This window comes from Acinetobacter sp. UBA6571 (assembly GCF_002434085.1).
Taxonomy (GTDB): domain Bacteria; phylum Pseudomonadota; class Gammaproteobacteria; order Pseudomonadales; family Moraxellaceae; genus Acinetobacter; species Acinetobacter radioresistens.
This window is the reverse complement of the sequence record NZ_DJJJ01000047.1, coordinates 1-57,671: the sequence shown is the minus strand read 5'-3', so window position 1 is coordinate 57,671 and position 57,671 is coordinate 1. Positions and strand designations below refer to the sequence as shown.

The window sequence follows — 57,671 nt, the reverse complement described above, 5'->3', positions numbered from 1 at the left end:
GTGTGCCGGCAAACTGTTTTTCATCGACTACGTTCTGGGTAACTTCCTGCGCAGAAGTACTTTTATTACGTTGCTGATCCTGTGTTAATGTCTGTTCAGAAATTTGCTGCTGGTCAAGCAGGGTCTGTATATCTGGCGGAAGTTCGAGCGGTTTTTCTATCGGATCCGGCTTTACTGCATCGACCAAGGTATAGTTAAAATAGCGCGCATTGGTGAGGTTGTTTGCCAGCGTGTTAATACGCCAAGAAGTATAGTCATCACCTTCTTTCCAGGGAACCATACTCTGTAAGATATCATCATCCAGCGGAAAGGGTTTGGAAGGATCACTCATCTGGAATACAGGTTTCTTCAGGCTATATCGGTCACCAGTTTCATAACGCAAATTGATTTCTGCCGTATTCTGCGGCTGACTGATTTTGACATCATGCAGGCGCCAGTAAGCATCGAAATAACCGTTATTGCTAGCTGCATCAGTGATACGGCGTTTGGTCTCTTCATAAAGTCCATGATGAAAAATATCACCAACGTCCTGATCGGGAATAAGCTCGATAACCTGAAATTGTGGCTGTTCACTACCTTCCCCAGAAATTTCAATATCCTGCTCGGTAATACGTACCGGCTCATTCGGCTGGACATATACCCGTACCCGGCTATCACTTACTTTTTCAAAGCGAAAGGTCGAGTTATAGTAACCCACCGCCTGCGCAGCCTGATTTGAGAGACTGCGTAATTGTGGTAAAGCACTATTAAAGTCCTCAAATGACTCTTGGGTAAAACTGGAAAGTTTTCCTCGTATATTGGCAGCCAGCTCTGGAGGAGCACCCTCAACAGTCGCGGTAATCCGTGGCACTGTTTCTGCTGTACTCATATCTCGTGGCGGACGAATCCGGTACAAGGCTCGTTTGAAGATATTCGGTTTTTCAGCATCTTTAGGCGTAGTTTTTCCGGTATCCAGTGCAGATAATGTACGACCTGATTCGTTGATTTCTGCTACAATTGCACGATCTGACTGAATTTGCTGCATTAACTGGTCAACATTTACAGGTGCCTGGTTAATGGCCGTCAGCTCCTGCTGGCTTGCCTCAGGAATAGCCGTTTCCGGAGCACGGTTTAAACCTGCACGAAATGCTTGAGCCTCTGATTTTGCCTCTTCTGCGACACGGTAAATTTCATTGGCCATACTCTGGTCAATCTGCTCGACCGGATACTCTTCAAGATCTTCAAACTCTATGGGTTTAAAGGCTGATTTAGTATCCTGATCTGTCTGCTGCTCCAGCAATCTTAAGCTGTCCTGATTTACGCTCCGATCCTGCGTTATTTCTTCTTTCTTTTCTTCAACTACTTTTTGTAATTCTTGTTCTGTCATGGAAGGTGCAGCGGCTATCTCATCCTGATCATCTTCAGGCTGGCCTTTTGCCTCACTACGACTGGTTAATACTGGCTTGGATTCTGGCCGGTAAGTCGGGATAGGTTCCTCTTGTGCATAGACAGAGGCAGTAAATATACTTAAAAATACATTTGTATAGACCAGTTTATTGATATGATTTATTTTCAGTATACGGTGTATTGACCGGGTCAGAGCTGACTGTTTAAAGTTAATTTTTGCAGGCATGTAAAACTCTAAATTTATTTTAGTGGAAAAATTTCCTAATAAATAAACCGGAAATCAGGCAAAACAGTTCGTTTTTCATGGCTCAACGGTTAAAAATATCATACATGAAATTACTTAGAGTTTTACTATTTACACACATTTCTTAATAAAACTAATGAAGTTTATTGCCCATGGAAAAACCAGAACATCTTCTTCACTCGCGCCGCTTTCTGCCGATGTTTTTAACTCAATTTTTCGGGGCCCTTAATGATAATATTTATAAACAGGGATTATTATTAGTTATTACTTATGGGTGGATTCACCAGCAAGGTGTGCCGGTCAGTACCCTAAATAATTTAGCTGCCCTGTTATTTATTTTGCCTTACTTTATTTTTTCAGCAACTGCCGGACAAATTGCAGATCGTTATGAACGCTCACGCCTGGTTCGTATGATTAAAATTCTCGAGATTATGATCATGCTAATTGGCAGTGCAGGCTTTCTGATGGGTAACCTATGGTTATTGTTGCTTGCACTATTTATGATGGGCACTCACTCGACCTTTTTTGGTCCAATTAAGTACGCGATTCTGCCTGAAATCTTAAAACCACAAGAGTTAATGTCTGGTAATGCCCTGTTTCAATCCGGTACCTCTATCGCGATTTTAATGGGCATGATTTTAGGCGGCGCCGTAATCTCAATTTCTCAAGGCAATCTATTTTGGATCAGCCTGACAGTAGTAGTTATTGCTTGCTTAGGCTATTTAACCAGCCGTTTTATTTTACCTCAAAAAGTATCTGCCCCTGATCTCCAGATTGACTGGAATTTTTTTAGAACCAGTTTCCAAACAATTCAATATGCTAAAAGTCTGCCATTAATTTTTACTATTTTGCTTGGCAACTCATGGTACTGGTTTTATGGTGCTACTTACCTGACCCAAATTCCTCAGCTTACCCAGCAAAATCTGCACGCTTCTGAAAATGTGGTCAGCCTGTTATTAACCTTTTTCTCTGTAGGCATTGGAGTCGGTTCGTTACTGTGCCGCAAGATTGGTGGTGGTGAGGTCAATATCAAAATGGTGCCTGTGGGCGCAGTAGGTCTGACTATATTTGCACTTTATCTTGCTGGCAGCTTGATGTTTGTACCCGAACGTACTGGTGAAATGCTGAGTTTGAGTGATTTTTTCCATCAGGGCTGGGTTTATTATCATGTCATGCTGGCAGTCACTTTACTGGGTATCAGTGGCGGTTTTTATATTGTTCCACTGTATGCCATGATGCAGGCTTATTCACCTCGCTCACACCGGGCACGGGTGGTCGCAGCAAATAACATATTAAATGCTGTTTTTATGGTAAGTTCCGCCATCTTTTCTATTTTAATCTTAAGCATACTTAAAATTGATATTAAAATACTTTTTGTCATCACTGCGGTACTGAGTGCTATTTTTACCATTTGGCTGTTGATCAGGCTAAAACCGATGCTTGAAAATACTCAAAACTCCCTGGAGGATTAACCATGCGTCATTACACCGGTATGGACCGTCTTATTCAATCTTTTGATCAGGCCCTAAGAAGTCTGGTTCCGGGCGCAACTACAGCCCAACGTGATAATCCCGCCCATAGTTCTGATACCCATCTGACTGTAAGTGATGCCCGCCATGTAGCTGGTCTAATGCGTGTGAATCACAGTGGTGAGGTATGTGCCCAAGCGCTTTATCATGGTCAGGCACTGACTGCCAAGCTGCCAAATGTGCGCCGGGAAATGGAACAGGCGGCCATTGAGGAACAGGATCATCTTGCTTGGTGTGAAGACCGTTTAAAGGAACTTGATAGCCACACCAGCCTGCTTAATCCGGTCTGGTACAGCCTTTCATTTGGTATGGGCGCACTTGCCGGTATTGCAGGTGATAAATATAGTCTGGGCTTTGTTGCCGAAACTGAACGTCAGGTCAGTCTACATCTGGAAGATCATCTTCGCCAGTTACCGGCCCAAGATGACCGTTCACGAAAAATTCTGGAACAGATGAACGAAGATGAATTGCATCACCGGGATACTGCATTGAATGCCGGAGGGGTTGATCTGCCTTATCCAGTCCGGATGACCATGACAGCAATTTCTAAACTGATGACTAAAACCAGTTACTACATTTAATGCTTTGTCCTTTAGTTTTAAATCACAGGAATATTTAGTCTTCTGATATATAAAACTACTTTAATCCAGCATATCGATATTCCAGCAGGGATACGGATGCTGGATTTTTTGTGGCTGTAATTTTACCCCGACATCCTGCAGTGGAATTCTGACATCCAGCGGCAGAGGCATCTTTCTAGAATTAAAGTTTAACTGTTGCAAGTTATTCCCCCATGCAATTACATCCACATCGAGAGTAATACAATGAGAAGGCCGGATACGCCCAGCCTGCTGTTCCAGTTCTTTGCTCCATTGCTGCATCTGCTTTGCACTTAACTGACTTTCAAGCAGACAGGCAGCATTCCAGTAATCTGCACCAATACTATCCCGACAGGGAATCAGATAAACTTTAGACCAGTGAACCCGTCCTAACTGTGCCAGTGCGGAACGTGCAAACTGGAAATATTGATGAGGCTGTTGATTACTGGCCAGAGCCAGTAGATAGCATGTTACGGTGGCGTTCAAGACGAATTCCTACAGAATTTGCTTGCGCGATAATGGCAGGCTTGCGGACCGTAATAATAATAGATTCAATACTAAAAAAGGTAGTAAAAAGTTTTTCAATTACTAACTGCGCCGCATGTTCAATCAGTTTTGGTTGTGCCTGCTTGATGACCTGTGTAGTCAGCTCACAGATTTCAGCATAATTAAGTGTATCTTGCAGCTCATCACTGGCTGCTGAACGGCTCAGGTCATTGTGGATCGTGAGATCCACCAGTAAAGGCTGGGTAATCTGGCGCTCCCAGTTAAAGCAACCGATGACGCTTTCGACCTTTAATCCCTCAATGATAATTGCATCCATAATGACCTGACTTATTTAATTAATGTTTAAGCAATAAATTCGGATCCATATTCTGCACCATTTGCAGACGTTGGTCCGCATAAATATCAGTATATGGCGCCAGAACACGCATAAAACGGTCGAAATATAGCATCTGCTTGAATAGTAGTGCAAAATCACGCGGGAACCGAATACCGTGCCGCTCACCAACAGCCACCATATCCATCATGATGTCATTTAAGTCTGCCGGGTTAGAAGACAGTATTTCTTGTGGGTCTGCCAGTAAGACCCCGCTAAATAAACGCTCTAGATCCGCTGCTAAAACCTGTACATCAATTTGCTGGTCAGTCATGCCCATATTTAGCATATTCTCTGCCATTGCCTGATAATTGGTATGCTGCAACGCATCCATAAAAGCAATACAGGCTGTCCAGACTTCAGGTTTTAACTGTCCGACTATACCAAAATCAATAAAACCTACCCGGCCATCTTCTAGCAGCATCAGATTACCTGCATGCAAGTCAGCATGGAAACTCTTACAGAGCATCAAACTGCCAAACCAGGTATTCATAGCTGTAATCAGCACTTGTGACGGGTCTTTAGCATACTTTTTCACCACCTCAAAATCAGTCAGAGGTACGCCATACAGACGCTGCATAGTCAATACACGGCGGGTAGAATACTGATGATAAACCTTTGGTGCTGTAGCAGCCTGATTTTGGCTGATTTTCAAATACTCAATAAAATCATCGAGGTTTTGTGCTTCTTCAATAAAGTCAACTTCACGTACCATACGTGTCTTGATCTCATCAACAATATCAGCCAGTGAAGCAAACTTGACCTTGGGTACGACTTTTTCCAAAAGTTTGGTGGCCCAGTGTAAAACATTCAGATCAGTATACAAAATGGTTTCCACACCGGGCTTTTGTACTTTGATCACCACATCTTCACCACTTTTAAGTTTGGCGGCATGAACCTGTGCTATAGACGCAGATGCCAGTGGTGTCTCATCAATTGAAGCAAAAATTTCAGACAAGTCACGATCTGCAAATTCTGAAGCCAGAACCTGTTGAATATAAGAAAAAGGCAAAGTAGGGGTCTGATCCAGACAACCCTGAAATTCTTCAACAAATTCACGTGGAAAAAGTGAAGGTGTACTGGCAATAAACTGGCCAAGTTTAATATAGGTAGAACCCAAGGATTCAAAAGTTTCACGCATCATTTTAGCATTATTGGGCTTTTCAGCCGCGGTGGCATATTTAATGCCTGTCTTGGCTGCGATTACTGCAGTTTCACCTATACGGGCTACAGACCGCATGCTTTCAAACCATATATTTTTTTTCATAGCTTATAAATACAAGAATAATGAGAGAGATTTTAACAAATACACCCTAGTTTAAAGGGCTTTTTGCTCGACAGGCTGAACAATTTGTATCGTTTTCAAATTTAAGTATACGTTGTTTCATACTCAAACCATCCCAGAGTAAAAGTTTTTCTCGTAATGGTAAAAGATTTAAACCTAAATATAATAAAGCATGATGCGCTTGTAATGACGCCATCATTACCGGTGTAGTGGCCAAGACTCCCGAATCAGCACAGCGCAAACTTTCATCCGTATGCTGGCCTTTAGGAAAAATACATTCATAACAGGCAGAGTTACCTTCTACCATAAAAAGCTGGCCTTGAAAGCCAATGGCTGAAGCACTCAATAAAGGAACCTGTTGTATATAACACACTTGGTTTACCAGATAGCGAGTAGAGAAATTATCGCATCCGTCCAGAACCAAGTCCTGTCTGGCAATTAAATCAACTATATTTTCTGCATCAAGCCGTTGATTAACATGTTCTACCAGAATATAGGGATTGATCTCTTTTAAACGTTTCGCCAGTATTTCAGCCTTATAAAAACCGACATCTTGTGGCAAAAAAGCAGTCTGTCGCTGCAAATTACTGATTTCCACGGTGTCAGCATCAATTACGGTAATTTTACCTACGCCTGCCCGTGCCAGCAACTCGGCAGAGGTGCAACCGATCCCGCCTGCCCCAACAATCAGGACATTTGCCAGCTTGAGTTTTTCCTGCGCGTCAATATCCCAGCCATCGAGTAAAATCTGGCGGCTGTACAAGTGCATTTCATTATCACTCAGTTCCTGACAGTTATCTTGTTTTATCACCTTACATTTCCCTGACTGCTCTGCGGCGTGTGTAATTCTATCCTGAATCTTTCATAGTTTTAACTGCTGATTTTATAGTAAAGCTATAACAGCTCCCAGAATATAGATCGTTATGTTAACCATAATTTCCCCATCTAAAAGCTTCTCAGACTCTAGTTATGTACTTTCTGTTTATTGATGAGTTCTTTCATTGTTGAAATGTATAAGTTAAGTGAGACAACGACTTATTTTCCTAAAAATCGTTTTAATCTGAACAGGTTCTCAAGATTAAATCATTTAAATTAAAGAAAACCTTAACATTAGGAGAATCGTTATGACAGAACATGAAAATCGTGAAAAATTATGGGAACTTATTAAAGATGTACGTTTTGCAATGATCAGTCATCAGACTGAAACTCATGAAATTCATGCTCAGCCAATGACTATGCTGAACTCAGAACGTATGGATGAAGACCAGAATGTGTATTTTATTTTAAAAGATACCAATGATATTGTGCAGGCGGTTGAGGCAGGCCGTAATCAACTTGGATTGGCTTTTTCCAAACCCTCTGACGATATTTATGTATCCATCAGTGCACATGGAGAAATCAGTACAGATCGCGCTTTAATTGATAAGTTATGGAACCCATGGGCAGAAAACTGGTTTGATGGCAAGGATGACCCAAGTGTGCGTGTACTTGTTGCCAAGGCAGTTAGTGCAGAATACTGGAATGTCACTGACAATAAGGTTACACATCTTTTAAAAGTCTTAAAAGGTAACATTACCGGTAAGACAGAGGAGCCTGACTCTGAGCATAAGCGTCTTGACCTGTAACTATGTAGAGTATTGAGGATACAAAATTTAATCAGCCTCAATGTATAAAAAGCACCTGAATAGGTGCTTTTTTAATATCTTATGCCTTAACCCACTTTTCTCTTTTCCATTTGAGAAATTTCTTGTTGTTTTAACAGGTTGCGCTGTATTTTACCACTCGATGTTTTTGGTAGCTGACTTACAAATTCGATTTCTTTAGGATAAGCGTGTTTAGATAAACGCGAACGCACATAGGTTTGTAATTTATCTTTAAGTAGCTCAGAAGCCATATACTGATCTTTAAGTACCACGAACGCTTTGACAATTTCAGTGCGTTCAGGATCAGGTTTACCCACGACCGCAGATTCGAGTACCTCTTCGCACTCAAGCAGGGTACTTTCTACATCAAACGGACCTACCCGATAACCTGATGTAGTAATTACATCGTCAGCACGTCCAATAAAATCGATTCCACCCAATTCATTTAGCTTGACTGTATCGCCTGTCAAATAATATTTTCCGGCAAAGGCTTTACGGTTATGCCCGTCATACCCCTTAAACCAGAATAAGGGAGACTGCTCGCAGTCAAGTCCCAAAATTCCAATACCGCCCTCACCCAGTTCCTGATGTTGCGAGTCCAATACTACAAAACGGTGCCCGGGTATGGCATAACCAGCAGAACCCACCTTTTTAGGATGCTCCAGGGCATGATGATTGGCAATTACCATGCCCAGTTCAGTTTGGCCGTATTGATCGTAAATATTGACCCCCAAACTATCTTTAAACCAGTGAATGACTTCTGGTGTTAAAGGCTCACCAGCACTGCTAACTACACGTAGATGCTCACTGATTTTCTCGTCAAATTTGTGTTTGAATCCAAAAAACATGCGAAATGCAGTAGGCGATCCAGTCAGGTTACTGACCCGATACTTGCGAATGACTTCCAATGCATGATCTACCGTAAAACCTCGCTCATCCATAATAATACTATGACCTAGGCTTAATGGACCTGTAACACCATAATACAGTCCATAGGCCCAGCCCGGATCAGCAAGATTCCAGAATGAATCCTGTTCTTGCAAATCGACGGCATGCTGCATATAACCTTTGAACGCTACCATTGCTTTTAGCGGAACCGGCACAGACTTGGCCAGACCGGTCGTACCTGAGGTAAACATCATCAGGAAATCATCTTCAAAGCTGCGCATAGTCGCTGGACAGTTTTCAGGATACTGCTTGAGTATTTGCCAAAAATCTCTTTCATTCTCCAGATGAGGCACAGAGTATTCTTCAAGATTGACTGTAAGAATTGATGGAATACTAATTCCATTTAGTTTGGTTCGCTGTTCGTGATGAGTCACTACCAGACGGGTATTGGCTGTGGTTAATCTGTGCTCAATTGCTTTAGATTCAAATGCAGTAAATAGTGGCTGATAGACTGCCCCAATACGCCATGTGGCTAAAATTGTAATCAGTAATTCCACTGTTCTTGGCATTAGCCCTGCAACACAGTCTCCCGGCTGAATATTTAATGATTTGAAATAATTTGCCAATTGGCCTGACGCCTGAGCCAGCTGATCAAAACTGTACTCGGCCTGTTGGCCGTCTTTACCTTGCCAGTACAAGGCAATACGGTTAGAACCCGTATGACGCTCACAACACTCTACATAGGCGTTGACAGCTTCAGGCGTACCCAGAAGTTGTTGCTGAATTACCTGTTGCAGATCAAAATCCTGATATGCCTGTTCTAGTGTCTTCATCCCGATGACCTCTTGTTCCTGTAAGGCCACAGATCACTTGTGATCCGCCATAGCCCTATTTTTATTGTTATGTCACTGCTTCAGTTTTTGAGACTTCAGCTTCTATATAAATTTGATTTACTTAAAATAAAGCTTGTAGGTTTTGGTGACAATTTCCAAAACTGTCAAATAAGCTGCCATATTCAGCCTATGACTCAAATTATCCAGGCTGATCATGATAGTTTTCAATCTAAAAAGAGGTGGAGTTTCAGATTTTCGTGACTTCGCGTGCAATCACCAGTCTCTGAATATCTGATGCACCTTCATAAATCTGGCTAACCCGAACATCCCGATAGATACGCTCGACCGGAAAATCAGTTACATAGCCATAGCCCCCATGAATTTGTATAGAATCTGAACAGACCCGCTCTGCCATGGTAGAAGCAAACAGTTTTGCCATTGAGGCTTCTTTCAAACAAGGCAGACCAGCATCTTTCAGACTAGCTGCATGAAAAACCAGCTGCCGGGCTGCTTCAATTTGTGTAGCCATATCTGCTAGACGAAAAGCCACTGCCTGATGCTGCACAATTTCTACACCAAAAGCCTTACGTTCATTCGCATACTGTACAGCAGCGTCTAAAGCAGCACGCGCCATTCCTACAGATTGCGCTGCAATTCCTATACGGCCTGCTTCCAGATTTGAAAGTGCAATCTTGTAACCTTCTCCTTCCTTACCCAGCAAATTTTCCGCAGGAATCCTGCAGTTTTCAAAAATAATTGTGGCCGTATCTGAGGCATGCTGTCCCATTTTATCTTCAATATTTGCGACCACATAACCAGGTGTATGAGTCGGTACTAAAAAGCACGAGATACCTTTTTTGCCTGCGGTTTTATCTGTAACTGCAAAAACCAGCGCAACCTGTGCATGTTTACCTGAGGTAATAAACTGCTTGGTGCCATTAATGACCCATTCATCACCGTCACGTTCAGCACGGCAACTGATAGCACTTGCATCTGAACCAACATGCGGTTCAGTCAGACAAAAGCAGCCCAGCCATTCACCTGAGGCAAAGCGGGTCAGATACTCCTGCTTTTGTGCCTCAGTGCTATATGCATAGGTAATACCACAAGGCAATGAATTCTGTACGCTAATGATGGTTGAAATTGCACCATCACCTGCCGCTATTTCCTCTAGAGCAAGCACCAGTGAAATATAGTCAAGTCCAGCTCCACCCCATTCAACTGGTATCGCCATACCAAAAGCACCCAGCTCAGCCAGCTCTTTAAGTTCCTGAGCAGGAAATTCATGCGTTTTATCACGGTGGGCAGCAGTGGGTTTCAGTTTTTGCTGTGAATAATCACGAAGCATGTCCTGAACCATACGTTGCTCGGCAGTTAAAATCATCAGCTTACTTCCTTGTATTATTTGGCAGCCATACGGATTGCACCGTCCAGACGAATTACTTCCCCATTCAAATAGGTATTTTCAACAATATGAGCAACCAGTTTGGCAAACTCTGCGGGTTTAGCTAATCGTGGTGGAAACGGTACCATTTGTCCTAATGCTTCCTGCACTTTCTCTGGCAGGCCTTGTAGCATTGGAGTCTCCATGATACCTGGCGCAATAGTCATGACCCGAATAGCGTGTTGTGCCAATTCACGGGCCAGCGGCAAGGTCATAGCCACCACAGCACCTTTAGAGGCCGAATATGCAGCCTGCCCGATCTGTCCTTCAAATGCCGCTACAGATGCCGTATTAATGATAATACCGCGCTCTTCCTCCCCTTCTTCAATAGAGTTTCTGGACATTAACTCAGCTGCAAAGCGCAGCATGTTAAAACTACCAGTTACATTGATGTCCAGAGCACGTTGAAATAGAGCGAGCTCATGTAGCCCATTTTTCCCCAGTATTTTGGCTGAAGGTGCAATCCCGGCACAGTTGATTAAGCCGTGCAATGCACCAAACTGTTGTGAGATATTGATAAAAAGCTGCTGGACAGCGATTTCATCTGTAACATCAAGTTTTACAAACTGGGCTTTTGGTCCCAGCTCCTGAACCATCTGCTCACCAGCATCCTGATTCATGTCGACCAGAATTACTTGCGCACCCTGTCCGGTCAATTGTCGTGCTGAGGCAGCGCCCAAGCCTGAAGCACCACCCGTAATAACAAATACTTTTCCCTGAGTTTTCATATTTTTCGATCCGGCTGTCGATATTTTTCAAATAAAACGTTTAGTTAAATGCAGGGTAATGGCTCTCTATTTACAGTACAATTTCCAAATTGTGCAATTGCGATGCCAGTTTTGGGCAATCTGGCCAACTGCTCTACAAACAATTATTCATGATGGGATCAAGTGAAAATATAATGGACCGGACAGATTTAGAAGAAAGCAAAGGAACAATATCCGTCAGTCTGGTTCATGAAGCCTTGATGGTGGCCTATAGCCGTGGACTTGATACCCGGCTCATTCTGCAAAAAGCAGAAATAGCACCTGAAATTCTGCACTCAGCCAAAGCACGTATTCCGGTTTCAGCATATGCCTGTCTCTGGACTGAACTGGCTGATCACATGAATGATGAGTTCTTCGGGATGGATAGCCATCCCATGCGTCGTGGTAGTTACCAGTTACTCAGTAAAATGCTGCTACAGGCAGAGACACTTGAAAAAGCAGTTCAGGATATGCTGAAGTTTCTGAACTTTATACTGGATGATTTACAGGCTGAGCTTCAGCTTGAACAAGATAAAGCTTTTCTGGTGCTGCATGATCAAGGTCCAGTCAAACGGATGTTCAGTTACGCGACTTATCTGATGCTGGTACATGGCTTAATATGCTGGTTGAGTGGCCAGCGTGTGATATTGGATAAAATTGAACTGCGGTGCATGCAGCCTCTAGATGATCAGGATTATCGGGTTCGGTTCTGTGAAAAAATCTACTATGGCGCTTCTCAAAACCGGATTGAGTTTAGCCGGCATTATCTTGAAATAAAAATTAAGAAAGATAAAAATGCCTGGTACGATTTTTTAAAGCATACTCCCCAGAATCTTCTGGTTCGTTATAAAAATCCTGATTCCTTAAGCTTTAGTATTCGTAAATACTTAAGTAAGCTTATACCAGCAGAGTGGCCGGAACTTACCGACATTGCTGCTCGCTTTAATCTGTCAGAAACCACTATGCATCGACGTTTAAAATATGAAGGTGTAAGCTATCAGCAGCTAAAAAATGATATCCGTCGTGATATAGCCATTGAATATCTGACCCATACTGATCTTTCATTACAAGATATTAGTGAACAACTCGACTTTCATGATGCCAGTGCTTTTCACCGTGCCTTCAAGAAGTGGACAGGGGTCAGTCCGGGTACTTATCGGCAGAATCGGAGCAAGCTCTAACTTGCACTTTAAAGAGAATGACCATAAAAACAGTCTGTGGTCAGCGAAGAAATTTCTTTTATAGCTAGCGGGATAACTTTAATTATCTATTAATTATATAAATCTCTTTTAGTTTCTGTCATCTACTTAAAACAGCTTTAAATAGTTAAAATAGAATGGCAATACTTTTTATCGGCTGAGAGATGGCGTTAAATATTGTTTCCCGCTACTGTAATTTTCGTAATTATCCTGCTCAGGATACCGGAAAAACAACAGGCCACTTGATGAAATTTATAGAAAGCTAAGGCTTAGGTTAGCAAAATTATGACCAGTAAATAAAAGGCTCCTAATGAAGCCCCGATATAAATAAGTTTCGATCAGATTAGCTGACCCAATGTAACTCGATCATTGCCACTATAGTCTTTTACAGTACGAACCGACTCAAACCCTTTATTCTCAAAGAAAGAGCGTACGGCTTTTGCTTGTTCATACCCATGCTCCAGTACAATCCAGCCTTCTGGTCTTAACCAGCTTTTACCCTGCTCAATAATCGTCTCCAAATCAGCCAGACCTTGCTTAAGCGCAACGAGAGCCCGTACCGGCTCTGTGGCCAGATCTTTCATATGCCGATCTTCTGCATCGATATAGGGTGGGTTGGATACGATTAAATCAAATATAGGCTCAGGTAACTGGTTCAATGCTGCAAACCAGGCTCCACAAGCAAACTCTACCTGCTGTAAACCATGTTTGTCTGCATTTTCACGGGCAACTGTAAGGGTGGGCATATAAACATCAGTAGCCAGAACCGACCAGTGAGGTTTTTCTGAGGCTAGCGCCAGAGCGATGGCACCTGTACCTGTGCCTAAATCCACCATCTTGGTTTCTTCAGGCAAGTCCAGCGTCAAAACAGTTTCGACCAGTACTTCAGTATCTGGCCGTGGTACCAGTGTATCTCGGGTCACTTTCAGATCAAGTGTCCAGAATGGCTGTGAACCAAGAATATATGCGAGAGGTTCGCCGGCTTCCAGTCGAGCCAATGCAGCCAGATAAGCATGCTGCTGCTCGGCCGTCAGCTCTTTATCCTGACGGAACCTGAACTCAAACATTTTTATATTTAGAATATGTTCAAGTAGCCAGATATTTTCCTGACGTTCATAGCTGTCTGGTATGCCCCGAATTGTCAAGGCCTCACTAAGTTTCATTAGCCGCCATTTTCCTGTGCCAGCATTGCCAGCTGATCAGCCTGATATTCACGATGCAAGCTATCTAAAAGCTCATTTAGATCACCTTCCATAATGGCATCTAGCTTATACAATGTGAGATTAATACGATGATCAGTCATCCGTCCCTGCGGATAGTTATAGGTACGAATACGTTCAGAGCGGTCGCCCGAACCCACCAGATCACGGCGCATTTCAGAAGTGGCAGATTCTTGTGCAGCACGTTTAGCATTCTCTAAACGTGAAACCAGAAGTGACATCGCTTTGGCTTTATTCTTGTGCTGCGAACGCTCTTCCTGACATTCAACTACTGTGCCGGTAGGAATATGGGTAATACGTACAGCTGAGTCCGTTTTATTAATGTGCTGACCGCCGGCACCTGATGCACGATAAGTATCAATACGTAAATCAGCCGGATTGATGTCTACTGTGGTATCCACATCTACTTCAGGAAGTATCGCTACAGTACATGCTGAAGTGTGTACCCGCCCCTGGGATTCTGTGGCTGGTACACGCTGTACTCGATGTGCACCGCTTTCAAATTTCATGCGGCCATAAACACCATCACCATCGACACGACAGATTATTTCTTTATAACCGCCATGTTCGCCTTCATTCTCAGAGAGAATTTCGAGCCGCCATCCACATGATTCCGCATATTTACTATACATACGGAACAGATCACCAGAGAAAATTGCCGCCTCATCACCGCCTGTTCCAGCACGAATTTCCAGATATGCGGCATTGGCATCATTTGGGTCTTTTGGAATCATCAGAATATTAAGCTGACTTTCAAGTGACTCTATCAGGGCCCGGTTCTCTCTAATTTCTTCCTGAGCCATTTCTTTAAAGTCAGGGTCAGAAAGCATGGCTTCAGCTGTTTCAATATCTGCTTCAGCTTGACGATATTTGGCCCAAACTTCGGTAATTTCAGTTAGATCACTATGTTCCCGGGACAGCTTGCGAAAGCGTTTATTATCAGAAATAACTTCAGCATCTGCCAGCAGTGCGGTCAGCTCTTCATAACGGTCAGATAACTGATCAAGGCGTAAACGTAGCGATTCTTTCATCTTTTAATATGTCTCAAGTCAAACAGCATTCGACTGTTAAAAGCGATCAAACAGTCTGCCATATCAGAAAATTGCGCATAGTGTACCGATTCTGACTTTTAAAAGACATCATTATTGGCAGGTAACACTTTGCCTCTATAAATTTTTTAGAGATATGGAGGCTAATCTTCAGAATTCATCCATATTTGCTTTAAAAATCTAGTTATTTGCCGTGATTTTAGACGTTTTTAATAGAAAGCATACAAAGCTGAAACCAAACACTATAAATACAGAGACAGCTCTCCATATTTAGTACGAATCGTTTTGTTACATTTCTCACAACGAAAGCATAAGCCTCAAAAGTTCTGAGCACATGGAGAACAAAATGAAATTAAATACAGTTTTATTAAGTGCAGCCTTAGCAACTACATCAATGATGACTGTAAATGCATATGCAGACAACACCACTCGTGTTGCAGCAGCAAGTGCGCTCGGAAGTGTAGCAGGCACAGCATTAGGTAGAAATATGGGTGGTAACACTGGTGCAATGATTGGTTCGGCACTAGGTGGTGCAGGTGGTGCAGCTGTAGCGAGTAATAAACGTAACCGTACTGAATCTGCGATTGGTGGTGGTGTAGGTGGTGTAGGTGGTTATGCCCTGGGTAAACAGATGGGTGGTTCAACTGGTGGCCTGATCGGTTCCGCACTGGGAGCAGCCGGAGGCGCAGCTTTAGGCAATAAAATCGCTAAAGATAAAGACGATGACCGCCGTTATTATAACTCTCGTCAATGGAATAAAAAATACCGTCGTCACCGTTAATAATAGCAGTCAAGATTCAAGCACCTTCGGGTGCTTTTTTAATGCATAAGACGGGTATGCACAATTACGGATAAATTAAGGATAAGCAAAATACAATTTCATAACGTTATCTTCATGCTGAGTCAGGTTTGCACTATTAATTTTGATCTATAGAAATCAGATTCAGATATATTTACAGGTGTACTCATGAACTATAAAATTCTAATGATCGCTGTTGTAGCAACCTCAGCCATGGGTATGACAGCAGGTAATGCAGGTAATGCAACCAATACTGCAATTACATCCGCTTTAGGCGGTGTAGTAGGTGCCGCAATTGGGCAGCACATGGGTGGACAAACAGGAGCAATGATTGGCTCAGCTGTAGGTGGCGGTGCAGGTGCTGCGGTTTCCAGCAATAAGCGCGACCGTAATGGCGCAATTATTGGAGGTGCCCTAGGTGCCGGAGCAGGTTATAGCGTTGGGAAGAATATGGGCGGTACAAATGGTGGTTATATTGGTGCGGCGCTAGGTTCTGCCGGCGGCTCAGTATTAGGCCAGCGTGTAAGTGAAGACCGTCGTTATGATGACCGGGATGAGCGTCGTTATAGCTCAAATCGTTATCGTTACAATGATTACCGCTACAACAACAACCGCTATACTGATAATGGCCGCCATTTAGGTCATTATAAAAATGGTAAACGTTATTAATTAATTTCCCAGTTATCTCTTTAAGCATCTTCGGATGCTTTTTTTATTTTTGTATTTATATCGTTTTTTATCGATATACAAAACCTGTTTAAAGTCGTATGCTTTTCAGTAATTGTCTTAATCTGGAATCATAATGCCTAATCTTGCCAACACTCGATTTTCTATTCTGGAATTGGTTCCTGTCCGTGATGACAAGACCGTTCGCTTCTCCCTCGAACATTCTCTTGAATTAGCCCAACATGCTGAAAAGCTAGGCTATGAGCGTTTATGGTTGGCTGAACATCATAATATGGACGGGATTGCCAGTTCGGCAACTGCTGTTCTGCTCGGATATCTCTTGGCCAATACAGAGCATTTACGCGTCGGTTCAGGTGGAATTATGTTGCCTAACCATGCACCACTGGTCGTTGCTGAACAGTTTGGTACTCTAGCGACCTTATATCCGGATCGGGTTGAATTGGGTCTGGGCCGTGCTCCAGGCACAGATCAGGTAACTATGCGTGCTCTACGTCGTGGTCGGCAGGAAACTGAAGACCAGTTTCCACAGGATGTACAGGAAATCCTGCACTACTTTAAAGAACCTCAACCCGGACAAAGAATTGTAGCAACACCAGGACAGGGAACGCATGTACCTGTGTGGCTATTAGGTTCTAGCCTGTTCAGTGCACAGCTGGCAGCAAGGCTCGGGCTCCCCTACTCTTTTGCTTCTCATTTTGCACCGCGTATGCTTGGTCAGGCCATTCAGCTTTATAGAGAAAATTTTGAACCCTCCGAGTATCTTGAAAAACCTTATGTTTCTATGGGCGTACCGGTCGTCGTTGCACCTACAGATGAAGAAGCAAACTATCTGGCTACCAGTGCCTATCAGCGTGTTCTAGGGCTTATTCGTGGTCAGAGCCTAAAACTTAAACCACCTGTAGAAAGTATGGATGGCTTGTGGACACCAGCTGAACAGCTCTCTGTACGTAACTTTTATGCAATGGGCCAGATTGGCTCCCCTGCTACTGTTAAAGCCGGCTTAGAACAGTTGCTGCATGATTATGAAGTTGATGAGTTTATTTTTACCTGTGATATTTATGACACTCAAAAACGACTTGAAACGTTTAGCTTACTGATGGATCTTAAGCATTCTGCCTAATGAGATTCTATTTAAAGATAAGGCTTGTCCTAAAATGACAAGCCTTTCTTTTATTATCAATAATTTAGCTAAAAAATTATTCAACAATCAATACTTTACTTCATTGACTTTTTTGTCCATCAAGTTTAAGCATTTCTGCCTATTCTTTTAGTGCTACAGCTTCCTACACTATTAAAAAATAGAAAATACAGGAAGACAGCTATGGCAACTATCGATCTGGAAAAAATGCTGCAAAAGGTCAAAAGTACTCAGTGGTGTTTATCCGATATTGACTGGAATGCGCCAGGTCGGGAAAAAATTACCGCAGAATAATGGCCAAAACTAAAAGACTTTATGGCTGATCTGATGTGGATCGAACATGTGGGTGCACGGGCATTTTCAGCCATGTCAAAAAAAGCACCTAATGCAACCCTACGCGAAATGTATGCCATTTTCCATGCTGAAGAACAACGCCATGCGAATGCAGAAATGGCACTGATGAAACGCTGGGGAATGCTTGAGAGCGATATCCCCAAACCCAACAAGAATTTGCGCCTGATTATTGAATGGCTCGATACCTATGCCGATGATATGCCCTTTTATATTCTTGGTGCAGTTATCCCAATGCTTGAAGTCGCTCTGGATGGTGCATTGTGTAAATTTTTACTTGATACGGTAGATGACCCGGTCTGTCATCAGGCATTTGAGCTGATCAATGCGGATGAAGCACGGCATCTAGGTGTAGGTTTCAGTGTCATGGAGCAGCAGGGAATGCATAAAAATCTGATTCAGCTAGGCCAGATGGCAGCTCGCATTGTTGATCCGCGTTTAGTACTGGGTATTTTAGCCTACTTACCCCTGATCAATAAAATGCGCGACAATATTGTTAAACTGGGCTTACCTGAAGATAACCTGTATCAAGCAATGAATAAATTCACTCGAATCGGCGGACGTACACAACAAGGACGACGTAATCCATGGTTCCAAATTATTAACTGGCATGCTAAAAATGTCATTAACCGAGACAGGAAATTTTTTCATATTCCCGTTGATGCAATGGTGAGTATGACTGACAAGCTTCCAGAAAAGGCTTTACCTCGGATTCCTTCTTGGATATATGAATTAACTTCAGAATCAAAAGCTGCATCCTAACAATAAAAATTGAGGCATAAAATGAATACTAAATCCAAAGACCCGCATAAACCGGTTATTTTTCAGAATATTGCCCGGGACTTTGAGAGTTTCCGTGGCCAGCTTATTTCATCAGAGCATATTGACCAGTATGATTTAAGCGATTTGAAAGTTGCAATTATTGGTGCCGATCAGGCTACTGTTAGTAAGCTGGAAAGTATCTGTCAAAAAGCACAGTTTGTTAAAGTTTTCCAGATTACTCCCCATTTTATCTTGCCTAAGACCCAGAGTCATATTCACAAACTGATTTCTCATCCGTTAATTATCAAAAATCGCCGCTTATTTAATAATCGTATTAAAAGTCTGCTGGCTATCCGCCATCTTGAGGCCCAAGTTAAAGAAACGTGGTTAAGACGCCAATTGACACCAAATACAGGTGCAGAAAATAAAAAGTTTTTTAAATCGGATAATTACTACATAGCCCTGCAACGCGATAACTGTAAACTGATCACCTGGCCTGTGGTCAGAATTAATGCCGATTCCATACAGAGTATGGAAGGTGTCGAACATCTAATAGACGTAATTATTACCACTTATGTTTAAAATTAAAATAAATAAAAAAGAGGCAATTAAGGCCTCTTTTTTTACCCAAAAGATTTTTACTGCACCGTACCCTGATAATGGTAAGCCGTTGCGGCCTTAACATAGCGCAAATATTGTGAAGTCAATTTCCCGGATGCCTGAATGACACGGATATCAATATACTTCAGGTCTTTTGATACCCGAATAAATTGCTGCGGTAGCTGTTGGTAATCTTCAAATGCTGGCTGATTTTCAGGGAAATTCGCACGATCATACTCGACGGCAATCTCACTTAACTTTTTAGTTTTTGTCTCAAAGATCTGTACAGGACGAAGTTTTTGCCGAGAAAGTTGCAACGCCTGAATACTATAAGCACCTTCACGACTGCTTCCAATGACGATGTCGCGCACTAAATAGACAGTCATATTTTTAAAGTTTGTTTGATAGACATTCTGAACCAGGCTGGCAGTTGGTACTTGCTGGGTCATAATACGCTTTCCTGAATTGATCTGTACCCAAGTCTCAAATTCACGCATGGTGCCACCCGATGAAATATCAAAACTATAAAATTTTAATTTTTTGTCAGGACTATAATTAATAGACAATTTACCTGCATCAACCAGCTGTTTGAACGAATAATTAAAGCTTGCAGGATTGCTGAGCAACTGTTTTTGTATAGCCTCAGCTATTTGCTGATTATACTGATCTGCATCTATACGGCTATTTATCTCAGTTTGCTGATACTGCTTGAGCAATCCACTTTCAAATTGACTCAGAGTTTGTGCGTAACTTGAAAAAGAAAAGCTCAGTAAACTTGCGAGTAAAATTTTCTTTAACATTGCTGCTCACTTTAATGATTTACATTTTAACAAGCTAAAAGTCTTTATACAAAATAGCAGTATGAGTTCTGTCATACTGCTGTGTAACACATTTATCCAATACGGCGTTTAAGTCCAGTCATCTGTAAAATACGGGTAGAAATTTCTTCAATCGACATTTCTGAGACATTCAGGTATTTAATTCCTTCAGAAATATAAATTCCCTCTACCGCACGTAATTCCATCTGGCACTGGCTAAAACTTGCATAGCGGCTATTGGCCTTACGTTCAGTACGAATGGCAACCAGCCGCTCTGCATCAATCATCAATCCAAATAATTTATGCTTATGTGCTTTAAGTACTGCTGGTAAGCGGTTATCGTCCAGATCCTCTTCAGTCAATGGATAGTTTGCTACCCTGATACCAAACTGGAGCGACAGGTAAATTGAAGTAGGTGTTTTCCCTGAACGGGAAACTCCAATTAAAATAAGATCAGCTTTATCATAATGACGGGTACGTGCTCCATCATCATTATCTAAGGCAAAATGTACTGCATCAATACGCGCTTTATAAGATTCAGAATCTGTTACAGCGTGCGTTTGCCCGACCAAAGTCGTTGGAGGTGTGCCAAGTACATCGGAAAGCTTACTGATAAGGCCCTCAAATACGTCCAGATTTACTGCATTAGCCGTATTGATAATATCACGCACGTTAGGGTCAACCAGCGTATCAAATACCAAAGGCTGCTCGCCTTCTTGATCTGCACGGGTATTAATTTCTTCGACGACTTTGGTTGCAGCTTCTTCAGTAGTGATATAAGGGATGATGTGTATATCAAAATCAACATGAGGAAACTGGGCTAATAAGGAGTGACCTAAGGTTTCAGCGGTGATCGCAGTGCCATCAGAAATAAAAAACACACTCCGCTTAATTTGTTTACCTTCTGTCATTAAAATTCTCCTCAAACATTTGTCTTAGTACTATATAATCTTTATAGTAAACCGATCTTACATGACTGTCGCTTAGTAAAATCAAAAACCTAAGCGCTTTAAGATAATTTCATGCCAAGATAGTGATTAATACAGCAAAAGTGGAGTAACAACTTTGGAAGCGCGCGTAATCGGTCTGGAAAAACTAGGGAAACACGACGTTGAACTCGTGGGTGGGAAAAACTCATCTTTGGGTGAAATGATCAGCCATTTATCCAATGCTGGTGTATCGGTACCTGGTGGTTTTGCTACAACTGCTGCTGCCTATCGTGAATTTCTCGAACAGAGCGGCCTGAACGCTAAGATTCAAGCTGAACTTGCTCAATTAAATGTTGATGATGTTAATGCGCTGGCCGAAACCGGAGCTAAAATTCGTCAATGGATTGTTGACACTCCACTTACTGCAGAATTAGAAAAAGAAGTTCGTGAAGCTTTTGCAGCTCTCTCAAACGGCAACCCTGATATCGCGGTTGCCGTTCGTTCTTCTGCGACTGCTGAAGATTTACCAGATGCATCATTTGCAGGCCAGCAGGAAACCTTCCTGAATATTCGTGGTATTGACAATGTGCTGATTGCTATCAAGGAAGTTTTCGCTTCTCTCTTTAATGATCGCGCCATTGCTTATCGTGTGCACCAAGGTTTTGAACACAGCTTAGTTGCGCTCTCTGCTGGTATTCAACGTATGGTTCGCTCAGAGACAGGTGCTGCAGGTGTAATGTTTACACTTGATACCGAATCTGGTTTCCGTGATGTTGTATTTATCACTGCTTCTTATGGATTAGGCGAAATGGTTGTTCAGGGTGCAGTAAACCCTGATGAATTTTATCTGTCTAAACCTTTATTGACAGGCGGCAAGCATGCAGTCTTACGTCGTAACCTTGGCTCCAAGCACCAGAAAATGATTTATGGTGATGAAGGTTCTGCTGGTAAGTCAGTGGTTGTGGTTGATGTTGAAAAACAGGAACGCCAGCAGTTTGCACTGAATGATCATGAATTACATGAACTGGCTAAACAGGCCCTTATCATTGAAGAGCATTATGGCTCACCAATGGATATTGAATGGGCAAAAGATGGCGATGATGGCCAGCTTTATATTGTTCAGGCACGTCCTGAAACCGTAAAAAGTCGTCAAGATGTGGGCACAATGGAACGTTATCTGCTAAAACAGCGTGGTAGCGTGATCTGTGAAGGCCGCTCTATTGGCCAGCGTATCGGTTCAGGTAAAGTTCGTATTGTAACTTCCATAAAAGAAATGGACAAAGTGCAAGAAGGCGATGTTCTGGTATCAGATATGACCGATCCTGACTGGGAACCAGTCATGAAACGTGCTGCTGCCATTATTACCAACCGTGGTGGGCGTACCTGTCACGCAGCAATTATTGCACGTGAACTTGGTGTTCCTGCCATTGTAGGTTGCGGTAATGCGACTGAAGTACTGGCAGATGGTCAGGAAGTTACCGTCTCATGTGCTGAAGGTGATACTGGCTTCATCTATGAAGGTGCACTCGACTTTGAAGTCCAGCGTAACTCAATCGAATCTATGCCGAAGCTTCCATTCAAGATTATGATGAATGTGGGTAACCCAGACCGTGCCTTTGATTTTGCACAAATGCCAAATGAGGGAATTGGTCTTGCTCGCCTAGAGTTTATCATTAACCGCATGATTGGTGTGCACCCTAAAGCCCTGCTTAATATCGACAGCCTGCCACGTGAAACCCGCGCAGCAGTTATGGCACGCACAGCAGGCTATTCTTCTCCAGTTGAATTCTATATAGAAAAACTGGTCGAAGGAATTGCAACACTTGCAGCTGCATTTGCAGACAAGCCTGTTATTGTCCGTATGTCCGACTTCAAGTCAAATGAATATGCCAACCTGATTGGTGGCAAATTATATGAACCGGAAGAAGAAAACCCGATGCTGGGCTTCCGTGGTGCAAGCCGCTATGTTTCTGACAACTTCCGTGACTGTTTTGAGCTGGAATGCCGTGCACTTAAAAAAGCACGTAATGAAATGGGTCTGACTAACATCCAGATCATGATTCCATTCGTACGCACTGTTACTGAAGCAAAACGTGTTATTGAACTACTAGCTCAGAATGGACTTAAACGTGGCGAGAATGGCCTTAAAGTAATCATGATGTGTGAATTACCAACCAATGCACTTTTGGCTGAGCAGTTCCTTGAACATTTTGATGGCTTCTCTATCGGTTCTAATGATTTAACACAGCTTACTCTTGGTCTAGACCGTGACTCTGGTATTGTTTCCCACCTGTTTGATGAACGTGACCCAGCAGTTAAAGCCCTATTGTCTATGGCTATTCATGCTTGTCGTAAAGCAGGCAAATATGTAGGGATTTGTGGTCAGGGCCCTTCCGACCATCCAGATCTGGCGAAATGGTTAATGGAACAGGGTATCGAGTCGGTTTCACTTAATCCGGACTCTGTTTTGGATACCTGGTTCTTTCTTGCTGAAGAAAAAATTAAACAGTCTTAATTAAATATATGTAATAAAAAAGGCCCAACAGGGCCTTTTTTATTACAATTAACACCAGTTTAAGCAGTCTTATTAAAAGTAAATAAATAATTTAGATAGGTAGAAATTGCTTACTTTTTCTGGACGCAACTTTATAGAGACAGACAATCAAACTGTGATGATATTTTAAAATTACTTTAATGAAAGTTATGAATTTCTACAATTATTTATAATTTTTAATCTAATAGCTTAACGTCACAAGAAGCCCGATGATGATGAAAAAAGCCCAGATTAAAATGATCATTTTCTTTTGGAACTTTACTACTTCATTCTCTTCAGCTTTAAGTTCGTCCTCGAATTTTTTAGATTTTTCATACAGTTCATTGAGCGAAAAACCTTCTTGGCTACCCGGCAGGATGTTCAAATTAGTCTTAGTTACGCCCTTATAAGACTCTGTCAGGTAAAGGCTTAGTGACTGTTCTGTATGAATTCTTTCCATAATTTTCACTATATTAAAAGTTTAGATCAAATAAAAATGACTACTTAATCATGTTCTTTCTTTAAAAATTAAAATTTAAACCCACTCATTCAACTTTCAAAAAAAATACCCATACATTGAGTATGGGCAATAAACTTAAAAGTTCTTTAACTGTGACGAAGTTTACATTTACACCTCTAAAACAACAAGTAATTTATATAACAACTCATCACAAAAGCTCACATTTTAACCAAAAATTTTATTTATATCCGGAAAATAGTCATTCTTACAAGATTCAATAGGATACTAGAAAGTTAATTTTCAATCTAATTTACATCAAGATTTCTAGTTTGGCTTCTTCCCTTTAAAAATAGAAAACTTTGATTAACTGTAATGTAATAATATTTCAAAATATTACATTCGTGTTATTTATGAGATAATTGTGTTATTTATACTGCCGTCTTAAGTTATCTTATGTTCTAAATGCTTTACGATTATTCTCTTTCTGATACGTCTTATTTACATTCTACGCCTCAGCCACAGGTTATTGTAGAGTCTTCTACTCCCCACTCAGGTCCATTCGGTGGTGTCCGAGGTATGGTTTCAGATTATTTTGACCTTGATACTTTCACCAATAAATTAAAGAGTATTACTCGTCAATCCAGTACCAGTAAATGCGCTAAAAGTATTCGAGTTGCATTGCAATCTGCTGGTGCCAAAATACAGTCTCATCCTGTTGCAGCTTCAGACTGGGGAAATACTTTGCTTTCTCTGGGTTATCGTGAAATTAAACCCTCTTTTGACCATCCTAAAGAAGGTGATATTTATATAATTCATCGTACCCAAAAACATCAATATGGTCATATAGCTGGCTATAGCGGTAACAGTTGGGTTTCTGACTTTAAACAAAAAAGTTATGATGTCTATAAAGATAAAAATGTCAGCTATTCTTATTTCAGACTAGCAAACTAGGCTGCATAATTAATCACAATCAGATTAAATCGGGATTATTAGATAATTATAATCCCGGTTTATTTTGCAATTAGACTTTTTGGTTTCTAAGCTGCCGTTGGTGTTCACATACGGAAATTAAAATATTTTTATCGTTTACTGCCAGAAACACTAGCCTGCCTTGTTATAGACTCCATCCTCTTTAACTTATCCATTTGATAAAATATGGCTTTTTAAAATATTTTGTATAAGCTTTAAGATGTTTAGCTGCACTTATATAAAATACTAATATATTCTTAAAAGTCATTATTCCTGATCCATCAGGCTTAATTTTTTTAGTTATAATCTGTTTTGCCTCACTCTACTTTAAGCTGCTTCCGCTTAGTCAAATTTAAGCTTTCAGCTATCTCATATTTAAGATTTCCAAGTTCCTCCAATGTGGTTTAATATAAAAAGATTACAGCTACTTCACTTTTAAAATCTGCGTATTCCCCTGTTTACAGACAAATTTGACTAGTTATTTAGAGCAATATGTTATAAAGCAGATGAATTAAAGATATTTAATGATGTCTTTAAATATATGCAGAAAAGTTTGAGTGTATATTTTTCTTTTTTGTTTCATTTATTTCAGGTATTCGAGATTCAAAATTTATGCAGATTTATTTGGCTAGAAATAATCAACAGGCAGGCCCGTATACTCTAGAACAAGTCAATCAGATGCTTGCCAGTCAGCAGGTTTTGTTGACTGACTTAGCTTGGCATGAAGGTATGACCGAATGGAAAGCATTAGGTGAACTTACACAGGGAAAACTGAGTTATGAGCCGGCAGGCTACCAGTCTTCTCCAGCCCAGCCTGTTTTTAATAATCCTGTGATCCAGAAAACTCATGTACAAAATAAACCTAAGGTCGCAGAGAAGCAGGCTTCAATCGGCTCAAGAATACTGGCAAAAGTAATTGATCTCATGTTATGGCTACCTATAGCAGCCATACCTTCTTTTTTCCTTACCCCTACCCAGATGTCTGAGCTCACACGCATTCAGACACAAATGCAGTCTGCAGATAGCACAACGAAGGCTATAGACCTTCAAAACCAGTTTCTTGCACTTATTCCAGCTGAAGCATGGCAGGCAATGCTGGTGTATATGTTTATTATGCTTGTGATCCAGGCTGTGTTACTGGCCCGGACAGGCCAAAGTATTGGTAAAAAGTTGGCTAATATCCAGATTGTAGACGCTAATACTTCTGGTAAAGTAAATTTAACCCGTGTTTTTTTATTGAGAAGTGTCCTGGTAATCTTGCTTACACTGACAGTAGTGCCCTTTATTGCAATTATTGATGCTTTATTTGCTTTAGGACAAAAAAGACAAACCTTACATGATATGATCGCCAAAACCAAGGTTATTAAACGTACTAAGTAGTCATTCACAGGGGTAAATGGATTTACCCTTTTAATTTTTCACCACTTTGAAAATATTGATTTTTTAATACGAAAAAACCAATCCCGACCAAAAAAATCAGTTTTCTTTACAGTAATTTAAAGCCACTTTATGTGTAGCTTAGTTTGTTGATATAAGGCATAATGCCCTACAACGTAGCGGTGCCCGGTAAAAAATGATTTCTTCAATCCAGAAGCTGTTGTTTAACTGATGCGGCACTTTAATCGCTATCCCATATTTATTTAGTAATGGGACTCTTCACCGAGGTTGTAAAATGAGACAAACAATTTTAGCTGTATTGTCTTTATCAACGCTTGCCGTACTCCTAACCGGGTGTGGTGGTGATCTAGTACTTCTAAACTCTAAAGGTCCAGTTGCTGCAGGTCAAAGTAACCTGATGATGACAGCAATCTATCTGATGTTGCTTGTGGTGATTCCATCAATCATCATGGCTTTATGGTTTGGTTGGAAATATCACGCGTCAAATAAAGATGCAGACTATAAACCTACATGGGCGCACTCTACTACGATTGAAGTTGTAGTTTGGGGTATCCCTGTTATTATTATTGGTATTCTAGCTTGGTTGACTTGGGTGGGTTCACACAAGTATGACCCATACCGTCCTATAGAATCTGAGCAAGCGCCATTGAACGTGCAAGTGATTGCAGAACAGTTCAAATGGGTGTTCATTTATCCAGAGCAGAATATTGCAACAGTAAATGAATTACGCTTTCCAGTAGATACACCAGTAAGCTTCCGCCTGACGTCTAACTTTACAATGAACTCATTCTTCATTCCGCAGTTAGCAGGTCAGATCTATGCAATGGCGGGAATGCAGACTCATCTGAATGTATTAGCTGAAGAAACTGGTGTATACCGCGGTTTCTCTGCCAACTACTCAGGTTACGGTTTCTCGCAAATGCGTTTCTTGGCATACAGTGTCACTCGACCAGAGTTTGATCAGTGGGTTGCCGCGGTTAAAGCAGGTAATGGTACTTCTGTAAATCCAGAAGCAATTCAAAAAGGTATTCTAGACCAAGCTGAATTTGCAACCTTACGTGATGGTAATCGGGCAAAACATCAAATTGAATCGATTGTTGCACGTGCTGTAACTCCAGAAGAGAAAGCGGAAGCGGCAAAACTTGAAGCTGAGGGTACTTACCCGACTAAGCCACATCCTGTGACTTACTATTCTTCAGTTGAGCCTAAATTGTTCGAATCAGTGATTAACAAATACATGAGCAACTACCACGGTGCAGACCACTCAGCGCAAGCGGGTGCCGAGCATACTGGTGCATCTCATGCAAATGTTGAACATGCGACTGCTTCTGTAGAGGAATAAGACATGTTTGGTAAGCTTGGTTTTGATGCAATTCCGCACGATCCAATCGTGTTGGTTACAGTTGCATTGATGGTACTAGGTGGTCTGGCGCTTGTCGTAGGACTAACCTATTTCAAAAAATGGGGCTACCTGTGGAACGAATGGTTCACATCAGTAGACCATAAAAAAATTGGTATCATGTATATCATCGTGTCTGTTGTCATGCTGCTGCGTGGCTTTGCCGATGCAATCATGATGCGTCTTCAGCAGTTCCTCGCTAGAGGTGGTGGTGAAGGTTATTTGCATCCGGAGCACTACGACCAGATTTTCACCGCGCATGGCGTGATCATGATCTTCTTCGTAGCGATGGGTCTAGTTGTAGGCTTGATGAATATCTCCGTACCTCTACAAATTGGTGCACGAGACGTTGCTTTCCCACTGCTTAACTCTTTAAGCTTCTGGCTCTTCGCGGGCGCAGCTGGCTTGATGATGGCTTCGCTGGCAATTGGTGAATTCGCCGCTACAGGCTGGATGGCTTATCCTCCGCTGTCAGGTATCGAATACTCGCCTGGCGTAGGTGTAGATTACTATATCTGGGCACTCCAGATTTCTGGTTTAGGTACGCTTCTTACTGGTGTTAACTTCTTTGTTACTATTATTAAGATGCGTGCACCTGGCATGAAACTGATGGATATGCCGATCTTTACCTGGACTGCACTATGTACTTCTGTACTGATTATTGCTGCTTTCCCTGTACTGACTGCAACCATTGCAATGCTGTCTCTGGACCGTTACTTCGGTTTCCATTTCTTCACTAATGACATGGGTGGTAGCCCAATGTTATATGTGAACCTGATCTGGACTTGGGGTCACCCAGAAGTATACATCTTGGTACTGCCAGCATTTGGTATTTACTCGGAAGTTGTTGCAACATTCTGCCGCAAAGCACTATTCGGCTATAAATCGATGGTGTATGCAACTGTAGCAATTACCGTACTGTCTTTTGTTGTATGGGTTCACCACTTCTTTACCATGGGTGCAGGTGCCAACGTTAACGCGTTCTTCGGTATCATGACCATGATTATTGCGATCCCGACTGGTGTGAAAATCTTCTCTTGGTTGTTCACCATGTACAAGGGCCGCATTACCTATACAACGCCAATGCTATGGACTCTAGGCTTCCTGGTTACCTTTGGTATTGGTGGTATGACAGGTGTACTGATGGCGGTTCCACCAGCAGACTTCTTGGTTCACAACTCACTATTCCTGATTGCTCACTTCCATAACGTAATTATTGGTGGTGTTGTATTTGCAATGTTCGCAGGTATCATTTATTACTGGCCAAAAATGTTTGGCTGGAAACTTAATGAAACTTGGGGTAAAGCTGCATTCTGGTTCTGGTTCTTTGGTTTCTACTTTGCGTTCATGCCACTTTATATCCTAGGTTTCATGGGTATGACTCGTCGTCTGAACACATATGACAATCCAGACTGGGATCCGTATGTAACTATTGCAATGTTCGGTGCTGTCATGATTGCTATCGGTATCGCTTGCTTCCTGATGCAAATTATCGTTGGTTTCTTACAGCGTAATGACAATCTGGACCTGACTGGCGACCCTTGGGATGCCCGCACACTTGAATGGTCTACATCTTCTCCTGCCCCATTTTATAACTTTGCTCACCTGCCAGAAGGTAACGGTATTGACCGTTTCTGGACAGACAAAGAGAATGGTGTGGCATATGCTCGTCCAACGAGTTATGAAGATGTCCATATGCCAACTAACCGTGCTGCCGGCTTTGTAATTGCAATGTTTATTACAGTTATGGGCTTTGCATTGATCTGGCATATCTGGTGGTTAGTATTCATTACCTTCGCTGCTGCTATTATTAGCTTCATCGTGAGTTCATTTACTAAGAAAGTGGACTACTATGTACCTGCAGCTGAAGTTAAGCGTATCGAAGATGAACGTTATGCTTTACTTGAAAAACACTTGAAGAAGGACTAAGGATATGGCTGAAGTACTTCATCACGACAACCATGGACATGATGAACATCATCATCACGATGATACTGATATCACTGTCTTTGGTTTCTGGACCTACTTGATGAGTGACTTGATTTTATTCGGTACACTCTTCATCGCGTTCGCTGTATTAAGCAGTCATGTTCCACCGGGTACTCCAAGTGCAGGAGATCTGTTTGGCGATTCTCTTGGTTTTGTTTTAACTGAAACCTTCGCCCTTCTGATCTCTTCAGTAACCTTTGGTTTTGCTGTACTTGCTTCATACAAGAAAAATGTGGGTCAGGTTATTGCCTGGCTTGCAGTTACATGGCTTTTTGGTGCGTCGTTCATCGGTATGGAACTATATGAATTCAATCATCTAGTTCATGAAGGTTACGGCCCAACCACCAGTGCTTTCCTTTCCTCGTTCTTTACGCTGGTCGGTACGCACGGTATCCACGTAACTTCAGGTCTGGTATGGATGATCATTTTGATGATTCAAATCAAGAAAAATGGTTTGACTCTTCCAAATATGCGTCGTCTGGCTTGCCTAAGCTTGTTCTGGCACTTCCTTGACATCGTTTGGATCTGTGTATTCAGCGTAGTTTACTTAATGGGAGTTCTCTAATGAGTCACGATCATAACTCTGCTGGTGCAGCGCACGGTAATTTCAAGCAATACACGATCGGCTTTATCCTATCCGTAATTCTGACCATCATCCCATTCGGGATGGTGATGAGTGGTGGATTTGAACGTGGCTTACTGGTTACTGTAATTGCCATTACTGCTGCTGCACAGGTGCTTGTTCAGCTGGTATTCTTCTTACATATGAATGCCTCTTCAGAACAGCGCTGGAACGTAATTGCTTTTATCTATACTGTCTTATGTATTGCAATTTTACTTGTAGGCTCGGTATGGATTATGAATTACCTTCACTTCAACATGATGATCTAAACTGGTCGTCATGCTGAAAAAGTATCTATTCCTGACCAAACCAGGAATTCTCTTCGGTAATTTCATTACCACCTTGGGCGGCTTTTTATTAGCCGCCCAAGGCTCTGTAGATTTCCTTTTGCTTTTTTTAACCCTTATCGGTACAACGCTTGTTGTTGCCTCAGGTTGTGTCGTCAATAATATCATTGACCAAGACATCGACCAGAAAATGCAACGCACTCAAAATCGTGCTCTTGTAAAAAAAACTGTTTCTGTACCTGTTGCCATGTTATATGCACTGGTTTTGGGAGTAATCGGTTTTAGCATACTATGGTTTTGGGTGAACACTTATGCCTTTGCATTTGCTGTGGTTGGTTTCGTGGTGTATGTAGGCTTCTATAGTCTCTGGACCAAACGTACCAGTATCCATCAGACACTGATTGGCAGTATCTCTGGAGCAAGTCCTCCGGTAATTGGTTATACAGCAGTAACCAATGAATTTGACTTGGCCGCCCTACTCATCTTCGCGGGTTATGCATTCTGGCAAATGCCTCATTCCTGGGGAATTGCAATCTACCGTTTTGATGATTATAAAAATGCAGGTATTCCTATTTTACCTGTAGCACGTTCTATTCTACGCACCAAGATTGAATCCCTGATTTATATCGTCCTATTCAGTATTGCCATGAATGCCCTATTCATCTATGGCTATACCAACTGGCTGTATTTGGTTATCTTAAACCTTCTGTGCATTTACTGGTTTTACATTGGTCTGATTGGCCTGAAGGCTGAAAATGACCAGCTCTGGGCAAAGCGTTTCTTCTTATTTTCAGTTACTCTGATTACGATTGTCAGCCTGAGCTTCAGTTTTACTTCAGTGTCCTCTGCTCCTCATTTCCCTATCTTTTAGTCAATACAGAGTGGTTGTCTGTAAGCCACTCTCGTAGATGATATGTACTTGGTTTCCCACTTTCTGGCGCTATTCTTGAAAAGCATTTGTCTTTGGTTTGGTTTTTCCCTATAATTGCCGCTTCGCAATTTATGCGGCTCGACTAGAAATCGAGACTCCTTGCTTCTGATACCATAATTCAGGGGCTGTTTAAACCGTAAGGAGCTGACAATGCGTCACTACGAAATCGTACTTCTGGTACACCCAGACCAAAGCGATCAAGTTGTGGGTATGGTAGAACGTTACCTGACTCACATCAAAGAAGCTGATGGTCAAATTCACCGTTTAGAAGATTGGGGCCGCCGCCAACTGGCTTACCCGATTAACAAGATTCACAAAGCGCACTACATTTTAATGAATGTTGAATGTGGTCAAACGACTCTTGATGAATTAGAAGAATTATTCCGTTATAACGACGCAATTATTCGTAATGTTATCATCCGTCGTGAAAACGCAATCACTGAAGAGTCTTTATTGGCTAAAAGTGCTGAAGAAAAACGTGCGCGTAAAGCTCAACGTGAAGAAGCACAACACAATCAAGATTCTGTTGAAGCTTAAGGAGAACATCAATGGCACGTTTTTACCGTCGTCGCAAGTTCTGCCGCTTTACAGCTGAGAACGTTGCGTACATCGACTACAAAGATATCGATACTTTAAAACAGTACATCACTGAAAACGGCAAGATTGTTCCTAGCCGTATCACTGGTACTAAGGCTCGTTATCAACGTCAATTAGCGCTTGCTATTAAACAAGCTCGTTATTTGGCTTTGATCCCTTACACTGACAACCATAAGTGAGGTGATCTGTGGACGTTATCTTATTACAACGCATTAAAAACCTAGGTAAGCTAGGCGATAAAGTTTCTGTAAAAGCAGGTTATGGCCGTAACTTCCTTATCCCTCAGGGTAAAGCTGTTGCTGCAACTGAAGCTAACACTTCTGCTTTTGAAGCTCGTCGTGCTGAACTTGAGAAACAAGAAGCTGATATTTTAGCTGCTGCTCAAGCACGCGCTGACCAACTGAATGAAGTTAATATTGTAATTACTGCGAAAGCTGGTGATGAAGGTAAACTGTTCGGTTCTATTGGTACTCGTGATATCGCTGATGCACTGACTAATGCTGGTCTTGAAGTTGACCGTGCTGAAGTTCGCCTTCCAAACGGCGCACTTCGCAACACTGGTGAATTCAACATCGCTATTCAGTTGCACCATGACGTAACTGCTGAAGTTCTGGTTACTATCGTATCCGAGTAATTCTCTGCAGTAAAAAGAGCATGCTTTGGCATGCTTTTTTTATTCTTAAATTTTTTATTGATTCTACAGTTTTATTTTTTTAATTGAATTTTCGATTTGAGCGTTTTTTTCTGCTGTTTTGCATTAAGATAAGTAACCTGAATTGAAAGTCATCTCTTCATTTTTTGTTTTATAAAAATCAGGACTTTATATGTCACAGGCAAGTGCCAAGGCCATCCTTAATCCCACACTACTAGAAAATAAAGCCACTGAAACAGCTCAGCTTAAAGAATTTCGTACGCCTCCGCATAATTTAGCGATTGAACAGGCTGTACTTGCGGCGCTGATGACTGTTGCTGAATCTTTTGAACAGGTTGGTGATGTTTTAAAAGAAAATGATTTTTATGCTACTCGCCATAAATATATTTTTAGGGCTATTGAAAAGCTTGCTCAGGAAAATTCGCCTTATGATGCAGTACTGGTCAATGACTGGCTGCTAAAACAAAATCTGATTGATGCTGTAGGCGGTGAAGAGTATTTAATGCAATTAATGGCAGATTCGCCATCTAGTTTTTATAACCTAGAAACTTACGCTGCTAAAATCAAAGAATTTGCGACTCTACGCAACATGATTAAAATCAGCACTGAAATTCTGCAAAATGCCTATGACACTAAAGGTCGCAGTGTCAGTGAGATTCTGGATCTAGCAGAAACCAATATATTTTCTATTGCCGAGCAGCATAACAACAATAAAAAAGACTCTGGACCTAAGTCGATTAGTACGGTTACGGCTGAAGTAATTACCAAGCTTGATGAACTTTCTAAACTTGAAGGAAGCCTGACAGGTTTATCTACCGGGTTCATTGAGCTTGATAATAAGACTTACGGCATGCAGTCTGGTGACCTGATTATTGTTGCAGCTCGTCCTTCAATGGGTAAAACTACTTTTGCCATGAATCTGGTCGAAAGTGTCTTGTTTAACTGTAATTTGCCTGCACTGGTTTTTTCTATGGAAATGCCCGCAGACTCAATTGCTATGCGTCTGATTTCATCATACGGCAAGGTGCATCAGGGTCATTTACGTTCGGGTAAGCTCGATGGGGATGAATGGTCTAAAGTCACCGGTACTATTTTACAGTTACAAGAAAAGCATTTGTATATAGATGACTCCTCTGCCCTGCCTCCAACGGAATTACGGGCACGAGCACGCCGAATTGCTAAACAGCATGGTGGTAAACTTGGCTGTATCATGGTCGATTATTTACAACTGATGAAAGTTCCAGGCATGGGAGATAACCGTGTCGGCGAGATTTCCGAAATTTCGCGAAGCTTAAAAGCTTTAGCTAAAGAAATGCAGTGCCCGGTTATTGCCCTGTCACAGCTTAACCGTTCTTTGGAAAACCGACCTAATAAACGTCCGGTAATGTCAGACTTACGCGAATCCGGTGCAATTGAACAAGATGCCGATTTGATTATGTTTATTTATCGCGATGAAGTATATAACAAAGAATCCAAAGAAGCGGGCACGGCTGAAATTATTATTGGCAAGCAACGTAACGGTCCAATTGGCAGTGTACGTCTAGCTTTTGAAGGCCAATATACCCGTTTTAGTAATCTTTCTCCTGAATATTATAATCAGTTTGATGATGAGGAATAGATACTTAAAAATCCTTAATTTCTGTATAAGTTAAGGATTCAGCTTCACTTGTTATGCTAAACCCTAGTCCTAGTGCAGCTTTCAATTTTTGTGCAATTTTAATGAGTTTAGGCATTTTCTGTTTGATAAACCTATTTAATTCTTCTTATAAATTCACAACCTATTCAAATATTTGCTGAGCTTATTATAATTAACTGTAAAATTTTTTAGACGCTGCTCTATAGGCTACTATTTACTTATACTCACCTAGCCAATCTTTCTGACTTAAAATCATTATCAGGCTTACCACAATCAGCTTTTACTTTAACTCAGCATTTAATCATTTCCCCTACTGTGCACATAATAGATTAACCTGTTATTTTATAAAATAAATCCATACTCACTATAAACTAATATCTTTATTACACATTATATTATGACTATAAGCTGATGTGAGTAGATTTTTACCCAAGTAATCTCTTAATATTATGTAAATTAGCACTAAATAAGTAACACTTCTGTGATTAGCCTTTAATAAATTAATTAGTATTTATGTCTATTTTTAAATGATAGGAATACAATAATAACCAATACGATCAGCTATTGATTATCTTTAAACAGATGTCTTTAAGTATATCTATAACTCACTAATACAGCACTCACTGTATTAGCTCAGCATTTGTAATCCCTCAAGGAGTAACCAGGGTGCGTCAAGCAACAGTTTATATTGACAGTCAGGCTCTGCAATATAATTTAAACCGTGTTAAACAACTTGCCCCAACTGCTAAAATCGTTAGTATGGTTAAAGCCAATGCTTACGGACATGGAATCAAAGACTGTCTTGCAGCCTTAAATTCAACGGATAACTTTGGTGTTGCTTGTCTAGAAGAGGCGCTGGAAATACGTAAATTAGGTTATCAGCAACCAATTACCTTAATTGAAGGGATATTTTCTGAAGAGGAAATGGATAGCGTTATTCAGTACGGTCTTGAATGCGTTATACATCAATCAGCACAACTAGATTGGTTAAAAGCCCGTAAAGAAGAGTATATTACAAAAAATCTGAAAGTCTGGGTAAAACTGAATAGTGGTATGAACCGCTTAGGTTTTAAAGTTCCTGAGATTATCGAGATTATTAACTCCTTAAAGGCTGAAGGCTTTAGCTGTGTGCTAGCCATGCATTTTGCAAATGCTGATGCTGATCATCCCCTGAATGAACAACAAAAAACTCAATTCTTGCAGGTTAAAGAGGCTTGTGATCCTGTACTTGCCTCCTGTTGTAATTCTGCTGCGATTTTCAAATGGCCAGAGCTAAATTTTGATTATGTGCGTCCCGGTATTATGCTTTATGGTGCTTCACCTTTTGCTGATAAGTCTGCTCATGAGCTTGACTTGAAGCCGGTGATGACATTTGATGCAGCAATCATTGCATTAAATCATATCCAAACAGGTGAGGCGGTAGGTTATGGCTCTACTTTTGTGGCCTCTCAAGATATGCAAATTGCTATCGTATCTATTGGTTATGGTGACGGTTATCCACGTGCTTTTATAAAACCAAATTATGTCATGATTAACAATAAGCCAGCGCCAGTCATCGGAAGAGTTTCTATGGACATGATTGCGGTGGATGTAAGCGGTTTGACTGTGACTTTAGGCACACAGGTAGAGCTCTGGGGCAAACAGCGTCTGGTCGATGAAGTAGCCGAAGCTAATGGGACTATTGGCTATGAACTGCTTTGCCGGCTAAGTAACAGACCAAAGCGCATACTTAAGTAAACTAAAAACCCAAGCTCAGGCTTGGGTTTCTTGTCTTGCTTTAGTCAATATATGCAGAAAATCATTTAAATTCTGCTGGTTAAGTTTAGTCGGACTAAAATGTAAATGGCCGAGTTTTTGAAAAAACTCGCTTACTTCACTATTACGACGTACAAATTTCATTGCCCATCCATCAAAATTCTGCTCGCTGATTGGATGTACACCAAACTCTATAATTTCCTGATGGCGCTGATCTTCTTTAATTCTTTCAAACAGATCAAGCACCTGCTCACGCTCGCCTTCCAAGCACTGGAAAAAGTACTGATCTGCATAGAAAAGCACACCGTTAATACTATTAAGAGCATTAAATGATTGGGCTTCTGAAAGAATTTCTCTTAAATCCATAAGTAAATAATCAGAAGGCGAAGTGGTCTTGCTGGCATAACATAACTGTATCACTTTGTAGTCTTTATATTTATGAATTGAAATATATTATGCCACTATTTTTAAATTTTATAACCAGTAGTCATCTGTCGGTTTAGGTAAGTTTTGTAAACCTCGGCGTAAAGCATCTGACCATTGCTTGCTGATATGTTCGAAATACGGATCTTCACTATAAATACGTTTACCTAATGGTATATGTAAGCTGTCTTTACGGTAAACGAGTGAGTCTAGTGGCATTCCCACAGAGACATTTGAACGTAAGGTAGAATCAAAAGAAATCAGACTGCAACGAAATGCTTCATCCAGCGGCATATCATAAGATAATGCGCGGTCCAGAATTGGTTTACCATATTTACTTTCCCCTATCTGAAAGTAAGGAGTATCGCTTGTAGCGCAAATGAAATTTCCCTGAGGATAAATATGGTAAAGCTGCATTGCCGAACCTTTAATCTGTCCACCGACCAGTAGATTACAATAGTAGTTGCTCTCTTCATCAAGGTCAGTAGTCACATCTGCAATTACCCGTTTTAAGGTGTGTCCTATTAGCTCTGCCACTTCGAACATAGTATTGACACTATAAAGATGGGGTTTCTGGTCCAGAGCCAGATGATTTTTTAAGTGACCAATCACTGCTTGAGTAGTAGCCAGATTTCCAGAAGTCTGTATCACAATGAAACGTTCACCTTCTACACCGAAGCTGAATAATTTTTTGAATACAGAAATATGATCTACTCCTGCATTGGTTCGCGTGTCACTTATAAACACCAGCCCATCTTTTAATCGAAGTCCACAACAATAGGTCATTTCAAAAAATCCTTTCTGCTTTCAACATGAAATAGCTGATTATGAAAACAATGATTTGATCGTTATCCATTACAGTTAAGCTGATATATTTTTGCCTGTATCATTTAATACACGACACCTTTACTGTATAAAAGCTTCTTCCAAAACGATAGCATTTATTGATTAAAAAAACCTATTGTCATGTATAGCTCTCTATTTGAATTGTATAGTGAAACATTCAATACATTAAATAAAGTAACCAAATCGGACATTCTTATTTTTTTCAGATAGATTTTCTCAGACTAATTAATTGACCTCTTTAATTTATTAACTCAATTCAAACATATATTGCAATTGGTCATTGAATGCATAAAAAGCAATCAGTGTCGGATGTTCTTTTAATTCTTGCCAAGCCAGCTCTACCGCTTCCCAGCCCAAACTATGTAGCATCATTACGATGGTATCAAGATCATTAAGAGTACCTTGAATACTCTGCTTGAAACGCAGTTGTGTATCAAGGATTTCAATTTTTTGTCCTAACATAAAGAATAGGAATACATCCTGTTCTTCAGATTCAAAAATTTCGGTACAGTCTGTCACAACATCACATAAATAACTGGCATTTGAACTTGCCTGACGAATCAGCTGATTTAATTCAGCATATGCCTTGGCACTCAACAAGCCTCTTAATTCCTGAATATTATCTTTAGCAGTTTTAAATTGCTGGCTAAATGAATAGGGTTGTTCAGGGTCAAAAACCAATTCATTAAGTGAACAAGCATCATAGGCAGGTAAACAAAAAGCATGAGCAAACTCAACGGCTTCTTGATCATTTTTAAATGGTACACGACCACATAGATATTGAGTTCGTGCCAGATAGCGACCTAACCAGTAAATATTATAAGCATTCGAACTTAACAGTATCATTTAACTTTTCCTCTATCGATTCGATTGTTCAGGAGTGCAATGTGTCTACCACCCAAGTATCTTTAATACCTCCACCCTGTGAGGAATTTACTACTAAAGACCCTTTTTGCATTGCTACTCGAGTTAGCCCACCCGGTACAATTTCAGTACGTTGCGGTGAACTAAGAATAAATGGCCGAAGATCAATATGACGTTCCGCAAGCCCTTCTTCCACCAAGGTTGGTGAAACAGAAAGATCTAAAGTAGGCTGGGCAATATATAAATGAGGCTGTATACGGACTTTCTCTCGAAACTCCCTAAGTTCCTTGGCTGAAGCTTGGGGACCTATCAGCATTCCATACCCGCCTGAACCTTGAGCTTCCTTAATAACCAGTTTTGACATATTATCCATGACATATTCAAAATCCTGTAAATAACGGCACTGATAGGTAGGCACATTATTTAATATAGCTTTTTCACCCAAATAGTATTCAATCATTTGAGTAACGTATGGGTAGACAGATTTATCATCTGCTACTCCTGTACCTGGAGCATTAGCCAGTACAACGTTTTGGCTTAAATATGCAGACATCAGGCCCGACACCCCCAAAGCGCTGTCAGGACGGAACGTCGTCGGATCCAGAAAGGCATCATCAAGCCGCCGGTAGATCACATCAATTCTCTTACGACCCCGAATAGTTTTCATATAGACTTTATTATTTTCAACATATAGATCCCTGTTTGTAACCAGCGGTACACCCATCTCTCGCGCCAGAAATGCATGTTCATAGTAGGCGCTATTGAAACGGCCAGGTGTCATAATCACAATTTGCGGATTATCTACATCAGCGCTTTCTTCTAAAATGCTTTTAAGTAAAAGTGGATAGTGACTGATCTCATAAAGCTGTTTACTGCGACATAGATCAGGCATCAGTTTTTTACTGATTTTTCGGCTTTCCAGCATATAGGATACGCCCGAAGGTGTACGCAGATTATCTTCAAGCACAAAAAAGCTTCCACTGCTATCACGTACGATATCAATACCGCTGACCTGCGAATAGACTTGGCCTTTTAAGGAGCAGTTCATCATCTGTGGTAAGAAAGCTTCATGCTGCAAGATCTGCTCTGCAGGTATCAAACCCTCTTTTAAAATATGCTGATGATGGTAAATATCATCTAAAAATAAATTAAGAGCCTTTGCACGCTGTACACAGCCTTGAGCAATTTTATCCCATTGCTGTCTGGCAATAACCCGAGGAATCAAATCAAAAGGAATTGTCCGTTCTGTCCCTTCTGCATCTCCATAAACGGTAAAGGTAATTCCCTCGTAGAGAAAATATTCTTTTGCCTGTTGTTGTAGACTTAGAAGTTCAGGCAGACTGCGCATGCATAACCATTCTTCAATTTTTTTAGATGCTTCACCGCTAATATTTTGGTCATCCAGCATTTCATTAAAAAATTTTGATTTGAGCTGGTCAAATAAATAAGCTGTTGGAGGCATGTTATGACTACATTGTTGTTTGAATTTGTCTTCGCTATTAGCTACTACAATCTTTTTATTTTTATTAAAATGTTCGATACATGTGTCGTTATAACTTTCGATCATTAAACTCGTTTCACATTCATCTTTTAACATTGGATGATCCCTTTAAGTTATATCTAGCAAATTGGATGCCAGTTTTTGTCATCTTGGAGCTTATTTATTGCTGAAACCTTGTTATTTCTCAATGGTATTAATGCAGCAACTTGTTTCGAGATATGTGTACGTATTTTTTCTGTTAAGCTATTGCTAATACTTGCAACTTTTTTTATTGTGATACTGCCAAGTATTCTTTAATTCTTTTAACTCATTCAACTTTTCCAGCTTTATAGTGATTATGACCTCACAAGAAAAAGAAACCTCTAATAGTCTGTATCGTCAGTGGCAAATCCTTTCCCGCCTGTCTACGGGCAAATGGATGGGCACGCGAGAACTTCAAGAGATTCTTGAGCGTGAAGGTATTGATATCAGCTTGAGAACGATCCAGCGGGACTTGAACCAGATTTCGCAACGCTTCCCGATTGAAAGTAATAAAACCGTGCCTCAGGGCTGGCGTTGGCGCTCAGATGCGCCTATTCAGAGCTTGCCGCATATGACCAGCTCTCAGGCTGTAACTTTTATGATGGTAGAAGAACACCTTAAACATCTGTTGCCACCCAGTTTAATTGAAGAAATGAACCCATGGTTTGATCTGGCCCGGCGCAGCCTTTCTACCCAAAACAATGTGCGGCAATGGATTAACCGGGTCCGGATTGTTCCTGCGACCCAGCCGCTTATTCCACCTGTAGTAGACCGGCAGGCACAACAGGCAATTTATGAAGGGTTATTGCAAGATAAACAGATAGAATGTGTTTATCGAGCACGTGGGCATCATTCGGAAGAAAAAACCTATATTTTAAATCCATTAGGGCTGGTACAAAAAGGTGCCATCATTTATCTGATCTGTACCCGTCATGATAAAAATGAAGTACAGACCTTTGCTCTTCATCGTTTTAAATCTGCCATAGTACTCAACTCAAGATCATTACATCCCGTAGATTTTGATATTGATGTCTATATCGAGTCAGGCGCTTTAGGCTTTCGTGTAGATTATAACAAGCCCACTGAAACAGTTGAGCTGAAACTGGTAATGTCAGAAAGTACCGCTCAAAGTTTTTACGAAAGTCAGCTCAGTAAAGATCAGACCATTAGTATACTTGAGGAGCATGTGGTTGAAATTAGTGCTCATGTGCCCTTTACATCACAATTGGTTTGGTGGTTAAGAAGTTTTGGTAAAAAGCTATTACGTATAGAACCTGCACAGGTCGCTGCTGCGGTGTATGAAACCGAAGAATAAAAAAAGAGAGCTATTTGTAGCTCTCTGAGACTTTTTATTATCATTTTAAATAACAGAAAAAATATTATTCTTTTAAACCAGATTAAGGCCAGTTTTACATACGCTATAGCCATATAAACTTGAAAACCCGTTTTTTATACTATCTAAATCAGCTATTAACATCGGCAAGCCAGCATGTCAGTATTAAAGCGTATACGGCGTATTGTCATAAAATAACTCTCCTCTATTTGGGTGTAAGAGTACTTTAACAATTCAATATAGGAACTGTGAAATAAATAGATTAGCTAAGTTTTCTAAATTTTTATCTTAATATTTATTTTGAAAATATTTACGGAAATACATATATAAAGAAGCCTGCATTAAGCAGGCTTTTTTTCAGTTAAGCTGTCTTTTTTATCTGGGCATTTTTACGGATCGTAATCATAATCAGTTGTACTGCTGCCGGTGTTACACCAGGAATACGGCTGGCTTGTGCCAAGGTTTCAGGCAATACAGTTTTTAATTTCTGGGTAATTTCACGCGAAAGACCAGACACTACATCATAATTAAAATCAGCCGGAATCCGGGTTTCTTCCAGACGTTTCATCTGTGCAACATCTTCATGCTGGCGATTGATATAGCCCGCGTATTTTACAGCAATCTCAATCTGATCACCCACCTGCTGAGTAACCTCAGAGTCTGTAAGTTCAGCAATTTGCTCAAAAGTTACATTCGGACGTTTTAACAGGTCAATTGCACTAGATTCCTTACTTAAATCCTGCCCTGTCATCTCAACGAATTTTTTACCCATCGGATTATTAGGCGCCGCCCACAAGTGCTGCAAACGGGACGTTTCACGCTCAACAGCTTCCATTTTTTCACAGTATGCCGCCCAACGCACGTCATCGACGAGACCCATTTCACGACCTACTGGGGTCAGACGCTGGTCAGCATTATCTTCACGCAACATCAGACGATATTCCGCCCGTGAGGTAAACATACGGTATGGCTCTTTAGTTCCTAAAGTAATGAGATCATCCACCAAGACTCCCATATACGCCTGATCACGTTTAGGCGTCCACTCTTCCTGCTCCCAGGCACGACGTGCAGCATTCAGACCTGCAAGCAAACCTTGTGCACCTGCTTCTTCATAGCCAGTCGTACCATTAATCTGTCCGGCAAAATACAGGTTACTAATAGCTTTGGTTTCTAAAGTAAATTTTAAGGCTTGCGGATTAAAATAATCATATTCAATGGCGTAGCCCGGACGCAGAATGTGGGCATTTTCCATACCGCGAATTGAACGGACCAGCTCAAATTGCACATCAAATGGTAAAGAGGTTGAAATTCCATTAGGATACAGCTCATGAGTATCCAAGCCCTCTGGCTCCAGAAACACCTGATGCGAATCTTTATCGGCAAAACGGTGTATCTTGTCTTCAATAGACGGACAATAACGCGGTCCTACCCCTTCAATCACACCAGTATACATTGGTGAACGGTCAAGTCCGCCACGAATGATCTCATGAGTCTTCTCGTTAGTATGGGTAATATAACAGTTTACCTGTTCAGGATGCATGGATGCATCACCCATGAAAGACATGGTTGGAGAAGGAAAATCACCCGGCTGTGGTGTCATGACAGAAAAATCAACCGAACGCGCATCAATACGTGGCGGTGTACCTGTTTTCAGACGACCTACTGGCAATTTTAATTCACGTAAACGATGTGCTAGAGAAATTGACGGTGGATCACCTGCCCGACCACCACTTGATTTTTCCAGACCAACATGAATGACACCACCCAAAAAAGTACCTGTTGTTAACACGACTGTCTTGGTATCAAAGCGGATACCCATTTGCGTTACGACACCTTTAACAGTATCGCCTTCTACAATCAGGTCATCAGCAGCCTGTTGGAAGATATCCAGATTTGCCTGATTCTCCAGAACATTACGGATAGCTGCTTTATAAAGAATCCGGTCTGCCTGTGCACGGGTTGCTCGTACTGCAGCACCTTTACGCGAATTCAGAATACGGAACTGTATACCACCTTTATCTGCTGCCAGTGCCATTGCACCGCCCAAGGCATCAATTTCACGCACCAGATGTGACTTACCAATACCACCAATAGCCGGATTACAGCTCATTTGCCCCAAAGTCTCAATGTTATGAGTCAAGAGCAAGGTCTGTCGACCCATACGTGCAGCAGCGAGCGCCGCTTCCGTACCCGCGTGACCGCCACCGATAACAATGACATCGTATACTTTAGGATAATGCATAGTGGTAAATATAAGTCTAAAAAAGGGGACAGAATATTATAGCAGAAATTTTATTTTGACGTAGTGAGTAGAAGATTTTTCCTTAGTTCCTCTATTTTCATTCTACCTCGCTTATTTTTAAAAAATGTAATTAAGATTTGCATATTTACCTCAAAAGTACACAAGAATTTATGAAAACTTACCAGATCAAAATTGTTTTATTCTGATTATTTTTTATCCTTAAGTTTGATTATACTAAGAAGGAAACATGCCATGAAAACCAAAATATTGTTATCTAGTATCCTGTGCGGTTTATGTGTCAGCTCTTTTGCAAACGCAAATGATAAAGTTGACCGAGTCTATAATCCTCAAAAATATCAGCAAGTCTGTAAGGGCAAAAGCCAAGGCACTTGGGTAAGTTTTGCTTATCGTGGCATTATCTGGAATGGTACTTGTGAACCACGGTTCTTCCCTACAGGCAATCCTAGTTCCCTCATAGGTGACGAACCAGAACTTTATAATGCTTGTACAACTGCAAGTGGTACAGCTACAGCAACAATTAATGGTAAACAAATGAGTGGTAAATGTGCTTTAGGCTTTACTCCGCCACACCCACGTTAATTTGGTCTATAAATTCAGCCTTTAGCATATTAAATGTAAAGGCTGTTTCTAGTTAAACGGTCAAAAGCTTTTGCTCATTGACCGTTTTTCATTTGTATTTCTCGTAAACTTCGCTAAACTGAATAAAAATTAGATTTATAACATTAACAATAAAAAAGGAATAACAATGGATTCAGGATTGATTACCATATTTTTGCCTATTGCTCTGGCAATTATCATGGCCGGGCTTGGTCTCGAACTCACCCCTAAAGATTTTACCCGTATTAAAAAACACCCAAAAGCTGTAGTTTTAGCATTATTCTGTCAACTTTTTATTCTAGTAGGTATTGCATTTTTTATTTGCAAAATATTGGCATTATCGCCTGCATTAGCGGTAGGCTTGATGTTACTTGCGGCTTCCCCTGGCGGGCCAACAGCAAACTTGTTCAGCTACCTTTATAAGGGAGATATTGCCCTAAATATTACCTTGACTGCGATTAACTCAGTCGTTGCAGCGTTTAGCTTACCCTTTATTGTAAATCTGGCTATTCAGCATTTTATGACTGATGGCCAACAGGTGGGTTTACAGTTTTCCAAAGTGGCTCAAGTTTTTTTAATTATTATTGTTCCGGTCTGTTTAGGCATGTTATTGAGACATTTTTCTCCTCGCATTGCCGAGAAACTTAATCGTCCAGTACGTATATTTGCAGTTATATTTCTTGTTCTGATTATTATTGTGGCGGTGTTTAAAGAGCGTAATAACATTCTTGACTATCTCATGCAAATTGGTGCAGCAACTGCCCTGTTCTGTTTTGCAAGTCTGTTAATTGGTTATTTTATACCGCGCCTCTTTGGGATTAACAGTGCGCAAGCTCGAGCCTGTGCTTTTGAAATTGGCATTCATAACAGCACGCTTGCTATGACCATTGCCTTAACGATTATGTCAAGTACAACCATTGCCATGCCAGCAGTTGTTTATTCACTAATTATGTATATTTTTGCTGCGATCTTTGGCACCTTACTTAATCGTTATTCACCTCAACCTCAATTACAAGAGGAGTTAGCCTGATCAGGGCCCTATACATCTCAGACGCAGCTCAGCTTTTTTCACTTTTACCAGAGTTTAACTAGGCTTTAGTCATGAATCGGCTACAATAGTCTTTTAATAAACATAGATTGGGTTATTTCTTGTGAAGTGGTTACAAATTCATATTACTGTTAATCAGGACCAGGTTGATTTGACTGAAACATTGCTGATGTCATTAGGGGCAGTCAGCGTGACCTTAGATGATGCAGAAAACCAAGACCTGCTTGAGCCGCTTCCAGGCGAAACCCCGCTATGGAATAAAGTTATTGTCACAGGTATCTATCAGGATGATGAAAATGATCCGATTGATACAGAAAAGCTTGAAGCCTTTATTCATGCCCAGTTACCTGAAGCATCTATTTGCAGTGAAGAGCTTGAAGACCAAGTCTGGGAACGCTCATGGATGGATTATTATGAGCCCATTCAGATTGGTGAAAAATTCTGGATCGTGCCTGAATGGTTAGAGCCGCCAGAAACCGGTGCAGTCAATATTAAGCTTGATCCAGGCTTGGCTTTTGGTACAGGAAATCATGCAAGTACTTTCTTGTGTCTGCAATGGCTCGGTAAGACAGATCTTAAAGATAAAGTTGTGATCGACTATGGCTGTGGCTCCGGAATTTTAGGTGTCGCTGCCTTACTGTTAGGGGCGAAACAGGTTTACGCTACTGATATTGATCCACAAGCTGTACTGGCTACCCAGCAGAATGCCGAGCTAAATGGCGTACTAGAACGATTATATGTGGGATTACCCGAGGAATTTAATACTGTTTTTAAAGGTCAGCAAGCCGATGTACTTGTTGCAAACATTCTTGCTGGTCCTCTTATGGCATTAGCTTCTGAGTTCTCAACATTGATCAAGTCCGAAGGTGAGTTTGCACTGGCAGGCGTGATTGAAGAACAGGTAAATGATGTATCTGGCGTTTATTCAGAATACTTCGATATTCTGGACGTAGAGAAACGTGAAGAAAACTGGTGCCGTATTTCAGGAAAACGTCAGCAGTACTAATAATAGAGAGCACTTAATGATGAGTGACAAACAGACCCGCTGCCCCAAGTGTACTACTATCTATAAGGTAACATTAACCCAGCTTACAATTGCTCAGGGTATGGTCTGTTGTCCTAAATGTTCTATCAATTTTAATGCGCTAACTCATCTGGTTCAGCCTGCTGTTTCCTCTGAAACACGGGGCTCTGCAATAAAGAAAAGTACTTTACCTACCCATATTGGAGAACGTAAAAAAATTGGTTCAGAGCCCAGTGCAAATATTCTTGATATTTTTGAACGCAAGATTGAGAACTCAAATATTGACCTGCTGACTTATCTGAACAATCTGAATTATTTTCATAATGAAAGCACGTTATCACTTCCAGCCCTGCATCTTTCAGGGGGCAATGCACTTAAAGAAGCTCCCCACCCTAGAAGTACAAGATTTTATTATCTGCTCTGGGGTAGTATCAATGTATTGTTGGCTATGGTGCTTATATTACAGGTACTCTGGTTTAACCCTAAAATAATCAATGATAGTCCCTTCTTTAACCTGTTATTTAAACAGGTGTGTACCGTACTGACTTGTGAAAAACTGGAAGATTATTATTCTCAGGTTAAAATTGATAAAGTTAAAGTTAATCGTGCCGGTAAAGGACAAACAGTTTTTTCTGGTGTAATAGTGAATGAATATGAAAATAGTCTTCAAATACCAAGTATCAAGCTTAGCCTTAATAAGCATAATGCAGAGATTCTTAATACAGTAATACTCCCTGAACAGTATCTCACGAATGATTTATATAAAGTTCGCCGTATACCAACGCATAGTCCATTTAAGTTCAAATTTACGGTTCCAGTGGACTGCAAAGACTTTGATGACTACCATTTAGAAATAATCCGTCCATAATTGTAAAAAAATTAAAAAAAATTGCAGTTAATTTGCTCACTTTTTCTTAGACAATGTTATCATACGCGCCACGAAAGCTTAGCCTTACATACTTCTCGCTTTTATCCACAACAAATACAGTTAAGCAATATGTGCTTTATATAAATTTAGCGCATGGAGCCGATTTTTTGTTTTGAAAAGTAACTGTAACAAAACTTCAACTATTGTTACGCTTATTTTTTGCTCAATTTTGAGAAGTTGTGGCAAGCTAGTTGTTTCCAGTTTTAGAGCTCCGTTTTTAGGATCTAAGACGGAGCTTCATTTTTCTAGACCATATTTATCGCTTTACCCAAGTGATATTTGATTTTCGGATTAACTCGCATGAATAGCAAATCTCCTATTTTTACTGCACAATCTGATGTTGCACTTCGCATCCATGTAGATCGCGCGGTTCGCCATTACTTTGCGTCTTTGCAAGGTGAGCAACCATCTCAGGTATATGACATGGTGCTGGCAGAAATGGAGAAACCTCTTTTATCTGTAGTTCTAGAATATACTCGCGGTAACCAGACACGGGCCGCCGAGATTCTTGGACTGAACCGTGGTACTTTACGTAAAAAGTTGAAAGCTCACGGTTTGATGAGTGAATAAATGATAAAATGCTCACGCTTCGTGGGCATTTTTTATGCCTATTTGTTTTAATCTGTAGACTTAAAAATCATGACTATTAAACGCGCTTTAATCTCTGTTTCTGATAAGACGGGCATCGTAGATTTTGCTCAAAACCTTGTTGCATTAGGAGTGGAGATCCTTTCAACTGGTGGTACTTACAAACTACTTAAAGACAATAATATTGCTGTGGTTGAAGTATCAGAGCATACCGGTTTTCCAGAAATGATGGATGGCCGTGTTAAAACCCTGCATCCAAAAATTCATGGGGGTATTCTTGCACGTCGTGGTCTAGACGAAGCTGTTATGCAAGAACACAATATTGCTCCGATTGATCTGGTCGTTGTTAACCTGTACCCATTTGCTGCTACTGTTGCAAAACCTGACTGTTCACTGGCAGATGCAATTGAGAACATCGACATCGGTGGCCCTACCATGGTTCGTGCTGCGGCAAAAAATCATGCCTCTGTAGGTATTGTAGTAAATGCTTCTGATTATGCAACTGTGATTGCTGAGCTTAAAGCTGAAGGGTCCCTATCTTATGCAACCCGTTTTGACCTGGCAGTGAAAGCATTTGAACATACTGCACAATACGACGGTATGATTGCATCTTACTTAGGCGCTCGTGTCGGTAAAGAAGAAGGCCAAGCAGATAAATTCCCACGTACGTTCAATACTCAGTTAAATAAAGCTCAAGATTTACGTTACGGTGAAAACCCGCATCAATCTGCTGCATTCTATATAGATCCAGCAGCAACCGAAGCTTCTGTTGCCACTGCAAAACAATTACAAGGTAAAGAATTATCTTATAATAATATTGCTGATACTGATGCAGCACTTGAATGTGTGAAATCATTTGCCAAACCTGCTTGCGTGATTGTAAAACACGCGAATCCATGTGGCGTTGCAGTTTCTCTAGACGGTATCAAAGCAGCGTATGACCTTGCATACGCAACGGATCCAGAATCTGCATTCGGTGGCATCATTGCATTCAACCGTCAATTAGACGTCGAAACTGCACAGGCGATTGTTGACCGTCAATTCGTTGAAGTGATCATTGCACCAAGTATTGCTGAAGGCGTGCTTGAAGTCACTGGTGCGAAGAAAAATGTACGTGTACTGGTTTGTGGCGAGCTTCCTGCGATTGATGAACGTGCTCCACAGCTTGACTATAAACGTGTAAATGGCGGTTTGCTGGTTCAAGATCAAGACTTGGGCATGATCACTAAAGATGATCTTAAAGTTGTGACGAAACGTGCACCAACTGAACAGGAAATCGATGATCTGATTTTTGCCTGGAAAGTGGCGAAATACGTAAAATCTAACGCGATTGTGTATGCTAAAAACCGCCAAACGATTGGTGTGGGCGCAGGTCAAATGAGCCGTGTTAACTCAGCTCGTATTGCTGCAATCAAAGCGGAACATGCAGGACTTATAGTTGAAGGTGCAGTCATGGCATCAGATGCATTTTTCCCGTTCCGCGATGGTATCGACAATGCTGCCAAAGCAGGTATCAAATGCATTATTCAGCCAGGCGGTTCAATGCGTGATGAAGAAACGATTGCTGCTGCGGATGAACATGGAATTGCCATGGTCTTTACTGGCATGCGTCATTTCCGCCACTAATTTTTAAGTATAAATTCCAGACCCTTCTTTTCACAAGGAGGGTTTGCTACATCAGTAGATTATTTAATATCTTGCTATAAGATATTAAATAATTTTGAACCTCATTGGGTTTGTGGAATTTCATTTTCGAGGGAATTTTCTAAAGATGAACATTTTAGTTTTGGGTAGTGGCGGCCGTGAACATGCATTGGCGTGGAAAATCGCACAAGACGATCAAGTTGCAAAAGTTTTTGTAGCGCCAGGTAATGCAGGTACTGCAACTGAAAATAAATGTGAAAATGTCGCTTTAGACATTCTCGACAACCCTACCATTATTGATTTTGCCAAAAACAATGCGGTTGAATTGATTGTTGTCGGTCCTGAAGCACCACTTGTAAACGGCGTAGTCGATGCTTGCCGCGCTGCAGGTATCAAAATTTGGGGTCCAACGAAATTTGCAGCACAACTAGAAGGCTCTAAAGCATTCGCAAAACACTTCCTTAAACGCCACAACATCCCTACTGCTTTCTATGACGTGTTCACTGAAGTAGATGCTGCCAAAGCATTTGTTGAGAAAAATGGCGCGCCAATTGTGATCAAGGCTGACGGCCTTGCTGCAGGTAAAGGCGTAATCGTTGCGATGACCAATGAAGAAGCATTTGCTGCGATTGACGACATGCTTGCTGGTAACAAATTTGGTGATGCGGGTTCTCGTGTTGTGATCGAAGAATTCCTTTCGGGTGAAGAAGCATCTTTCATTTGTATGATCGATGGTGACAACATCTTGCCAATGGCCACTTCACAGGATCACAAACGCATTTTTGAAGGAGACCAAGGTCCTAACACTGGTGGTATGGGTGCTTACTCTCCTGCGCCTGTGGTGACTGCTGACGTATTTGAAAAAACTATGAATGAAGTGATGCGTCCTACCGTTGAAGGTATGAAAAAAGACGGTCATGTTTATACAGGTTTCTTATATGCAGGCTTAATGATTGATGAACAAGGTCAACCGAAAGTAATCGAGTTTAACTGTCGTTTTGGCGACCCTGAAACGCAACCAATTATGATGCGTTTAAAATCATCTTTGGTGGATTTAGTTCAAGCAGGTATTGAAGGTAATTTGCCTTCAGAAGCTGAATGGGATGAGCGTAAAACGGTTGGTATCGTTTTAGCGTCTAAAGGCTATCCAGAAACCTCAAGCAGTGGTGATGTGATTTCTGGTCTAAACACTGAAATGACAGATGCCAAAGTATTCCATGCAGGTACAAAAGCCAATGAAAATGGTGACATCGTGACTGCTGGCGGTCGTGTACTTTGCGTAACTGCACTTGGTAACACCATTGGTGAAGCGCAAGCGAAAGCATTAGAGTTTTGTGAAAAAGTAACGTTTGATGGCGTTCAATACCGTAAAGATATTGGGTATCGTGCAATTGCACGCGAACAGAGCTAATTTTTTATCAATAAATTAAGCTCGCTAATGGCGGGCTTTTTTCTTTCTGGTCGAAAAATATAAGCACATAATTCTTTCTGGAGATTGGTTATACTAATAAAAAGATCTGAGTGTTTAGGAAAAACATGACATATAAAGTGCATTGCATTGATGTTAAAAACCAGCTTCAGAATTATATCTGGATACTTGAAGATAGTTCAACTAAGGAAGCAGTTGTAATTGATCCTACTGAGGCTCAACTCGTACAAGAGTTCTGTCAAACCCATAACCTCATATTATCACAGATTTGGCTCACTCATTGGCATAAGGATCACATTGGTGGTGTGCCTGAACTGATTACTGAGCGGAATATTCCAGTCTATGGGCCACGAGAAGAACTTAGCCATATCCCCTTTATTTCTCGTCCCTTACAGCATGAGAATCACTTTAAATTTAATCATTTAAAAGTAGATATTTTAGCTGTACCGGGACACACCTTGGGCCATATTGTTTATTTTATTGATGAGCTAGACATTTTATTTTGTGGTGATACTTTATTTGCCATGGGGTGTGGGCGAGTATTTGAAGGGACATATGCACAGATGTATCACTCACTTAACCGGTTAGCCGCTTTACCTCCAAGGACACAAGTATATTGTACCCATGAATATACACTCTCCAATGCTGAATTTGCGCTGACAGTTGAACCAGATAATCTGGCACTACATAGCCGTGTGGAGCAGGTGAGAAAAATGCGTGACTCCCATCAATGCACACTTCCAACTACGATTGCACTGGAACTTGAAACCAATCCTTTTTTAAGGGTGGAGAGCGAAGAAGAGTTTTCGCGTATTCGCATACTAAAAGATAATTTCTAAGTGGTTCATAATTTTGAACTGGGTTTATCCTTGCTAAGGATAAGCCTTTCAACAAGCTGTCTTGAGGTTGATTTATACATAGCTTTTAACAGCCTAGATAATTATTTTTTCTTAAATTAGACATTATTTTTTACAATTACCTGATTAAAGTTTTTTCTACAGGCCTATTTAGTTTAAAAGTAATTTATTCAATAAGTTAAATAAAATATTTTCTGTAAAATTTGATTATTTTTACAACTCTATATTAATTAAAATAATATTATCTCACCAAAAGATATATATCTGCCCTTTAAATTATAAAGCAATAGCCTTATTAATTTACTTATATGTCAAGCAGGAGATCTCTGATGAAAAGAGTTGTCAAAGCAAAAAATTTAATAGCTTTCAAAATCTGGTTAGAAAAATTGGGGTACTCAGTTAAAAGTCTGGCCGATGGCCGTGGGTTTACATTCAGTTTTAAAAAACAATATGGCCTAGTCACTTGTGAACTTTCAGGTAATTCTCTGGCTGTGCAACTCGGGGAAGAATTCGAAGATCATCTAAAAGCTTAAGTGAATCATTTTATTTATATTTTTTGCATTAATATTTAAAAGGCCAGCTTATATAATTTTAAATAGCTGGTACTTTTTCAAGTTTTCAATAATTTCTCCCATAAAAAAAAGACCAGTATTAAATATACTGGTCTTTTTGAATCTGGTGGGGATGAGGAGACTCGAACTCCTACACCTCGCGGCGCTAGCACCTGAAGCTAGTGCGTCTACCAATTTCGCCACATCCCCGTTATCTATCATCATTGGTGGGGGCGAAGAGACTCGAACTCTTACACCTCGCGGCGCTGGAACCTAAATCCAGTGCGTCTACCAATTTCGCCACGCCCCCGATGATATAAAATTATCTCAAAAGATAATTGGCAGAGGATCAAGGATTCGAACCTTGACGAACGGTTTTGGAGACCGTCATGCTACCATTACACCAATCCTCTATTTGAAGCGTATTCAGGGTTTTCACCTGAATAAATATTAAAGAAAATAATTCTCTTTAAAATGGTGGGGGCGAAGAGACTCGAACTCTTACACCTCGCGGCGCTGGAACCTAAATCCAGTGCGTCTACCAATTTCGCCACGCCCCCGATGGCTGTGTATATTATAGAGAAGACAGAATCATGACAAGCCCTTTTTATGAAAAAACCTAGCGTTTGCTTAAATAAAAAACAAATCAAAAACTTATGTATATTTTTGAAACATTTCTAATATTTCAAATAATAGAGCGCTTCATTTACCTGTTGAAAACGCTGATCTTTATATTTGCTTAACAAGCCATTTAAAAGCGGAAAAAATGGCATAAATGCGTCTGGTAATCTTATTTTTAACGTCTGACAGTGTAGCACTGCCCAATCCTGATAATTTCTGGCACTTAGACGTTGGCCACTTAACCACTCATATAAAATAACTCCAAGTGCATATAAATCAGTTCTAACCGTTTTTATTTCTCCATGAAACAGTTCTGGCGCCATATAGCGTGGTGTAGCATTCAATGCGGTGGTCTTATGAACTTGTGTAACCGACTGACTCTGCTCAAAATCAATTAAAGTGAGCTGATTATGGCAATATAAAAAATGCTGTGGCTTTAAGTCACCATGAATCCAGCCAGTTTGATGCAAAATTTGCAAACAGCCTAACATTGCAAAAATTTTCTGCTGTACTTGTTCAAAAGATAGTTGCTGTGCAGGCTGACCCAACCAGTAATCACCGTGAGGCAGAATTAGTCCCTCTCCTTTTAAGTAGCTAAATTCTGCAATCTGATTTAACTCAATGATACGTGCAGGCAGAAGAATACTTGGCTCTAATTTTCCCAGCCTTCGATAAATTTGCAGTTCATGTAAAAATCCTTTTTCATATTCGGGCTGCACTTTGGGCAGTTGGAATTTGAGCCAATACGGTGTTCCGTTTTGGCTCAAATGATATAAACGGCGGCCAAACCTCTGGCTTGACAGGCCATTTCGCAGAATCAGGCTTTCAAATGAATTCTCAAGATCAGGCATCTGCATGATCTTGACTTTTCTCTTGTTGAGTTTCTTGATAATGTAGAAGCTCCAGACAATGCTGAATTGTTTTTCCGATACGGGCATGAATTTCAATCATGGAGATTTTAGGCCAGGTTGCCTGCTCTCCTTCGCGCTGTAGTAGCTTAAACAGATGTGGTCGCGGATTCTTCAGCATATAGCTATAATGACGTAAATTATATTTGGCGATAATATTTACATCGCCATAATAACGTTGTCCAATAATGCCATAGCCGTGATCAAGCAACCGGCGCACAGGCTGGATTGCACCTAAGCGTTCACGAGTAAAATCCATCATTCCCATAGCGATCACTTTACCTTGACGCCGTACAATCCGTTCGGGCCAGCTCAGAACATCTTTACGATAGCGGTTTTCATCACTTTGCATAAATGGCACAACATGCGGATTCACCTGACTGGCGATACTATAATTCAGGTTATACAGGCGGGCCATTTTTTCTTGTGGGAAATCACTGCGTACACTGCCATCTACCCATTTGGTATTGCCCATATATTGGGTATATTGACCATCATAGCGTTTGCTGGTCAATCGTACCGGTGGGAAAAGAACTGGAACCGCACAGGAAGCCAATACAGCGCTCCAGACCAGCAAGTTAGGTGCAGTATAGGCATTCATAATCCGGGCATTTTGTGTTGCATCATATGGTGCCACAGCAACGTTAATGTGTAGACCGGATTTTTCATAGGCTTCAGCAAAAGTCAGGTCTCCAAGATTTTCCATCAGAAACTGCTTGAGATAGCGCACATCAGCCAGACCGCCATTACCTTTGAGTACATCAGTCAGTTTACGAAAATGGAAAGCTTCGGTAAAAAAACTCTCTCCACTCATAATACTTTCTAGTTCATTAGGCGAAGAAACCCCTAGCATGGCAGTCATAATGGCGCCTGCACTCGAACCTGACAGCACTTTGGGCATCAAATCTTGTTCAATCAGGGTTTTACAGACCCCTGTATGAAATAACCCTAAAGTAGCGCCGCCTGAAAACATGAGTACGGGCTGTCCATAAGCAATCTGGCAGTTTTCAAAAAAGTCTATTTTTTCTTTCAGGCTAAAGCTATGACATTCATTAGAGGCAATATAAGCCAAGCTTGCGCTCATTTCCTCAATGTAATCTTCAATTATTTTTTTAGTACCAATATACGTTGCGGTAAACAACATTGGATGGCCAATGTTCGCAATATCATAACTTAAGCCTTCACGTAAAATAGCGACTAGGTCTAAAGTACGCTGCTGCAGGCGATATTTTTTAAGCAGGTTCAAACGATGTGAAATAATCTCTGCATCAAAATAAGGAGAGCTATTGTCGAGTTTCCATTCTTGAGCACCGGTTTCTTCATCAAGTTTTAATGCAACAGATTTCCACTCTTCATAGGATTCGGCCCCTTCCAGCTGATGTTTTAATTTCTTAACCCGATATGCCTGATGCGGATTAATAGTTTGAGTTAATTCTTTTAACATTATGTGCCTATCCTTTGATATTTGTGCTCAAAGTTTTTATTGAGAATATCTGATCTTTTTCGCCACTAATCAATTGCAAAAAACTATAATTCATTGGCCTTTTTGATATTGTAGTACTATTTACGGTATTGCTAGTGCTACTATTTAGCTATTTCGATAACACCTGAAAAATTATGACAAACCTCACTCTACCAGAGAATATACTTCAAACTCTCTCTACCGTATTACAGCAGGTCCAGCAATTTTTACCTGAGCTTAAACAGCAGACAGACTTCTCTGCTCCGGCTTATAAATGGCAGGATAAACAACTTAAACCCATTTTCGAACCGAAACAAATCTATTTAGATGACCTGAAAGGAATCGAAAGACAAAAAGAAAAAATTATTCAAAATACACGACAATTTTTGCAGAATCTGCCAGCCAATGATGTTCTCCTTACTGGTTCACGCGGCACAGGAAAATCTTCAATTGTCCGTGCCCTTTTAACCGAGTATAAAGATCAAGGATTACGTTTAATTGAAATTGAACGTGATGATCTGTCCGATCTTCCTGAAATCCAGAAGCTCATCCAGAAGCGTCCGGAAAAGTTCATTGTCTACTGCGATGATCTGGCCTTTAATGCTGAAGATGAAAACTATCGCAGCTTAAAAAGTGTACTTGATGGCTCATTACAGTCAGGTTCAAGTAATTTTATTATTTATGCAACCAGCAACCGTCGACATCTGTTACCAGAATTTATGCATGAGAACACGCCAGTGACTCGTGTAGATGTACCGCAATATACCGAGTTGCATCCACAAGAAGCCATTGAGGAAAAAATTTCACTCTCGGATCGTTTTGGAATGTGGCTTTCATTCTATCCAATGGATCAAAACCTGTATTTAACCATTGTAGAACACTATCTTGCTAAAACAGATATGCCAATGAATGACGAAGCCCATGCTGAAGCCCTACGCTGGTGTCAGGCACGTGGTCAACGGTCAGGACGTGCCGCCTATCAGTTCTCTAAACACTGGATTGGATCACAACAACTAAAAGCACTGTAAAATTTTAAACTAGAAATATTAACAGGTTTCATTATTAGTCAGATTATAAAAGGCCCATTTATCTCAAATGGGCTTTTTATAAAATTAGAGTTTCTGTCAAGCTCTTAAATAATATTCAGCTGTTTTAATGATTTCATCAATAATTCATTACGTATAGATGCCGGCATTTCTGACCGCATTTCCATATTTAATGCAAAAGCGACAATTTTTCCATCTGGCTGCTCAACCCAGCCGGTCAACCAGCCCACTTGTGGTTTTATATCCATTGCCCAACCAGTCTTTCCAAAAATTTTGTAGCCATTACTCTCTTCTAAAAGAAGCATATTTTTTACATTAGCCTGCACTTTTTCACTAAATGGAAGCTGTGTATGCGCCAATTGAGAAACAAACTCTACCTCTTGAATAGGCGTAACCTTTAATGGCCCTACCAACCAGAAATTATCAACCTGCTGTCCAATTTCAGTATTACCGAAATCAATACGTTCTACTTCTTTTTGCATGAGATCAAGACCAATACGTCTTGCAAGTTCTTGATAGACTGGGACTGCGGAAAGCTTCATGGCTTCTCCTAGTGTCATGTCTTTTTCCCAAGCGATAAATGACCTTTTCTCGCCCTTCCATTTAAATATTTCATTAATATCCGTTTTCTGGTTCTCCAATCCGATCAGGGCATTCAACATTTTAAATGTAGAGGCTGGCACATATTCTGTATTTGCACGGCTTAGAGCATTACCATACAGATTAATTTTTTTATCTGTTTGAATAACCAGCACACCTGAGGTGTTTTTTTCATCAAAGTATTGATGAATCACCTGATTATGTCCTTGAACAATCTCACTCTGGGTTTCATTTATTAAATTATGCTGAACCGTACAACCAGAAAGAAAAAGAGAAGCAACCACATAGCAAGTAAAATATTTATTCATTTTAAACACCAGATCAATAGAAAATAAAAAAGAGGCAAAAGCCTCTTCCTTAATTAAACCAAAATTATATTTCTGCCGGACGAGTCAGCTCTGTCATTGGCCAGCGCGGTGTAGTGGTTACAGATAAGCCATCCTGTTGTCCTGCTTTCAGACGCTGGTAACCAGCAAATGCAATCATGGCACCATTATCTGTACAGAGTGCAGGCTCAGCATAATAAACTGAAGCTTTAATTCTATTTAAGCTGCTTTCCAGCTTTTCACGTAAACGCTGGTTTGCACTTACACCACCTGCTATTACCAAACGGTTTAACCCGGTCTGTTTTAATGCCTTGACTGATTTTTTTACTAAAGTATCGACAATAGCTTCTTGAAAACTGGCAGCAATATCGGCTTCACGATTTTGGCCTCCAACTTTTTTAAGCTGGACCGAAACAGCAGTTTTTAAGCCACTAAATGAAAAGGTCAGACCCTGGTGTAACATCGGACGTGGAAAATCAAATGCAGTCGGATTACCCTGCTGGGCAAGCCTGGCAATATTGGGTCCTCCCGGAT

General features: G+C 40.8%; 55 protein-coding genes and 4 tRNA genes (1 of these 59 running past the window's edge). 33 read left to right on the top strand and 26 right to left on the bottom strand.

Annotated features, from left to right (window positions below; genetic code table 11):
* On the bottom strand, positions 1-1,612 hold the 5' portion of the coding sequence (locus B3X18_RS08760; protein WP_005025506.1) for an autotransporter assembly complex protein TamA. 1,145 nt of this gene lie to the left of the window's left edge; only the first 1,612 of its 2,757 coding nucleotides appear in the window; it begins with the start codon at positions 1,610-1,612; the stop codon falls past the left edge of the window.
* 170 nt (positions 1,613-1,782) lie between these two features.
* Here B3X18_RS08760 and B3X18_RS08755 point away from each other — a divergent pair, with 170 nt between their 5' ends.
* Positions 1,783-3,102, top strand: coding sequence for an MFS transporter (locus B3X18_RS08755; RefSeq protein ID WP_005025504.1), 1,320 nt, complete (start codon positions 1,783-1,785; stop codon positions 3,100-3,102).
* A gap of 2 nt (positions 3,103-3,104) precedes the next feature.
* Positions 3,105-3,740, top strand: coding sequence for a 2-polyprenyl-3-methyl-6-methoxy-1,4-benzoquinone monooxygenase (gene coq7, locus B3X18_RS08750; protein WP_005025502.1), 636 nt, complete (start codon positions 3,105-3,107; stop codon positions 3,738-3,740).
* 60 nt (positions 3,741-3,800) lie between these two features.
* Here the strand turns inward: coq7 and B3X18_RS08745 are convergent, their stop codons facing one another.
* The 4 genes from B3X18_RS08745 to B3X18_RS08730 are packed head-to-tail and all read right to left on the bottom strand — an operon-like array spanning position 3,801 to position 6,692.
* Positions 3,801-4,244 (bottom strand): 2-amino-4-hydroxy-6-hydroxymethyldihydropteridine diphosphokinase, encoded by a 444-nt coding sequence (locus B3X18_RS08745; RefSeq protein ID WP_005025500.1) that lies wholly within the window; start codon positions 4,242-4,244, stop codon positions 3,801-3,803.
* Complete coding sequence (gene folB, locus B3X18_RS08740) at positions 4,201-4,581, bottom strand: dihydroneopterin aldolase (protein WP_005025498.1); 381 nt, start codon at positions 4,579-4,581, stop codon at positions 4,201-4,203. Before folB ends, B3X18_RS08745 begins: the two co-directional genes overlap by 44 nt.
* Positions 4,582-4,600: 19 nt before the next feature.
* On the bottom strand, positions 4,601-5,905 hold the full coding sequence (locus B3X18_RS08735) for an ABC1 kinase family protein (RefSeq protein ID WP_005014783.1): 1,305 nt from the start codon (positions 5,903-5,905) through the stop codon (positions 4,601-4,603).
* A 46-nt stretch (positions 5,906-5,951) separates the two neighbouring features.
* Entirely contained in the window at positions 5,952-6,692 is a 741-nt protein-coding gene (locus B3X18_RS08730; protein WP_005025496.1) for a HesA/MoeB/ThiF family protein, read from the bottom strand.
* A gap of 355 nt (positions 6,693-7,047) precedes the next feature.
* Between B3X18_RS08730 and B3X18_RS08725 the strand changes: the two genes are divergently transcribed.
* Entirely contained in the window at positions 7,048-7,548 is a 501-nt protein-coding gene (locus B3X18_RS08725) for a pyridoxamine 5'-phosphate oxidase family protein (RefSeq protein WP_005014787.1), read from the top strand.
* An 86-nt stretch (positions 7,549-7,634) separates the two neighbouring features.
* Here the strand turns inward: B3X18_RS08725 and B3X18_RS08720 are convergent, their stop codons facing one another.
* The 3 genes from B3X18_RS08720 to B3X18_RS08710 form a co-directional block, all read right to left on the bottom strand.
* Complete coding sequence (locus B3X18_RS08720) at positions 7,635-9,287, bottom strand: AMP-binding protein (protein WP_034670085.1); 1,653 nt, start codon at positions 9,285-9,287, stop codon at positions 7,635-7,637.
* Between the two features lie 247 nt (positions 9,288-9,534).
* Positions 9,535-10,671, bottom strand: coding sequence for an acyl-CoA dehydrogenase family protein (locus B3X18_RS08715; protein WP_005025492.1), 1,137 nt, complete (start codon positions 10,669-10,671; stop codon positions 9,535-9,537).
* 17 nt (positions 10,672-10,688) lie between these two features.
* Positions 10,689-11,459 (bottom strand): SDR family NAD(P)-dependent oxidoreductase, encoded by a 771-nt coding sequence (locus B3X18_RS08710; RefSeq protein ID WP_005025489.1) that lies wholly within the window; start codon positions 11,457-11,459, stop codon positions 10,689-10,691.
* 173 nt (positions 11,460-11,632) lie between these two features.
* Between B3X18_RS08710 and B3X18_RS08705 the strand changes: the two genes are divergently transcribed.
* Positions 11,633-12,658, top strand: coding sequence for an AraC family transcriptional regulator (locus B3X18_RS08705; protein WP_005025487.1), 1,026 nt, complete (start codon positions 11,633-11,635; stop codon positions 12,656-12,658).
* A gap of 356 nt (positions 12,659-13,014) precedes the next feature.
* Here B3X18_RS08705 and prmC read toward each other — a convergent pair whose 3' ends face one another.
* Both prmC and prfA read right to left on the bottom strand, forming a co-directional pair.
* Complete coding sequence (gene prmC / locus B3X18_RS08700) at positions 13,015-13,839, bottom strand: peptide chain release factor N(5)-glutamine methyltransferase (RefSeq protein ID WP_005025484.1); 825 nt, start codon at positions 13,837-13,839, stop codon at positions 13,015-13,017.
* Positions 13,839-14,927 (bottom strand): peptide chain release factor 1, encoded by a 1,089-nt coding sequence (prfA, locus tag B3X18_RS08695; RefSeq protein WP_005014798.1) that lies wholly within the window; start codon positions 14,925-14,927, stop codon positions 13,839-13,841. The genes prmC and prfA overlap by 1 nt, the downstream gene beginning before the upstream one ends.
* 364 nt (positions 14,928-15,291) lie before the next feature.
* Between prfA and B3X18_RS08690 the strand changes: the two genes are divergently transcribed.
* The 5 genes from B3X18_RS08690 (at position 15,292) to B3X18_RS08670 (ending at position 19,264) form a co-directional block, all read left to right on the top strand.
* Positions 15,292-15,726: a glycine zipper domain-containing protein gene (locus B3X18_RS08690; RefSeq protein WP_005025482.1), complete on the top strand. Its 435-nt coding sequence runs from the start codon at positions 15,292-15,294 to the stop codon at positions 15,724-15,726.
* Positions 15,727-15,912: 186 nt separating this feature from the next.
* Positions 15,913-16,413 (top strand): glycine zipper domain-containing protein, encoded by a 501-nt coding sequence (locus B3X18_RS08685; RefSeq protein WP_005025480.1) that lies wholly within the window; start codon positions 15,913-15,915, stop codon positions 16,411-16,413.
* Positions 16,414-16,546: 133 nt separating this feature from the next.
* Complete coding sequence (locus B3X18_RS08680) at positions 16,547-17,551, top strand: LLM class flavin-dependent oxidoreductase (RefSeq protein ID WP_005025477.1); 1,005 nt, start codon at positions 16,547-16,549, stop codon at positions 17,549-17,551.
* Positions 17,552-17,884: 333 nt separating this feature from the next.
* Positions 17,885-18,682, top strand: a complete 798-nt coding sequence (locus B3X18_RS08675; RefSeq protein WP_005025472.1) for a hypothetical protein — start codon at positions 17,885-17,887, stop codon at positions 18,680-18,682.
* A gap of 21 nt (positions 18,683-18,703) precedes the next feature.
* A complete protein-coding gene (locus tag B3X18_RS08670; RefSeq protein WP_005025470.1) occupies positions 18,704-19,264 on the top strand; it encodes a hypothetical protein in 561 nt (186 codons plus the stop codon).
* 56 nt (positions 19,265-19,320) lie between these two features.
* On the opposite strand, the gene B3X18_RS08665 is transcribed toward B3X18_RS08670, so the two are convergent.
* Positions 19,321-20,082 (bottom strand): hypothetical protein, encoded by a 762-nt coding sequence (locus B3X18_RS08665; protein WP_005025467.1) that lies wholly within the window; start codon positions 20,080-20,082, stop codon positions 19,321-19,323.
* 92 nt (positions 20,083-20,174) lie between these two features.
* Positions 20,175-21,011: a posphoenolpyruvate synthetase regulatory kinase/phosphorylase PpsR gene (gene ppsR / locus B3X18_RS08660; protein ID WP_005025465.1), complete on the bottom strand. Its 837-nt coding sequence runs from the start codon at positions 21,009-21,011 to the stop codon at positions 20,175-20,177.
* Positions 21,012-21,165: 154 nt separating this feature from the next.
* Between ppsR and ppsA the strand changes: the two genes are divergently transcribed.
* Positions 21,166-23,544 carry a phosphoenolpyruvate synthase gene (ppsA, locus tag B3X18_RS08655; protein WP_034670093.1) on the top strand — a complete coding sequence of 793 codons (2,379 nt, stop codon included), beginning with the start codon at positions 21,166-21,168 and terminating at the stop codon, positions 23,542-23,544.
* A 220-nt stretch (positions 23,545-23,764) separates the two neighbouring features.
* Here ppsA and B3X18_RS08650 read toward each other — a convergent pair whose 3' ends face one another.
* The gene (locus tag B3X18_RS08650; protein WP_034670094.1) at positions 23,765-24,022 is read right to left on the bottom strand and encodes a hypothetical protein; all 258 of its coding nucleotides are present in this window, start codon (positions 24,020-24,022) and stop codon (positions 23,765-23,767) included.
* A gap of 462 nt (positions 24,023-24,484) precedes the next feature.
* Between B3X18_RS08650 and B3X18_RS08645 the strand changes: the two genes are divergently transcribed.
* From B3X18_RS08645 to alr, 12 genes are all read left to right on the top strand, one after another.
* Positions 24,485-24,973, top strand: coding sequence for a hypothetical protein (locus tag B3X18_RS08645; RefSeq protein ID WP_005025458.1), 489 nt, complete (start codon positions 24,485-24,487; stop codon positions 24,971-24,973).
* Positions 24,974-25,603: 630 nt separating this feature from the next.
* Entirely contained in the window at positions 25,604-26,371 is a 768-nt protein-coding gene (locus B3X18_RS08640) for an RDD family protein (protein WP_005025456.1), read from the top strand.
* Between the two features lie 292 nt (positions 26,372-26,663).
* The gene (cyoA, locus tag B3X18_RS08635; protein WP_005025454.1) at positions 26,664-27,731 is read left to right on the top strand and encodes a ubiquinol oxidase subunit II; all 1,068 of its coding nucleotides are present in this window, start codon (positions 26,664-26,666) and stop codon (positions 27,729-27,731) included.
* A 3-nt stretch (positions 27,732-27,734) separates the two neighbouring features.
* The gene (gene cyoB, locus B3X18_RS08630; protein WP_005014828.1) at positions 27,735-29,717 is read left to right on the top strand and encodes a cytochrome o ubiquinol oxidase subunit I; all 1,983 of its coding nucleotides are present in this window, start codon (positions 27,735-27,737) and stop codon (positions 29,715-29,717) included.
* A 4-nt stretch (positions 29,718-29,721) separates the two neighbouring features.
* Positions 29,722-30,342 carry a cytochrome o ubiquinol oxidase subunit III gene (gene cyoC, locus B3X18_RS08625; RefSeq protein WP_005014829.1) on the top strand — a complete coding sequence of 207 codons (621 nt, stop codon included), beginning with the start codon at positions 29,722-29,724 and terminating at the stop codon, positions 30,340-30,342.
* Positions 30,342-30,668 carry a cytochrome o ubiquinol oxidase subunit IV gene (gene cyoD / locus B3X18_RS08620; RefSeq protein ID WP_005014830.1) on the top strand — a complete coding sequence of 109 codons (327 nt, stop codon included), beginning with the start codon at positions 30,342-30,344 and terminating at the stop codon, positions 30,666-30,668. The genes cyoC and cyoD overlap by 1 nt, the downstream gene beginning before the upstream one ends.
* A 10-nt stretch (positions 30,669-30,678) precedes the next feature.
* Positions 30,679-31,557: a heme o synthase gene (gene cyoE, locus B3X18_RS08615; RefSeq protein WP_005025450.1), complete on the top strand. Its 879-nt coding sequence runs from the start codon at positions 30,679-30,681 to the stop codon at positions 31,555-31,557.
* Positions 31,558-31,767: 210 nt separating this feature from the next.
* Positions 31,768-32,154: a 30S ribosomal protein S6 gene (rpsF, locus tag B3X18_RS08610; RefSeq protein WP_005014834.1), complete on the top strand. Its 387-nt coding sequence runs from the start codon at positions 31,768-31,770 to the stop codon at positions 32,152-32,154.
* Positions 32,155-32,165: 11 nt separating this feature from the next.
* Positions 32,166-32,393 carry a 30S ribosomal protein S18 gene (rpsR, locus tag B3X18_RS08605; protein WP_004928375.1) on the top strand — a complete coding sequence of 76 codons (228 nt, stop codon included), beginning with the start codon at positions 32,166-32,168 and terminating at the stop codon, positions 32,391-32,393.
* 8 nt (positions 32,394-32,401) lie between these two features.
* Positions 32,402-32,848: a 50S ribosomal protein L9 gene (gene rplI / locus B3X18_RS08600; RefSeq protein ID WP_005014836.1), complete on the top strand. Its 447-nt coding sequence runs from the start codon at positions 32,402-32,404 to the stop codon at positions 32,846-32,848.
* Positions 32,849-33,038: 190 nt separating this feature from the next.
* Positions 33,039-34,484, top strand: coding sequence for a replicative DNA helicase (dnaB, locus tag B3X18_RS08595; RefSeq protein ID WP_005014838.1), 1,446 nt, complete (start codon positions 33,039-33,041; stop codon positions 34,482-34,484).
* 684 nt (positions 34,485-35,168) lie between these two features.
* Positions 35,169-36,239: an alanine racemase gene (gene alr, locus B3X18_RS08590; protein WP_005014839.1), complete on the top strand. Its 1,071-nt coding sequence runs from the start codon at positions 35,169-35,171 to the stop codon at positions 36,237-36,239.
* A gap of 15 nt (positions 36,240-36,254) precedes the next feature.
* Here the strand turns inward: alr and B3X18_RS08585 are convergent, their stop codons facing one another.
* From B3X18_RS08585 to B3X18_RS08570, 4 genes are all read right to left on the bottom strand, one after another.
* Positions 36,255-36,677 (bottom strand): BLUF domain-containing protein, encoded by a 423-nt coding sequence (locus B3X18_RS08585; RefSeq protein WP_005404197.1) that lies wholly within the window; start codon positions 36,675-36,677, stop codon positions 36,255-36,257.
* Positions 36,678-36,731: 54 nt separating this feature from the next.
* Positions 36,732-37,466 (bottom strand): proteasome-type protease, encoded by a 735-nt coding sequence (locus B3X18_RS08580; protein WP_034688193.1) that lies wholly within the window; start codon positions 37,464-37,466, stop codon positions 36,732-36,734.
* Positions 37,467-37,772: 306 nt separating this feature from the next.
* Entirely contained in the window at positions 37,773-38,372 is a 600-nt protein-coding gene (locus tag B3X18_RS08575; protein WP_005014846.1) for an alpha-E domain-containing protein, read from the bottom strand.
* 28 nt (positions 38,373-38,400) lie between these two features.
* Positions 38,401-39,987 (bottom strand): circularly permuted type 2 ATP-grasp protein, encoded by a 1,587-nt coding sequence (locus B3X18_RS08570; RefSeq protein ID WP_005025443.1) that lies wholly within the window; start codon positions 39,985-39,987, stop codon positions 38,401-38,403.
* Positions 39,988-40,228: 241 nt separating this feature from the next.
* Between B3X18_RS08570 and B3X18_RS08565 the strand changes: the two genes are divergently transcribed.
* On the top strand, positions 40,229-41,227 hold the full coding sequence (locus B3X18_RS08565; RefSeq protein WP_005014848.1) for a helix-turn-helix transcriptional regulator: 999 nt from the start codon (positions 40,229-40,231) through the stop codon (positions 41,225-41,227).
* 379 nt (positions 41,228-41,606) lie between these two features.
* Here B3X18_RS08565 and mnmG read toward each other — a convergent pair whose 3' ends face one another.
* Positions 41,607-43,487: a tRNA uridine-5-carboxymethylaminomethyl(34) synthesis enzyme MnmG gene (gene mnmG / locus B3X18_RS08560; protein ID WP_005014852.1), complete on the bottom strand. Its 1,881-nt coding sequence runs from the start codon at positions 43,485-43,487 to the stop codon at positions 41,607-41,609.
* Positions 43,488-43,739: 252 nt separating this feature from the next.
* Between mnmG and B3X18_RS08555 the strand changes: the two genes are divergently transcribed.
* The 9 genes from B3X18_RS08555 to B3X18_RS08515 all read left to right on the top strand — a co-directional run bounded on the left by B3X18_RS08555 (position 43,740) and on the right by B3X18_RS08515 (position 52,156).
* The gene (locus B3X18_RS08555; protein WP_005014853.1) at positions 43,740-44,087 is read left to right on the top strand and encodes a hypothetical protein; all 348 of its coding nucleotides are present in this window, start codon (positions 43,740-43,742) and stop codon (positions 44,085-44,087) included.
* 166 nt (positions 44,088-44,253) lie between these two features.
* Positions 44,254-45,135: a bile acid:sodium symporter family protein gene (locus B3X18_RS08550; protein WP_005405103.1), complete on the top strand. Its 882-nt coding sequence runs from the start codon at positions 44,254-44,256 to the stop codon at positions 45,133-45,135.
* A gap of 121 nt (positions 45,136-45,256) precedes the next feature.
* Complete coding sequence (gene prmA / locus B3X18_RS08545) at positions 45,257-46,159, top strand: 50S ribosomal protein L11 methyltransferase (protein WP_005014855.1); 903 nt, start codon at positions 45,257-45,259, stop codon at positions 46,157-46,159.
* 16 nt (positions 46,160-46,175) lie between these two features.
* Positions 46,176-47,045 (top strand): DUF3426 domain-containing protein, encoded by an 870-nt coding sequence (locus B3X18_RS08540; RefSeq protein WP_005014863.1) that lies wholly within the window; start codon positions 46,176-46,178, stop codon positions 47,043-47,045.
* A 360-nt stretch (positions 47,046-47,405) separates the two neighbouring features.
* The gene (fis, locus tag B3X18_RS08535) at positions 47,406-47,675 is read left to right on the top strand and encodes a DNA-binding transcriptional regulator Fis (protein WP_005014868.1); all 270 of its coding nucleotides are present in this window, start codon (positions 47,406-47,408) and stop codon (positions 47,673-47,675) included.
* A gap of 69 nt (positions 47,676-47,744) precedes the next feature.
* Positions 47,745-49,319, top strand: coding sequence for a bifunctional phosphoribosylaminoimidazolecarboxamide formyltransferase/IMP cyclohydrolase (purH, locus tag B3X18_RS08530; protein ID WP_005405101.1), 1,575 nt, complete (start codon positions 47,745-47,747; stop codon positions 49,317-49,319).
* A 145-nt stretch (positions 49,320-49,464) separates the two neighbouring features.
* Positions 49,465-50,748, top strand: a complete 1,284-nt coding sequence (gene purD, locus B3X18_RS08525; protein WP_034670104.1) for a phosphoribosylamine--glycine ligase — start codon at positions 49,465-49,467, stop codon at positions 50,746-50,748.
* A 125-nt stretch (positions 50,749-50,873) separates the two neighbouring features.
* A complete protein-coding gene (gene gloB / locus B3X18_RS08520; RefSeq protein WP_017401265.1) occupies positions 50,874-51,605 on the top strand; it encodes a hydroxyacylglutathione hydrolase in 732 nt (243 codons plus the stop codon).
* Positions 51,606-51,952: 347 nt separating this feature from the next.
* Positions 51,953-52,156, top strand: a complete 204-nt coding sequence (locus tag B3X18_RS08515; RefSeq protein ID WP_005014876.1) for a hypothetical protein — start codon at positions 51,953-51,955, stop codon at positions 52,154-52,156.
* Positions 52,157-52,299: 143 nt separating this feature from the next.
* On the opposite strand, the gene B3X18_RS08510 is transcribed toward B3X18_RS08515, so the two are convergent.
* The 6 genes from B3X18_RS08510 to B3X18_RS08485 form a co-directional block, all read right to left on the bottom strand.
* Positions 52,300-52,384, bottom strand: a tRNA-Leu gene (locus tag B3X18_RS08510).
* Positions 52,385-52,399: 15 nt separating this feature from the next.
* Positions 52,400-52,484, bottom strand: a tRNA-Leu gene (locus tag B3X18_RS08505).
* Between the two features lie 29 nt (positions 52,485-52,513).
* Positions 52,514-52,587: transfer RNA gene (locus B3X18_RS08500), tRNA-Trp, on the bottom strand.
* Between the two features lie 62 nt (positions 52,588-52,649).
* Positions 52,650-52,734 (bottom strand) — tRNA-Leu (locus B3X18_RS08495).
* Between the two features lie 117 nt (positions 52,735-52,851).
* Complete coding sequence (locus B3X18_RS08490; protein WP_017401266.1) at positions 52,852-53,646, bottom strand: serine/threonine protein kinase; 795 nt, start codon at positions 53,644-53,646, stop codon at positions 52,852-52,854.
* Positions 53,639-55,147 carry a DUF3336 domain-containing protein gene (locus tag B3X18_RS08485; RefSeq protein ID WP_005025427.1) on the bottom strand — a complete coding sequence of 503 codons (1,509 nt, stop codon included), beginning with the start codon at positions 55,145-55,147 and terminating at the stop codon, positions 53,639-53,641. The genes B3X18_RS08490 and B3X18_RS08485 overlap by 8 nt, the downstream gene beginning before the upstream one ends.
* A 173-nt stretch (positions 55,148-55,320) precedes the next feature.
* On the opposite strand from B3X18_RS08485, the gene B3X18_RS08480 reads away from it, so the two are divergent.
* Entirely contained in the window at positions 55,321-56,193 is an 873-nt protein-coding gene (locus tag B3X18_RS08480; protein WP_005014884.1) for an ATP-binding protein, read from the top strand.
* A gap of 104 nt (positions 56,194-56,297) precedes the next feature.
* On the opposite strand, the gene B3X18_RS08475 is transcribed toward B3X18_RS08480, so the two are convergent.
* Together B3X18_RS08475 and B3X18_RS08470 are read right to left on the bottom strand one after the other, a co-directional pair.
* Positions 56,298-57,119 carry an OXA-23 family carbapenem-hydrolyzing class D beta-lactamase OXA-812 gene (locus B3X18_RS08475; RefSeq protein WP_034688190.1) on the bottom strand — a complete coding sequence of 274 codons (822 nt, stop codon included), beginning with the start codon at positions 57,117-57,119 and terminating at the stop codon, positions 56,298-56,300.
* Positions 57,120-57,183: 64 nt separating this feature from the next.
* On the bottom strand, positions 57,184-57,671 hold a 488-nt coding region (locus tag B3X18_RS08470), incomplete at its 5' end, for a tRNA (adenosine(37)-N6)-threonylcarbamoyltransferase complex transferase subunit TsaD (protein WP_286935397.1).

Excerpts from the sequence above, each read along its gene's own strand:
- B3X18_RS08550 (WP_005405103.1), top strand. The coding sequence starts at position 44,254 with ATGGATTCAGGATTGATTACCATATTTTTGCCTATTGCTCTGGCAATT.
- purH (WP_005405101.1), top strand. The coding sequence starts at position 47,745 with ATGACTATTAAACGCGCTTTAATCTCTGTTTCTGATAAGACGGGCATC.
- cyoD (WP_005014830.1), top strand. The coding sequence starts at position 30,342 with ATGAGTCACGATCATAACTCTGCTGGTGCAGCGCACGGTAATTTCAAG.
- cyoB (WP_005014828.1), top strand. The coding sequence starts at position 27,735 with ATGTTTGGTAAGCTTGGTTTTGATGCAATTCCGCACGATCCAATCGTG.
- fis (WP_005014868.1), top strand. The coding sequence starts at position 47,406 with ATGAATAGCAAATCTCCTATTTTTACTGCACAATCTGATGTTGCACTT.
- B3X18_RS08555 (WP_005014853.1), top strand. The coding sequence starts at position 43,740 with ATGAAAACCAAAATATTGTTATCTAGTATCCTGTGCGGTTTATGTGTC.
- B3X18_RS08565 (WP_005014848.1), top strand. The coding sequence starts at position 40,229 with ATGACCTCACAAGAAAAAGAAACCTCTAATAGTCTGTATCGTCAGTGG.
- B3X18_RS08715 (WP_005025492.1), bottom strand. The coding sequence starts at position 10,671 with ATGATTTTAACTGCCGAGCAACGTATGGTTCAGGACATGCTTCGTGAT.
- cyoA (WP_005025454.1), top strand. The coding sequence starts at position 26,664 with ATGAGACAAACAATTTTAGCTGTATTGTCTTTATCAACGCTTGCCGTA.
- B3X18_RS08710 (WP_005025489.1), bottom strand. The coding sequence starts at position 11,459 with ATGAAAACTCAGGGAAAAGTATTTGTTATTACGGGTGGTGCTTCAGGC.
- B3X18_RS08485 (WP_005025427.1), bottom strand. The coding sequence starts at position 55,147 with ATGTTAAAAGAATTAACTCAAACTATTAATCCGCATCAGGCATATCGG.
- B3X18_RS08580 (WP_034688193.1), bottom strand. The coding sequence starts at position 37,466 with ATGACCTATTGTTGTGGACTTCGATTAAAAGATGGGCTGGTGTTTATA.
- B3X18_RS08730 (WP_005025496.1), bottom strand. The coding sequence starts at position 6,692 with ATGCACTTGTACAGCCGCCAGATTTTACTCGATGGCTGGGATATTGAC.
- B3X18_RS08685 (WP_005025480.1), top strand. The coding sequence starts at position 15,913 with ATGAACTATAAAATTCTAATGATCGCTGTTGTAGCAACCTCAGCCATG.
- coq7 (WP_005025502.1), top strand. The coding sequence starts at position 3,105 with ATGCGTCATTACACCGGTATGGACCGTCTTATTCAATCTTTTGATCAG.
- B3X18_RS08645 (WP_005025458.1), top strand. The coding sequence starts at position 24,485 with ATGCTTTACGATTATTCTCTTTCTGATACGTCTTATTTACATTCTACG.
- B3X18_RS08755 (WP_005025504.1), top strand. The coding sequence starts at position 1,783 with ATGGAAAAACCAGAACATCTTCTTCACTCGCGCCGCTTTCTGCCGATG.
- B3X18_RS08725 (WP_005014787.1), top strand. The coding sequence starts at position 7,048 with ATGACAGAACATGAAAATCGTGAAAAATTATGGGAACTTATTAAAGAT.
- B3X18_RS08650 (WP_034670094.1), bottom strand. The coding sequence starts at position 24,022 with ATGGAAAGAATTCATACAGAACAGTCACTAAGCCTTTACCTGACAGAG.
- B3X18_RS08490 (WP_017401266.1), bottom strand. The coding sequence starts at position 53,646 with ATGCCTGATCTTGAGAATTCATTTGAAAGCCTGATTCTGCGAAATGGC.
- cyoE (WP_005025450.1), top strand. The coding sequence starts at position 30,679 with ATGCTGAAAAAGTATCTATTCCTGACCAAACCAGGAATTCTCTTCGGT.
- B3X18_RS08735 (WP_005014783.1), bottom strand. The coding sequence starts at position 5,905 with ATGAAAAAAAATATATGGTTTGAAAGCATGCGGTCTGTAGCCCGTATA.
- B3X18_RS08690 (WP_005025482.1), top strand. The coding sequence starts at position 15,292 with ATGAAATTAAATACAGTTTTATTAAGTGCAGCCTTAGCAACTACATCA.
- B3X18_RS08680 (WP_005025477.1), top strand. The coding sequence starts at position 16,547 with ATGCCTAATCTTGCCAACACTCGATTTTCTATTCTGGAATTGGTTCCT.
- B3X18_RS08575 (WP_005014846.1), bottom strand. The coding sequence starts at position 38,372 with ATGATACTGTTAAGTTCGAATGCTTATAATATTTACTGGTTAGGTCGC.
- B3X18_RS08640 (WP_005025456.1), top strand. The coding sequence starts at position 25,604 with ATGCAGATTTATTTGGCTAGAAATAATCAACAGGCAGGCCCGTATACT.
- prfA (WP_005014798.1), bottom strand. The coding sequence starts at position 14,927 with ATGAAAGAATCGCTACGTTTACGCCTTGATCAGTTATCTGACCGTTAT.
- dnaB (WP_005014838.1), top strand. The coding sequence starts at position 33,039 with ATGTCACAGGCAAGTGCCAAGGCCATCCTTAATCCCACACTACTAGAA.
- folB (WP_005025498.1), bottom strand. The coding sequence starts at position 4,581 with ATGGATGCAATTATCATTGAGGGATTAAAGGTCGAAAGCGTCATCGGT.
- ppsR (WP_005025465.1), bottom strand. The coding sequence starts at position 21,011 with ATGACAGAAGGTAAACAAATTAAGCGGAGTGTGTTTTTTATTTCTGAT.
- B3X18_RS08665 (WP_005025467.1), bottom strand. The coding sequence starts at position 20,082 with ATGTTAAAGAAAATTTTACTCGCAAGTTTACTGAGCTTTTCTTTTTCA.
- B3X18_RS08515 (WP_005014876.1), top strand. The coding sequence starts at position 51,953 with ATGAAAAGAGTTGTCAAAGCAAAAAATTTAATAGCTTTCAAAATCTGG.
- B3X18_RS08675 (WP_005025472.1), top strand. The coding sequence starts at position 17,885 with ATGGCTGATCTGATGTGGATCGAACATGTGGGTGCACGGGCATTTTCA.
- B3X18_RS08480 (WP_005014884.1), top strand. The coding sequence starts at position 55,321 with ATGACAAACCTCACTCTACCAGAGAATATACTTCAAACTCTCTCTACC.
- B3X18_RS08540 (WP_005014863.1), top strand. The coding sequence starts at position 46,176 with ATGATGAGTGACAAACAGACCCGCTGCCCCAAGTGTACTACTATCTAT.
- B3X18_RS08475 (WP_034688190.1), bottom strand. The coding sequence starts at position 57,119 with ATGAATAAATATTTTACTTGCTATGTGGTTGCTTCTCTTTTTCTTTCT.
- B3X18_RS08570 (WP_005025443.1), bottom strand. The coding sequence starts at position 39,987 with ATGTTAAAAGATGAATGTGAAACGAGTTTAATGATCGAAAGTTATAAC.
- purD (WP_034670104.1), top strand. The coding sequence starts at position 49,465 with ATGAACATTTTAGTTTTGGGTAGTGGCGGCCGTGAACATGCATTGGCG.
- gloB (WP_017401265.1), top strand. The coding sequence starts at position 50,874 with ATGACATATAAAGTGCATTGCATTGATGTTAAAAACCAGCTTCAGAAT.
- B3X18_RS08720 (WP_034670085.1), bottom strand. The coding sequence starts at position 9,287 with ATGAAGACACTAGAACAGGCATATCAGGATTTTGATCTGCAACAGGTA.
- B3X18_RS08670 (WP_005025470.1), top strand. The coding sequence starts at position 18,704 with ATGAATACTAAATCCAAAGACCCGCATAAACCGGTTATTTTTCAGAAT.
- rpsF (WP_005014834.1), top strand. The coding sequence starts at position 31,768 with ATGCGTCACTACGAAATCGTACTTCTGGTACACCCAGACCAAAGCGAT.
- prmC (WP_005025484.1), bottom strand. The coding sequence starts at position 13,839 with ATGAAACTTAGTGAGGCCTTGACAATTCGGGGCATACCAGACAGCTAT.
- cyoC (WP_005014829.1), top strand. The coding sequence starts at position 29,722 with ATGGCTGAAGTACTTCATCACGACAACCATGGACATGATGAACATCAT.
- mnmG (WP_005014852.1), bottom strand. The coding sequence starts at position 43,487 with ATGCATTATCCTAAAGTATACGATGTCATTGTTATCGGTGGCGGTCAC.
- B3X18_RS08705 (WP_005025487.1), top strand. The coding sequence starts at position 11,633 with ATGGACCGGACAGATTTAGAAGAAAGCAAAGGAACAATATCCGTCAGT.
- rpsR (WP_004928375.1), top strand. The coding sequence starts at position 32,166 with ATGGCACGTTTTTACCGTCGTCGCAAGTTCTGCCGCTTTACAGCTGAG.